Here is a 57,462-nt window from a genome sequence, read left to right as displayed (position 1 = left end):
GTCCGCCGCCAAATCCAACCAAAATCAATCGATCACCTTCGCTCAATCTGCCTTGTTCGGAAGCTTCTGCTAAGGCAACCGGAATGGAAGCTGCAGACATATTACCATACTTGTCCAAGTTAATCATACATTTGTCTTCCGACAATTCCAAGCGATTCAGCGAGGATTGAATAATCCTCATGTTGGCTTGGTGAGGCACAAGCAAATCAATGTCTGATTTCTCCCAACCTGCTTTGCGAAGCGCTTCATCTGCAGCATTGCCCATAATGCGAACAGCAAACTTGAATACCTCAGCACCAGCCATATAGATGTAATGTAAACGCTGGTCGAGAGAGTTCTGCGAAGCAGGATTACGGGATCCGCCGCCCTCGATTTTCAGAAGAGGACCTCCGGTACCATCAGCGCCTAATTCGAAGGATTTGAACCCTCTTTCTTCCGGCACTTCACCAATGACAACTGCGCCCGCTCCATCTCCAAATAAAATACAAGTATTGCGGTCTGTGTAATCGGTAATTTTGGACAGACAATCTGCTCCAATTACAAGCGCGTATTTATATGTACCTGTAGCGATAAAGTTAGCTGCATTAGCTAGTCCATAGACAAAACCTGAACAAGCTGCTGATAAGTCGAACGCTGCTGCTTTCTTCGCTCCCAGTTTTTCTTGAAGAATACATGCTGTTGATGGGAATGACATATCTGGTGTAATCGTCGCTACAATGATCAAATCCAATTGATCCGCAGTAATCCCTGCATTAGACAGTGCTACTAGGGAAGCTTCAAAGCACAGATCCGACGTAGCTTGTCCTTCTGCTGCGATTCTTCTCTCGCGGATACCTGTTCGCGTTACGATCCACTCATCGTTCGTTTCGACCATTGTTTCTAATTCTTGATTGGTTAAAATACGTTCTGGTACATATTTACCCGATCCGAGTACCCCAACTGGTATTAAGTTCATGTTGTTATATCTCGCTTCCCGCGGCTAATTTCGGCAGATATGGTGCCAACCAAATCATTTTGTAACGCGATTCTTGCTTGACGTACGGCATTCTTAATAGCATTTGCATCGGATGAACCATGACTTTTGAGAACTAGTCCATCAATGCCTAGAAAAGGTGCAGCTCCATGTTCATTATAATCCAGCTTCTTGCGGAATTGCGTTAACCCTGGCTTCAACACAGCAGCTGCCAGCTTAGTGAATATGGATTTCGTAAATTCTTGCTTTAACGCTGAGAAAATGGTGGACGCAGCGCCCTCCAATGTTTTCAACATAATATTTCCAGCAAATCCATCGCAAACAATAACGTCACACTGCGCACGCAGTACTTGCGAGGACTCCACATTACCCACAAAATGAATTGGAGCTTGCTCCAGTAAAGGATATGCTGTTTTGGTTAATTCATTCCCTTTGGCCGATTCCGTCCCTACATTCAACAATCCTACGCGAGGTTTGTTAACTCCATGTACTTTGGAACGATAAATACTACCCATAATCGCATATTGGATCAATTGTTCTGGGGTTGCATCCATATTCGCCCCTAAGTCCAAGGCAAGCACACCGTGACCATCCATCGTCGGGATCATTGGCGCTAATGCTGGACGTTCAATACCAGGAATTCTTCCTACAACGAGCAATCCAGTCGTCATTAATGCTCCCGTATTGCCTGCAGAAATCATAGCTTCTGCTTCTTTCTCACGAACTAATCTTCCTGCCACAACCATGGAAGCATCTTTCTTCCGACGAACCGCTTTAACTGGCTCATCCTCGGCTTCGATGACTTCTTCCGCATGACGAATCGTTAGGTTATCCGGCCTCTCTGTGAGGTGCGCTTCTATCGCTGCGCTGTTTCCGACAAGAATGATATGTACGTCCTTCCACTCTTTCGCCGCTGCGAGAGCACCCTCAACTACGATCTTAGGCGCATGATCTCCGCCCATTGCATCAATCGCGATCCGCATGGAGCTTGTCCTCCCTATCTAGATGTTGCTCTTTCTTCGAATGAAAGATAACAAAGTTGCCTCGAAACACCGTTTCTTCGCCCACATATGTGAAAACTTCCACACGTGCCTTTCCTTTGGAAACAGATCGCACATACGCTTTGGCGACACACTTCTCTCCTAGCTTTACTGAGCGAACAAATCGAATATCAGCCGAAGCTGTTAATGCAATTGGATCGTCAATGACAGCAACAGCTAATGAATTGGCTTGCGAGAAAATATGATGTCCTCTGGCAATTTTGGTTCTGGAAAAAATATGATCTTCTTTAATTTCAAAAATCGATATACCGCTCTGATCCAACTGTAAGTCAATGACTTCCCCAATAACTTCATCAATTGGAAGTGAACGCACAGGATCGTAGGTTTTGACGGCCATATGCTTCATACGTTCCCGCAATTCAGGAATACCGAGCTCTAATCGATCCAAGCGGACAGTTTGGATACTAACCCCAAACGTTCGCATCAATTCCTCATCCGTCATAAATGGGTTCGCTTCAATGGACTGCAGCAGTTGCTGCTGCCTTTGTCGTTTAGGAAGGCGTTCGATGGTAAGCACCACCTTATCTCGTGAGATCTCATCTTATTACCAGATACTAAACTGTAGTATATTAAATTTAGGACCAAAAAGAAAGCAAAAAAAATAGCACCTCACCTAGGATGAAGTACTATGTCCATTCTTATGCTTTTACGATCTCTCTGCTTTTGTACGTTCCGCAAGACTTGCACACGTGATGTGCTAGCTTCAATTCCGCACATTGGTCACATTTCACCATGCCTGGAACTTCCAATTTAAAGTGAGTACGGCGCTTGTCGCGACGAGTTTTGGACGTTCTTCTTTGAGGTACTGCCATCTTTAAAACACCTCCTTATACGAAATTTCGGTGTTGCCTTATTCTTTGTTAAAAAAGTCCGCGAGACCTGCAAGTCTAGGATCAATCTTGTCCGTCTTGCAGCCGCAATCACGATCATTGCGATTTTCTCCGCACACGGGGCAAAGACCTTTGCACGCTTCGTCACAAAGTGGTATGTACGGTAAACCAACCACTACATTCTCTACAACGTAAGGCTCCAAATCCACTTTATCCCCAACCACAAGATGAATGTCCTCGTCTAACTCAGGATCTTCTTCTTCCGGCTCCTGCATGAAAACTTCCTTGAAAGGAAGCTTAATTGTTTGGTTCGTGTGCGTTAAGCATCGGGAACAGCTTAACTCCAAGTCTAGCGTTAACGTACCGTTAACTTTAACTACTCCTTCTTCATACTTTGCATGAAGATTCGCATGAACAGGTCCATGGTTAAGAATGTCTTGACGACCCTCGTAAGGCTCTGTCAAATTCATTACTTCATTCATAGATACCGCTTGCCCTTGCAGAGATAGTTCTCTAAAACGAATTTGCATGATATCACCCCAAACAAACAAAGATTATTATATCCATTCCCCATACTTCTTGTCAATTCAAATAATATTATTGGGACTCGACATGGCTTATTTCGGCGGCAACGCTGCTAGATATTTCAAGGCATCTTCCATCGTGCCGATTTCGACAATTTCCATCTTCGTTTTGATTTGCTTCGCTCTTTTGACCGCATCGGAATAATTCTCGATCTTGGTTCCGTCTTTATAGGTCATGTTTTTAGGCGCAAAGAAAATTTCAGCTTTTTCCCGATCTGCAGCAATAATCTTGTGTTGAATACCACCAATCGGTCCTACAGTGCCATCCGCTTCAATGGTTCCCGTTCCTGCAATGCGATACCCTTTCGTAATATCCTCAGGTACAAGCTGATTGAAAATCTCCAATGAAAACATGAGGCCTGCTGAAGGCCCTCCAATATCACCAGCCTTGATAGTCACCTGCTGATCTTCCGAATCGGATTTCACCGATTGCATACCTGCTGGAACAACACCAATCCCTGCCCGCGGTGTGGTTTCTCCCTCTTGTAGAGGCAGCGCACCCAATGTGAGTGTCGTTTGCATCTCCGTTTTCTTCCTACTATACGTAATGGAAATGGTGTCTCCTGCTTTTTTGCCAGCGAGTGAGTCTAGTAGATCTTGCGCTACTTTCACCTCTTTGTCGCCAGCCTTCAGAAGCACATCGCCTGGTTTAAGCACTTTCTCGCCAGACAAGCCTGGAACAGTTTGAAGGACCATCACACCCTCGTGATCAATATGAAAAGGAACCTTGGCCTCCGTATAAGCTGCTTGAATCGCGCTAGCCTGTGAGGTTAACATGACGTATTCCTGACGCTGTGAATATTCTTGCTCGGACTCTCCTTGCTTGAGTACAGCCTTTTTGGGCTCAATTTCTTCATACGGATGGACGAGTCCTACCAAATAGTTCACGATATTGGCATCAGCTACGCGCACGGTAGTTAGCATGAGATTCCCTTTTTCTGGGCCCGTGCTTTTGGCAATCGAAACCATCGACTTAATTTCTTCTGCAGTCCCTGGCATAAAAACAAAGAAAGGCAACCGCACAAAAAACAGCAAATATACAATGATGATCCCGACCAGTGCAGAAACTAAGTACCGCCTTGTTGCCGAGCTTCTCGGATATTGATATGAATCATTCGTCCACGTACGTATCGTATTCTCTTCTTCCTTATCCATACAGGTTCCCCTTTCCTGTTGCTTTCACTTGTTGTTTGGCCTACCTATTCTCGATGAAAGCTTGGTCTATTCGCCAATCTAGTTGCGTACAATGAAGCATGTTCGATGGACGAGGTGATGCTATGCCTAATGTAAAATTCCATGCCAAATTCACCACATTGGTGCTGGGTGCTTTGGCTGGATTGGTCGTTATATCTGTCATTCTATTTCCCGACAAAGCTTTTCAGTCATCTCTCGAAGGGCTGACTATTTGGTGGAAGCTCGTCTTTCCCGCTTTGATGCCTTTCCTTATAATGACCGAGCTCTTAATTGGATTCGGAGTCATTCAAGGGACAGGCGTACTCCTAGAACCGCTAATGCGCGTCTTTTTCCGACTTCCTGGTGTTAGCGGTTGGGCGTTGGCATCCGGCTTTGTTGTAGGATTTCCTGCGGGAGCAAGAATTACTGCATCGCTGCGAGAAAAAAACTTACTTACACGTACAGAAACAGAACGGTTAACAGCCCTTTCCCATTTGTGCAGTCCATTATTCCTCATCATGGTTATTGGGATTGGATTCCTTCATAACGCCAAACTAGGAATCTTACTTGCGATTATCCATTATATTTCCGCTTTCGCAACAGGCTTCTTGATGCGACATAGCAAGCAAGCCATCTCTCCTCCTGGAGTAAAAACGCCAGTAGCCAAGCCGAAAGAATCAATTTCTATTGGGAAATCTGCTCTTATAGCCATGCGCCAAGCTTATTGGGAAGATGGCCGTACTTTCGGCAAGCTTCTTGGAGATGCAGTAACTTCCGCTGTACAAACGCTAATGTTGATCGGCGGATACATGATGATATTTTCTGTATTAATCAACGTCATCTCGATTACACATTTTACCGACATTCTTCGCCCCGTCACCCAGTTCCTTCTTAGCTTCATGGGTATTTTCACAGACACAACACCGCAATGGATCAAAGGATTGATGGAAATTCACCTTGGGGCTTATGCTTTCAGCCAGGCTCAAGATCTCTCACTGCTGCCACAAATGGCGCTGCTCAGTGCTTTCCTCGGTTGGGGAGGGTTGTCCGCCCACGCACAAGTTGCTGGCTTCCACCAGAAAACGGATGCTAGATATGCTTTTTTCTTACAGTCCCGTGCTCTCCATGCTGTGCTTGCCCTATTTACTACAATTTTGCTCTGGAAACCATTGCAGTTGCTCCTATTAGATACAGAGCCTAGCTTCCTCCGGTTAGACCTAGCCAGCAATCCTGCTGCCGCGGTACCGTTCCCCTTGAACGGCGAAACGGCATGGGGCCTATGGGGACCAATGCTGTTGCAATTCCTTTTCATTTTCACAATTATGCTGCTCATATCGGTTGGCCTGCGCTTGTATCAGCGGAAAGTGGTAAACTAACTAAATGTCAATTTGAAATTCCCTTTCGATCTAGCTTCTAGGTCTGAGGGAATTTCTTGCGTAGTTCCTCTTCCACTTCTACAGGTACTAGATCCTCGACGGGGCCATGGAATTTGGCAATCTCTTTCACGATACTTGAGCTCAAATAGGAAAACTGCGGTTTTGACGTCATAAAGAACGTTTCCACATCCGGGTTCAGCTTATGATTGGTCGATGCCATTTGCAATTCATATTCAAAATCAGATACAGCCCGAAGTCCACGAACGATCAATCTGACATTACGTTGTTTCATATAATTGACCATCAGATCCCGAAAACCATCGATCTCCACATTGGGAAGATCCGCGGTTACTTTGCGAAGCAGTTCCATGCGTTCTTCCAGGGTGAATAGCGCATTTTTGGATGTATTGTTCAGCACTGCCACAATTAATTTATCAAATACTTTTGCTGCTCTATGTATAATATCAAGATGACCGTAGGTAACTGGATCAAAGCTCCCTGGATATACCGCAACTGTTATACCGTGTTCTTGCCTCATCATGCTTTTCATCTCCTTCAATTACTGTGTTCTATGGACGCGTTATCGCGTTTAAATATGGTTACCGCCGTATCTCCATAGTCTGCTCTACGTAGCTGCTTGAAGCTGCCAATCGTTTCTAGCAGTACATCCTTAGCATCGTGCTCGACCACAATCGTGGCGTCTGGTTCCACAATGGCTTGTTCCTCCATCGTCATCATCAGCTCTGCGATTCCTTTCATCCGGTACGGCGGATCCAGAAATACAAGTTGGAACTTCTCCGCCCGCTTCGCCAGCACCTTCAGCGCTCTTGCCGCATCTGTCCGATAAATCTCTACCTGATCCTTTAACCTGGCAATTTCAACATTATGCCCAATCGTGTCGATACTTTTTTTCTCGATATCAATAAATACCGCCTTATCCATACCGCGGCTCAGCGCTTCAATTCCTAGCCCGCCCGTGCCAGCGAACAAATCAAGCACCTGTCCTCCGTCAAAATAAGGTCCGATCATACTGAAGATCGCTTCTTTCACTTTATCTGTTGTAGGTCGTGTACTCGTACCGGGTACAGCCTTTAACGACCTGCCTTTGGCCGTGCCTGAAATCACTCTCATCTGTGCGTGTCCCTTCCATGCTGGTTCATTCTTTTGCTATCGTACCACAAGCACTAATTTGATACAAAAAATTTATCCCTACGATGTATAAATTTACCGTAAAGCGGTCATCCTTGAACTATCGACATCAGAGAATGTCGTAGACAACCGCGGAGAAGGCTTACGTTTCCCCATAAGCTCTTCATCCGGTTTCTCCTCTCCCATGAGGCGGCTGCGCAAGCAGTCGCCGTTATTATTTTATAGGACAGTTTTCAGAAACCCTTATTCTATACGGGTTTACTATGTATAACAGTTACTAATTTCCCTATAGTACAGCTACTGTTTTTAATGATCAAGGTACCAGTAGGGTACCAAATGAAATATAATCGATCTAAATCTACATTAGATTAACGAAAAAAGCCCAAGAGTGGATCTCACTTTCGGGATTTTTTAGCTTCTATATATAACATAGAAAAAAACATCAATTATTCACTTCAAATGATTTAATGCTTATTGTCGAATAATGTAACCCAAATATTCCATATAGTCCATAATACCTAAGGCGAGGGTTAGAATCCTATTCGCTAAAGGGAGAGTATATATTGAAATACAATTTTAAGCTGAGCGACGCTGCTTTACTTTCCGCGTACAAAGATGCACTTAAAATGAATCTAAATGAAGAATTTATTGCAATACTGGAAAAAGAGTTGATTAACAGGGGCATTGTTTTTATACGGCCATCTGATGAAGAGAAAGAATACTAATAGCTAACTAAAAATGATGGGCGAATGGGATCTCACCCTTCACCAGAAAGAGCCCTGCTAGTTCTTTGCTAGCAGGGTGCCGTTAATTATTGCTGAAAATAAAAATCGCCCAAGGGATACTCCCTCAGTCGATTTTCTCTTGTTATTGAATTGCTTGATCTTTGTTAAGGAGTAGCAACCTCATATTCACTAACTTCGAAAGTTTCAATTTTACTGAATGCAATGTAGTCTTTGCGACTTAAAAATTTTGATAGGTTATAAGTTTTGTTAAAAGCATACACTTCGGATCCCGTACCTTCTGCACGTCCGTTGTACCAAGTAATAAATGCGTTAACCTCAGTCATCGATAGATCGTATTCTTTTTCAAGTCCGTTTACTAATGTTATTACTACAAGAGCACGACCTGAAGCCACCGGAACTGTCGGAGCCGTAGGAGTTGCTGATGCTTCGTTAGAATTTCCACTTTCTCCGCCAGCATTAACTGCTGTTACAACATAATAGTATGTTGTTCCATTTGTAACTGCGCTATCTGTGTATGTCGTACCAGTTACGTCACTAGCGATTGTTGTGTACGGGCCGCCAGCTGTTGTTGATCTTTTAATGCTATAACTTGCTGCACTAACAACTGAATCCCAAGTTAAGTTAATTTGAGAGTTAGCTCCACTTGCAGACAAGTTACTAGGTAAAGTCGGAACACTAATATCTGCTGTGTACTCTTCATTGTATACAGTAGCTACTCCTTGTGGGTTATCCCATCCACCCATTACATAAATTTTGGTCCCTACTGTAGCCGATGCGAGAAAGTGTCTTGCATGATGTAGACTTGATCTAATAGTCCATGTATTGGTTATTGGATCATATTCTTCAACCGCATTTGTATATTGAGCAGCTCCAGATAGACCACCAATTGCAAGAATATGATTATTCACAGTTTGAACTGTTAAGCCTGATCTGGCAAAATTCATACTTGTTTTTTGAGTCCAAACATTCGTGCCTGGATCATATTCAAGTAACTGTTTATGAGAGTTTCCATATCTATCGTGACCACCTACTAGATACAATTTGTTGTTTGCAGCAGCCAGTGAAGCTCCGTCTTTCGTTTCAATTGGAATATCCGCCTTTTGTGCCCAACTATTAGAAACAGGATCATATTCTTGTAGGAAGCCAGCCCATACATAAGAATAATAAATTTTATTATTAAGTACAGCACAAGCTGTTACTCCGCCCGTAAATGGAGTGGTCGATTTTTCAGTCCATGTGTTTGCAACCGGATCATATGCAACAACCTTATTGGTGTTATTTAAAAAATAAATTAAACCTTGAAAGGAAAGCCCAGTTTGAGCCCATACATTTGTAGGGAAAGAGCCTTTACTTGTCCATGAATTCAAAGTAGGATCATACTCTTGTATAGTACCGGCAGACGAACCAAAGGTATATATTTTTCCATTCACTGTTGCTGCACTTAGCTTTGCCTCTGGAGTAAGCATATTTGCCTTATCGACCCATGTATCCCCTGCAGCAAAAGCAAAATTCATTGAAAAAAATAATGAGAATACTAAAAATAAAATTGACGATAGAAATCCTTTTTTCAAAATAAATACCACCTTTTACTAAATTTACGTTACTCGGTAAATATTACTTCATTCAACATAATACGTCTAAACATTTCCAGGTAAATAATGTAATTTGAGTAAGTAATAACGAGAATTCCGTGAGTGACGCGATTCTATTAAATAATTCAATATAAATAAAAAAAGCCCAAGGGATGCTCCCTCAGGCGATTTTACTCTTGTAATTGAATTACTTAATCTTTGTTAAGGTGTAGTAACCTCATATTCACTAACTTCGAAAGTTTCAATTTTACTAAAGCGATATAGTCTTTACGACTCAAAAAATAAGCTAGATTGAATGTTTTGTTAAAAGCATACACTTCAGATCCTGTTCCTTCCGCTCTACCGTTATACCAAGTGATAAATGCATTAACCTCTGTCATTGAGAGATCGTATTCTTTTTCAAGTCCGTTTACTAACGTAACAACTAGCAAGGCGCGATTGACTGTTGGTGCTTTTGGTGTTGCGGTTGCTTCAGTTGATTTCAAAGATTCATTTGATGGTGATTGTAAATCGAATACTGAAATTTGGAAGCTATACTGAATTCCATTAGTTAATCCATGAACTACGTAACTTGTTTGTGTAGCTGGTAAAGTGTTTGCATAAACTCCGTCTATATAGATTTTATAACTTGCTAAATCAGGTGTTGTAACAGCACTCCAAGATAATGGTACAGAAGAATCCTGACCACTTTCTGCAACAAGCCCCATCGGTACAGCTGGTGGTGTTGTATCGGTTACTTGATTGGAATTATATACATCATTACCTGTAACATTGGTATCTGCGGATGTTGTATGCAGCTGATCAGAACCTAGTATTACAGGTAAACCATTTATTAACTTACCTGAATAAGCAAATGTAGCAGTAGGAAGTGCAGTTAGAATAGATGTCGCCCTTTTTTGCTGCAGCTGTACCCGAGATCCAGTCGGCATTAATGATGTTAATGCACAAAAAGAATACCCAAAACTTCCCCCCTCGAAGGTATCTGCAATGAAAGAGCTGATAAAAGCACTTGCTGCTGCTACAATTGTTGGTTTTAGTAACGAATCTAAAGTTAATTACGTTTGAAGGAATCTATTCATTGCCACCATCACTTTCTACATTAATAGTCAGTAACCACGGCGAGTCATAAAGGTCTTTGGGACTTACGTCGCCTGTGAATTGAGCAACAATCCATAACTCTGTTTCCGCAGAACAGCTTTGAGACTAATTGCTCCGCGCATTCAAACACATCGGGACTGTCGAAGTAGATAGGAATACCTATAACGTCCCTTACTACGATGCTTCCCATTTATCTTGGCTTTTCCATTTCCATATCTGGTTTCAACAAGGCCGAGCTCAGTAACAAGATCCTTGAGTTTCAGTTTGCCGGTATTTACGAGCCAACTTTGTTTTGCTTTATTTCTGTCGGGGCTGCGCTCTCTTGGCATTTCATATCACCCACCTCTGAAATACCAGATTTGCTAGAAAAAAGAGAGTCAAATTGACTCTCTTAATTAATCACTACTGCCACCACCACCGCTATCACTTCCTCCTCCACTTGAAGAATCATGATGATGGTGGTCTTGATGACTATGACTATGACTATGATGATTGTTGTAATGATTGTTGTGATGATGGTTGATATCTTGACTCGAATTATCCGACGACGAGTTATTCACAAAAAAAGTGGAGCTGTCATTTTGGTCGTGGCGCCCCTTATTACCTTTGTTAAACACACCAATCACACAGAAAACAGCAAACGCAATAAACATAATGACAACAATATTCATTTACTCAACCCACCTTTCTCAACAAACTCGCACTTACAAATATTACTATTCTTCTCAATTATTAAAAGTCCTCTATAATTCATCCTTTTGTAACTCCAAATCAATCTCAATCAACTTCATCAAATCCTCAACTGGCTTGATCTCAATACGTCCATCCTGAAAGTCTTTTACTCAGCGATCAATACCGTCTTGAATGATTTTACGATACTTTGACTTGGTTTCCAGTATACCTTCGATTTACGCGAGCTCGTGCTTAAGCAAAAACTCTTCATTTTCTTTGTTCGTATTGTTATCCTTCATTTGCGAACACTCCCAACATCCGTTAGAATAGCCGCAAGATCATACGTTCGTATAACCTTAACCACGGCATACATGATCTCACCGGGAGTGTCCGGGGCCTGAGGAGGACGTTAATAGTTTCGATTCTCAAATTAGTACCTCCTTGAGTAATATCGGATTTGGGATAAAGACTAACATTATTTGAAATGCATCCTCAATAATATTGTGGCTTGCTTACTACAAAAAAGAGAACCAACATCTCTATAAAAATAATATGGCATTAAATCTTGCTCCTTGGTATTCGGTCAAAATGCCTTTGGTGGTCACGAAGTTTTTGACGTAATCCTAAAAGATGTTATACTAACTTCGATATTGAAAGGTGGTTCTCACCTTTAATCTAGGAGGTATTCACCATGGACAAGGCAGGTCAAGAAAAGTTTTTAGGATTTATTTTGGATAGGGTTCAAGAAGGTAAAGAGGAAGAGGCAAAAGAAATTCTTTTGCTTAACTTCAAAAAACAAGAAGAGGGCACCTTTTCACAAGAAGACATTATGCAATTCGTACCTAAAATGATTAGTTTACTGAAACCAGAAAAATTAGGAGAAATACAAGAGGTTGTGAAGCAGTTTTCAGGTAATTTCATGAAATAACAAAAAAATAGACTGTTTCCCCGTGCATTCCCGATTATTAAGCCTGGATACATCTGCATGATAAAAACTAATTACACTTACAAAGTTAAACCCACCTTTTATTTTTAGGTGGGTTTTTAACTATTTATTCTCGTCGTTAGAAAAAACAATCTCCGAGTATATTTGTTTCGTCCATGCAATGAGAGAAACTTTTATTATGAACAAGCTGCTCCATGTCTTTGATCTTTCTAGTTTTATCTTCAGAAAGTTTTTCTCAACATGGCCGCCGTTCGTTTGTACTCATTAGATAATCTTTGTTTCCCATTCCCTCACACCCACGCGGTGTGTTAATATAAGCTACAAGAACATACGTTCCAACTCCATAGTCTTGCTAGGAGCCAGGGGTTCTTTCTATTTTCAATGAAATTTACTTTGGCTTGTTTGTGATTATGCTAAGCATACTTCAAATTATAAAAATGCGAATACAAGGTGTGCATTCTCCTCGTTCAGTCAGAATAGGAGGATGAGCTGGTATAGTTTTTGGTATTGCAATGATTTTACTTAACCTTTGTCTGATTGTATATTTCAATTAACTTTGGCTCTCCACGCTCTAGCAACTCATTTTCATCCAAAGCACCACAAAACTGGCATAACAATTGGATCACCTCTTTTAACCCACAATAGCTCTTGCTTCCATTTCATGTTCGTTCCCTCCTTTTTATTCGGCTCCATTCTCTACACCAAGCCAAGAATGCCAATCTGCGATTAAACAGTCTAAGTACCTCTCCCCCACCATATGGAGCCCTTCTGTCTTGCATATCTAATTGTGTACTCTAAGACGTACTTCAGGTGCGCAGCCCAGACGTTTTACATTAAAATCACCAAGGCAACATAAAAAAGGACTCCTACAAGTTCAAGGAATCCTAATAAAATTCTCTACTAATTAATATCTCAAGATACAGTTATGAACTTACTCGCTTGAGGATTCGAACATTAAATTCAAATTTGGATCTTAAGAAAAACTAACGGAACCCCTGACACTCTTGCTCATTTGCTTCATCTACTTCTCATGAGCTTGATTAATCTATCCCATTCCGACCGAGCAATCTTTAAATCACGAACCGCCACCCTAAATCCATACTTATTAGCATATTCAACGAATATCTGATCTTCATTCAATATTTCATAGCCAATAATTCCAAATGGTTGCTTAGTCAAAGCTTCTTTTAAGACAACTTTATCCGCCACTCATATCACCCATTAACCCCTCAATGTTAATTAAGATTCTTCATTTTTTTATATCTGAACAGCATTAAAAAACATTTTCAATTAAATTTGAGTTACACAGGGTTTAAGAGCAACAAATAAGTACGGGAAGGTGAGTTCCTGTATTTTTCGTCTTTTGCAATCTCAATCGGCCGTTTATTTTACTCTACTACCGACATTGTAGCATACTTAGATGAAGATTTTAACTGTTCGTTTGTAATCGTTACCATGACTTCATTAAATACGAGTGTATCAACCCGCTTTACCCCTCGTCTAAGATATGCCAACTGTACGACACCTCGCATGGAACGGTGCACAATTGACGGTTTCTCTTATCAAGTCTCCTTTTCCTAGTCACCACGATCACGGAAATTATACTTCTTAACAAATAAAGGAAATTACCAAATTATGGAGAATGTTAAATTCAGGAAATTACCCCTTTCGTTGAGAAATAGGAGGAAATTTATGATGTTTATTAAACATGTATCCAACCATACATCACGTAAGCAGACATCTAATCCCAAACAATCTGAAGCTAACTTGACTACACCGCATTCATCACTTTATAGCCAAGTCATGCAACTCCAAAGAAGCATAGGCAATCAGAGAGTTGGCCGCATGCTCACTTCACAATCACAAACTAATCAGAAAAGCGTATCTATTCAAGCGTCCCCACAGAATGTTATACAAGGTAAATGGGTCAAGGATCCACTTCATGATCATATGTATTTTGATGATGTCTATTTCCACAGGTACAACGAAGGAACTAATGAATATTTTGAAAATGGCGGAAAAACGGCCACTAATCCAAATGAGCATGAAGCAATAAAATTAATGAAAGAAATCAAATCTCAAATAAGCACTTTTGATCCTCTCTCAAAGGTAATACACGGACATGGTTACAGTAACTTAAGCAAAAGTGAATTAAATCCTAATTTAACAATTACATTATACGGTCCATATGGTTCAACTTTAAATAGAGAGGTTTCTAAGTGGCTTCGTGATAAGGGACCACTTCCACCAGGCAGTATCCGAGAAATTACAAATTCCGATTTTGCTTTATTGAAAAAGAAGTTTGGCGGGGTTTGCGAGTCTTTTACAAAAGCTTTATGGGAAAATGCTAGTGAATCTGAGTTTCCTAAGGTGATACAGCCTGGAGACTACATACCCGAATTAAAGCTGGATGCCGACAAAAATGAGTGGATTGACCCTCAAGATCATGTAATTCAAGTGAATGCTTTAACGAAGCTGAAGAATATTACTAAAATCCCCTCTGAAGCTCATATCCATTGGGGAGCCTGTCTGCAGGAGTTAGGAAAAAATGTTATCGAAAAAAATGATATCACTGTTATTTTACATCCTAGCCTTTCAAAACAGGTGTATCCGCCAACATTAGAAGAAGGAATTACCGAACAACGCTACCAGCAACAATTGCTAAATCCAGCACATGATGAAACACCTGATAAAGTAAAACCAAAAGAAACACCTGCAACCATCAATAAGACTTTTGTTTCTCAAGGCGCTACTGCGAATACACAGTTTCCAGAAGATCTTCAAAAAACGTTAGATACGGAGTTTAATAGTGAGCAAAATCTAGACGATCAAGTCGTCCACATTAATACACTTGTTATCAAGTATGGTTTTACGCGCACCGAAATGCTCCGATATTTAGGCGCACAAGGAAAAAAAGGTCAATTAAGTTAGCATATATCTAATATGAAAATCACAGTTTTAAAAAGCCTATCCCGAAAGGAATAGGCCTCTTGCAATTCATTAACCCCTATTGCCTATAAACATTAATCCTCCTCAACAAATGGTACGCTCCATCATACAACACGACATTACCATGTTGATTAATCGCAAAAACGTTTAAGGATAACATCCCTCCATACGAAGCCCCCATATTGGCAAAAACACTGGCGTCGTACGTATTGGTTTTGGGCAGATAGAGACCGTTGTTATAAGCAGCAATATCTTTCAGCCCCACATATGGTTGAGTCTCCCCCGTTGTCTTGACTTCCCAAATCTGTCGTTGCCCTTCGACATAGAAAGTCCCGTTGTTCTCATGTATTCTCAAAATTTCTTCCTTTATGTCTAGGGGAGCTACGAACCTCAAATTTCCTGATTGCTGCAGTTCATAAATAGATTGCTTGGATACATCTAGAACAAACAGTTTCCCATCATTTTCAACAGCTGCCAGTTTGACATTTTCTTTATCAGGGGTATACGACAGGAATATATTTGCTTGCTGACCAGATTCACCAGCATAGATGTGATCATGAAGAATATCACTGAAGTAGAAGCGTTTGCCGTCTGGCGTCCCCATAAAGTTGCCCGGGTGATACGTCGTTTTCCCGATTGCATAGGTCATCATTCGAACACTTGGTGCAATCTCATAAATGACAGTGGATACGTTGGTTTCGGATGAAAAATTACTGGTAGCCATTAAATAAAGCTTATCCAATTTCGAATCATAGACAAGTTTGCGCGGCGAGAGCACACTGGCGTTAAAATGCTGCTCCCCAAACTTCGGATCCGTGTAGTCAAAATTAAAACTCTGATCGAAGCCGCTGTACATCACTTTCATTTCGCCTGTTACTTCATTATAGACACGAAGGATAAAACTCATCTCGGTAGCTGCATTTTGCTCTAAGATATAGATCAGATTGTGTTGATCTGAGGCCATACTAATCACGTTCACATTCGGGCGTTCGATAAAAAAATTATAGGTAAAACCCATATTCGAAGCCGTCATTAAGTTGTCGATGCGAATCTCCGTTGCTCTCGGATGAGGCGTTGTAATCGTAATGGATTTCGTGTCTTCATTGTAAGCAACTATCTGATTCAAGCTTTCTGCAATAAATCGCAGCGGCACTAGCGTAGTACTATTCACTATGACTGCTGGCTGGTCTAACGTCTTACTTTGATTATCGATACGGACAATTCTGTTATTAATAGACAGTCTTATCGAATGCCCCTCAAACTTGAGAGTGATGGACTGGTCCTCAGTATTCCATTTTAAATCTGCCTTCAAGGCATCTGCAATAAAACGGAGAGGAACCATTGTCGTATTATTAAGCAGTACAGGCGGTGTTGAAAGCGTCGTTTTCTGCCCATTTACTGTGGCTGCAGCATCGTTAATCCTCAATTGAATCTGTGCTCTGACCGAGCCCCCCCCCATCATTGGCATAACTTCTAGGGGTATAGCTACTGTTAAGCAACATTGCTGCAAATAAAACGAATATCACACACATCCGATACAACACATCTTATCCCCCTATAGCCTAGGTACTTGTATTCGTAGATTTAACTTGCAAAAGCTCGTTATTCTTGCGTTGCAGTTCATGAATGATGGCATTCGTGTTGTTCAAGTTTTTTTGTGCCGATCGCGTAGCGTTTAACAAGCTGATGCCAAATTGCTTCTCAAATTCGGGTATACTATTTCCAGTAAGTTTAAACACTAACAAGTTCTTTGTTTGTTGAACATTGGTGTAAGCATCGCCTTCACTCTTAATGAGGGATTTAAGATCATCGGAATGACTCACGGTTCCCAAAAGCTTTAGTGCCATTTGGATGGATTCATTATATTGTTTCATTAAGTCTTCAAAATCCATATTTAATTGACTCACAAATTCACTACCATTCGTTAAACTAGCATAAAGCTGAAGTTGTTGTGTGAAAGTTAGTATAGCTGTATCCGTATCTTTCAGCCATTGATAGACACTCATCAAGTTCTCGGACTCTTGTTTGGCAGGGTTTAATGGGTTCGCTGATGCGGATTGGGGCATTGTCACGTTTACACTATATGTAGCAGGATTCCACGTCACGAGAACTCCAAGTTGTCGTAACATCGACAAAGGCACAACCGTGTGATCTTTATAAATCATCGCTGGTAATTCATCGACTTTTAAACTTTGTCCATCGGATGTTACTTGTACAATAGGATTACCTTCATAATCCCCATTTAATGTAGCAGCTCCCGCTACACCAATTGGGACAGAGAGCACTAGTAAAGATAGAATAAACCTTTTCATTGTTCACCTCGTTAAGAATTTGTTTGACTGCTATGTACATTCCACATTTACAACACGCTCTCCTTCTGCTAGGATTGATTCTCTCTTCCATTTTATGCTATAATCAAAAACAAGAACATACATTCCCTGTATTTTACATTCACTCTGCAGTCAGAAAAGAAGGTTAGCCATGAAAGATCAGCCTGTATTTGAGAATCTACGCGACAAGTATGCCGATGAAGACCGTGCCAAGCTTGTGATGTTGCAGTTACGAACACTAATGGGACAGAAGCAGAAGAAGAAGTGGTATCAGAAATGGAAAACGCCGACAAAGACGAAGCCAACGAATTGGAACGACTAGAACAACCTTGCTGGCCTAGTTGATTGAAACAATAAAATAGAGGCCCCCTCCGTAGCTAGCTACGTGGAGAGCCTCTTCGCTTTTATCGGTTTCTTTTGCGTGAATAGTATAAGATACCTAAGTAATGAGCCCCTGTGAATAGGGTGAGTATACCGAAGAACAATAAGAAGCCGCCGTTACGATCACGGAAAAACAATTGCACAACGAACAACGCAAGGGAGATCTCGCTCCACAGAAGCGTTCTTTTCTTAAGCTGTGTCAAGTCAGCTGTAGACTTGCTTATTTTCCGAAGATTCATGTAAGTCAGGCCAGCGAGTACGATAACACCAATGACGATCACGAGAATATAACTTGTATTGCCCGACATGTGACTCCCCCTAATTCTAGTAGATATAATATCTAAGATACATGGATTAGGACGGAATGTCTATTTGAAAATGTCATTACGAAGCAAGGATTAACTTCCCAATTCCAACTCATATTACAGATTGACTTCTACACGCAGCGAGGTGCCACATCATGTCAACCTTAACATTCAAGCCAATAGAGTTCCCCGACATTCCAATATTGATGGATATTTACAATCATTTTGTTATTCATTCAACTTATTCTTTCCACACCGAGCCTGTTGCATTACCCGAGTTCACTGAAAGTGTCGTCCACGCTAATCCCCGTTTTCACACGTATGTCATTCTGCTTAATGAGAAGCTGCAAGGCTATGTTCAAGTTATGCCCCATAAGAAAAAACAAGCATATGATACAACTGGTGAAGTAACTATTTATCTTCATCCAACATGCGTCGGCAAAGGAATTGGATCTGCCGCTATTCAATATATAGAAGCGTTCGCGAAAGAGCGCGGCTTCCATTCTTTAATTGCAACTGTTTGCGCAGATAATTCAGCTAGCATCCACATGTTCACCCGAAATGGCTACCAACAATGTGCACACTATCGTGAGGTCGGCTTCAAATGGGGTCAATACTTAGATATTGTTACGTTTCAAAAAATTATTTCTTAGTCCGGTCACCTGTCAATGTCCCGCCCCACCTCCATAACAATCTATTTCCGTTATTTGCACGGGATAATTTCGCCTCCCCTTACAAAACCTAGCGTATAGTCATATTGCTCGGAGGGGATTGCCATGACCAAACGGCTTTGGTCCTTTAGCATCGTTTGTCTGCTTGTAACCAGCTGCGGTGCGCCTTTAACGAAGCCTTATCAAGATCAGAGCTCAGCCCAACATTCCACTCCAAATGTCACTCAGACATCCATGGAGGCTAGTAGGGACTTCGCGGAGTCTCCGTTCCCTACAGAGGGTTCCAATCATTTGAGCATGTTGCCACCTGCGAGCATGCCCTCATCTTCTGCTTTGCCAATAGCACCTACACGCGCTCCAAGCCATACCCATGCACCAAGTCCCACATCTACGCCTAGCCTGAACCTGAAGCCTAAGTCCAACCCAAAAAGATCCGTTGCCCAACCTGAAGCGTCCAAGCGACCTTCCTTACCCGTTCAAAAAAATCAAGGCCAAGTCAGAATTTCTCAGAAAAAACTTACACTCTCACAGCTCGTTGTTAAATACCCAGAGACCTTCAAGCTCCGCGGCTCAAGTCAGGAGAAGAAAGTCGCCTTAACCTTTGACGATGGACCCGATACTCGGTTTACGCCAAAAGTACTTGATGCTTTAAAAGCCAATCAAGTAAAAGCAACGTTTTTCGTGCTCGGTGCTATGGCTAACACGCATCCGGACGTCATTAAGCGAATTGTGAATGAAGGGCATGTCATTGGCAACCACTCATACAGCCATGAGAATCTACCGAAGCTCTCTGTGGATAAATTCCAGAACCAGATTGAAAGCACGGAAACCATTTTACAGAACCTCATTGGCTACGCTCCTCGGCTAATCCGTCCCCCTTATGGCGCAATTAATGAAGATCAGGTTAAATGGATTGCCAATCATCACTATTTAATTGTGAACTGGAATGTCGATTCTCTGGACTGGAAATCACTGAGTTCCGATCAAGTTCTTCACAATATCTTGCAACAAACGAAGCCAGGGTCTATTATTCTTCAGCATTCTGGAGGTGCGGACAGCCAGGATCTATCCGGTACGGTGCAAGCAATCGGACCATTAATTACTAAGCTTAAAGCAGCAGGCTACACTTTCGTCACTGTCCCTGAACTGCTGCACGTTACCAAAAGCAAATAATAAAAAGCAGTCTTGCCGGGATCACCCAGCAGACTGCTCCTTTCTTAAACATGTATAACGTCTATTCACTCGCCTATCTGAGCGGTAGGCATGGCTGATTTACAATCGGCACAATAGCCAAATATTTCAAACCGATGGCTTTGAATCTCAAAGCTCTCTGGCAAATCTTTTACAAGCTTCATTGGACAGAACTCAAACGTCACAGTTTTCTCACAGCTGACACAAATCATGTGATGATGATGATGAGACAAACAGCTCGCCTTGAACTTCAAACCATCCGCCAAATGAAATTGCTCCAGAACACCCATCTCGCTCAACAATCGGAGATTACGATACACCGTATCGAAGCTTACGCCTGGATATTTCATTTTCATATGCTCATAAACATCCTTCGGCGATAAGTAACTGCCCGATTCTGCGAATAAAGTCGCTAAGCTTCTACGCTGTTCTGTAATACGCCAGCCCTTCTGCGACATTGCCCTTAGCATCTCATCGATCGTATCCGTATGCGTACTCACTTGCATTACCCCTCTGTGTTGAAATGTCCTCCTATTATAGTGCAGCAAATGGCCACTTGCGTCAAGTGTAGAACGATGACGGAATCTGTAATCACTTATTTCGCCCTAGGATTTGCCATTTCGGCTCTTTGATCTTCTAGGTAGCAGACTCTGCTTCTAGTTTCAACAATTCTGCGCGAATGACATCCTTAGCAAAGTTCTCCCCGATGAATACCGCTACGTCAGGCACATCGCCTTTAGGCGTTATTTTCACAAAATCCATCTCTCTATAGGCGTACTGGAATAGGAACCGACTCGAGGTATCCGAGAAACTGAGAATCCCTTTGGCACGATACACTTCTTGGGGAAGTTGGCTCACGAATTGTTCAAATGCGTTACTATCTACAGCCCGTTCAAAGAAATGGGTATACGCCATTACATGGTTATGCGAATGATGATGATCATGCCCCTGATGATGCTCGTGGCTATGTGGAACTGACGCTTCTTCCGGTTGTCCCTGCACGGGCGACCCCGCGGAATCCTCTGTGTGGATGTCTTCAATTAGCTGGATGTCGATTTGACTGAACACTGTATAATGTAAATCGGCATAAGGATTCCATTCCCGCACGAGATCATGCACTTCTTGAAGCGCCACCCCCTGCAGCAAGTCCGTCTTATTGAGCAAGAGCAAGTTCGCACATCGAATTTGATCCCGCATGAGCCGGTAGGTTTTGCCACGACTGGTGCGATTTAATTCTAGCAGCTGCGGGGCATCTACAACCGTGATGAGGGCTGAAAGCTCTATCGGCAGGATGAGCGAGGCATCCGTAATCTCATCAATAATTTCCATTGGATTCGCAATCCCTGTCGATTCCACGAAAATTAAATCTGGCTGCTCCGTTGTCACTAATTCGTTCAACGCTGTGGCAAGATCACCACGACTCGAACAGCATATGCATCCGCCAAGCAATTCCGACATGGGAACTTCATTAGCGATTAATTGTCCATCCAAATTCACTTCGCCTATTTCATTCATAATTACAGCCGGCTTGCGACCCGCTTCGGTGAAATAATCGATGGCCTTGGTAAGTAACGTTGTCTTACCGCTCCCGAGAAATCCTGATAACACATAGACATGAATCCGTTTGTTTGCCATTCGTGCTGCTCCCCTCCGTCATGAGGCTTATGCGCCCACTACTCTGTCTTCACTTCAAATTTAGTGGCCAAGATCGGCCACTTCCCAACGATCCCAACCAAAAAAGGAAATAACTTTGCCCACAATAAACTCGTACTTGGATCTGTAGGCTTCAACGGTAACTCTATGCGGTCGTACAGAATTCTCGCTGCTTCATGGACCAGCTTAAGCGCCAAATCTGCCCGATCCTCCTCGGTTACTGCCTCTAATCTAGGAAGATACAACTGTACGATCGATTCCGATAGTCGATGCTCCGCTAAGTTGTCTGAAGCCATCACTTCGCCCATGCCTAAGCTGACTAAGCGCGCTGTTTCTTCCTCAAATGCGTGCGGGATGCAGTAGATCTCCAGTGCCAACGCCGCTACGTAAATCTCTCTTAACAGTTCATCTTCTTTGGCCATCGTCAAGACAGGTTGTGGTAGGTAGGCAATGATAGCAGGCTTCAGCGTGTCCCAGCTATTTTCTATGCCCTTCATCGTAAACTGCATCATCGCTGCCGCCAGTTCCGCAGGTGTAATTTGTTTCTTTTCTAACTCTTGCATTGGTGTTACCCCTCTTTTCTATCATGCTTTGTTAAAATGGATTGTCAGCTCAATAATTTCCGATTGGCTGCCTAGTCGTATCGGCGGTCCCCACGTTCCGAAGCCTGAGGACACCAGCGCATGTAAATTCCCTTTGCGTAAGTAGCCCCAATCCAGTTCAAAGATCCGTCTAGTGAACAGATGGTTCGGCGCTATTTGACCACGGTGCGTATGACCTGACAAATTCACATCAACGCCTGCGGCGGCCGCTACATCTAGCTGGTACGGTTGATGATCCATAACGATAATCGGCTGCGTAAGGTCAACTCTCTCCATCAAGGAGGCTAACGATTGACGTCCGCCAACGGCATGTTCGGCTGATTTATCTTTACGCCCTACAATAAATAAGCGCTCTTGAACATGAACAACTTCATCCATCAGCACGCGAATGCCGATTTGTTCCATTTGTTCCACGAAGGCTGGAATATGTCCGCCATAGTATTCATGGTTGCCAAGCACAGCATACACGCCCAACGGAGCTTGCAGCTCTCGCATAATCTGTCCCATTTGATACCGGATAAAAGGTTTAATATCATCATCAATGACATCACCAGGCAGCAAAATCAGATCAGGCTCCATCGCCTTCATCTGCTTGACTAGTTTGCGTAAATGGCGGTTGCCAACGACAGCACCCAAATGAATATCCGAAGCGACTGCGACCCGGAGGCTTTCCCAGTCCCCAGCTTGCTTGGGAATCGTAATCTCATATTTGCGGATCACCGGAGTTCGCGCCAGATAAGAGCCTACTACGAGGAGGATGAGTACAACGGCTGTAACAATCCCTCCCAGTATAGGCACATAGCTAGCTGACGGAACAGATGATGCATACAGCACACCAATCACCACGTCCGTTACCGGCAGAAGAAGGATCCCGAATTGAATAATAGCCAACCAGTAGGAACCGATGATGTTAAGCAGGCGTGTTAGCGTTGACGGCAGAACCTTCGTTCCAAACCGCCCTATGACATAGGCGAACGCAACGATCCAAAACACAGGCCAATACAACCAGGGATGAAATGAAGCTCCCCCTACATGCGATAGAAAAACCTTCAAGTGCCAGCCTATATAGCCGTTAATCGCCGCTACAATTGCAAGTATAATCGTGACCCTGAGCCACATACCATTTCTCATGTTTCTTGACGCTCCTATTCCCTCAACCTTTTAAAACAACAGACTTATTGGCTCGATACATTGCTCATCATCATTACGTACATTCCCTACCCGGCTAGACACTGGATACGCCATCATGAGCTCCGAGGGGTATGGCTGTAGAAGCGGACGAAGTTGGTCAACATTCTTCCTACTGCGGTCTAACCAAGCAGCCTCCTTCTCTCGTGGCAAAATGACCGGCATACGCTCATGAATATCCTTCATCATCTCGTTCGATTCCGTGGTGATGACCGTACATGTCGAGATACGCACACCTTCGGGTGATGTCCATGTATCGTAAAGCCCTGCCATACTGAACAGTTCCTTGCTGCGCAGCATGATGCGCATAGGCTGCTTATGCTTGCCGCCGCCTTTCCAATCATAGAAAGAATCTGCTGGAATTAGACAGCGTTTGCGTTCGAATGGCTTGCGAAAGGCAGGCTTGTCCGCCAAAGTTTCGGAGCGCGCATTGAGCATCTGGTAGCCAACTTTCTCATCTTTGGCCCATTCTGGAATCAGTCCCCAGCGCAGTTCGCCTAGCTTATTTCGCTGCCCATCATGAACAATCGCCATCACCTGCTGACCGGGCGCAACATTATATTTAGGACTATATCTCGGCATAAAAGTATCATACATATCGTAGCGCAGCATCAACTCTTCTAACGTTACGGTGATCGTATAGCGTCCGCACATAGCTAAACATCCTTCTCCTTCACACGGTTATCCATTCTCCTTTCTCCATTATGGAAAAAAGATAGGCTTACGTCAATTCGTACAGCCCGAAGAACCGATATTCTTCAGGCTGTGCGAAGGGGCGCTAGCGTTATATTCAGGCTGATTCACGATTTTTTCTTCGCTTCCTTCTCTAACACACTCACACGCGGATCCGTCCCGTAAATAGTTGTGACCAGACTGTCAGCATAGCGGCCGATTCTTGCCCCAATTTCAGCACGCATATAGTCCCGGGTCATCGTAAATCGATCTTCATGCTCGCGGCACCGATACCGGTAACGGATCATCTGGTCGTCTTTCTCCTCTTCCGCGACATGCATGTCATTCTCGAGCATATAGCGCTTTACTTTCGCTAAATCGGCGTACATATTCTTGGCCAGAACCTGAGCTACCTTCGAATAGAGGGTCCTTAGCATCTCGGAGGAGCGTTCCACTTCGCTCGCCCTTCTCACAATAATCGTATGCATCACTGGCAGTAGCACAGATTCTCGTATAATACTAATATCGTCCGCTGTCGGGCGCTTCGTAGGAACCGGTTTGTCATGACGCTGACCCTGAGCTGCTTCCCGATGCTGGGGCAACATCATGCGGCTCGACTCCCATAAACCGTTATTCTGCAATTTTTTGCTCATTTATAATGACCTCCGATTTTGAGCGAGCGAACCTTCGCTTGGCCAGCTGTCGTCAAGGAGGACGCCCGAACAATTGCCGCATTGCCGAACCGATCCTTAATGCGATCCGTTACCTTCTCCAATTCACGTGCCTTCACTTGATCTTCAAAAAGCGTGAGCTGATACGTTTCATCGTCCACGAACTGACTTAACATAACACCTGCACGACGCACTGGCATCGTGTCCCAGAATTTATAGAAAAGCTGTTTCACAGCTTGAAATACAGTACCGGTATGATTCGTCGGGTCCGGCATCTTCATCTGTCGTGAGAAGCCTGTCGGCGCATCAAAAGGACTGCACATGCAACTGACCGTCACGATAGACGCCATATAGCCTTTGCGCCGGCAATCCCGGCACACCTCCTCCGTCAGCTCCATGAGGATCGTATTCACTTCTGACGATTCTGCATAGTCCCTCGGCAGCGTCATCATATGCCCGATTGACTTCGGCGGCGTATCGAACGTACCCGGCGTGACTGGACTGTCGTCCAAGCCGTTTGCCGTTCGCCACATCACCTCCGCGTGAATGTCCGACTGCTTGCCGAAACGCGCGCGAAACTTCTGCTTGAGCTGCGGCAGCGGCGTTCGTGCCACATCGCCAACGGTATACATGCCCAACTTGGCAAAATGAGCGGTCATCCGCGAGCCAACTCCAAACATCTTGCTGACGGGCTGCTCCCACAAGCGTTCCTCAATAGCGGAGGGTAGAAGCGTGAAGATGCCGCTCGCATTCTTTTTGGCGAAAATATCTGTTGCTATTTTGGCTAATATTTTATTTGAGCTAATGCCCACGCGGACTTTAACGCCTGTTTGCTTGAGCACCTTATGCTGCAAGGTCTCAGCAATTGTTATCGCATCTCCGAAATGCGGAATGCTTCCCGTTACATCCAAAAACTGTTCGTCGATACTGAAGATTTCAACTAGATCCGTAACTTCCTGGTAAATTTCAGTTATTTGCAACGAAACATTAATATAATGCTGCATCCTCGGCCGCATAACAATCAGCTCAGGACACTTCTTCAGCGCTTCACCCAACCGTTCAGCCGTGGATACACCATATGCTTTGGCAACAGGGCAGGCGGCCAAAATAATGCCTGACCTGAGCGCAGGATCTCCTGCAACGGCAACCGGCTTATTGTCTAGTCCTGGATGTTCAGCCTTCTCTACACTTGCGTAGAAGCTCTGACAGTCCGCCAGGAAGATCGTTCGTTCCCCACCCTTGTTCCCCTTACTCATCGCAATTCCCCCCGCATATTCATCAGCATAGTCATCAGCTCAGCCTTGACCAAACTACGAAGCATCGTGAAATGATGAATGTAACCTCGAACTTTGTATTCAACTTGGATTCCTAAAGCATTCATTTCCGTGCGAATTACCTTAATCTCTCGCTGTTTCATCTTGTTTTTCAACTGTTGCAATTCTGGATAAATCCCCATCTCAACCTCTCTGAGATAGAATAGAATATGATTATAAACGATTTTATCTTTATAAACCTTCAGCTCTTCCATATCTCGTGCTAACATATCAAGCAAAATCGGCAACAATGTGTATTCCTTGATCATTTGAACATCCTCTTCTGTCTCTACTCTTGATGAACCATTCATGTTCTCACCACCATATGCGAACATACATTCGTTTTTCCATATTATATACCGAACAGGTATTCGTTATGCAAGTGGTTTTTTAAATATATGGGTAATGGATAAAAACACCAAAAACCCAGATGAACTCTGGGCATAATTATGCGAAATCAAAAAAACCATTCCTTTCTTTCTAGGAGTGGTTTGTCTTTATACGATGGTGTCCATCGTCTTACACCTCATGGTGCTGGCAGATGTTATGTAATAGCCGCGGCTCACTACCGTTGTCACTTTATATATTGTTCTGCTACGTATCCATCCAAAAATGTCTCTTGGATTAGCGGACATATTTTCCCATAGATCATCGTGGAATACATACCACTCAAAGGGGCTTACCTTATTTACTCTTTCAGATGAGAATCAATCGGTCCAAAATCTCCACAAGAAATTATTAGCTCCACACTGTTCGGCATTGAGAAAAAGCCCATTGTTTGGGAAATATATCCTTTCTCGCTGATCGACATGTATATGATAGCCGTTTGTAAAATCATTATGAGCCAGTCTTAGTAACTCTTGTGCAAAACCAATTAATCATGGACGACATCAGAATCAACCGTCGCATACCATTGACTTCTTGTATCTCCCCAATCTTCTTTTCTCCATTCCAACAATTCACCAAAATAATCAGCTACTTGATTTTCAATTCTCCAATGTTCAGAACTCGGTCCATTGAAATCATTTCATATACGTTTCATCCTGTTCTCCTTAAAATCAGAACTATCCTGAATACTTGTTTACAGTAATTGAATAATGGTATATCTCAATATCCTCATCAATAAATCCTCTACGTTGTGCTGCTAACAATGTTTCATACATATTATTTCGACCTACAGGGTTATCTGTATGTAAGTAAATTTTGCTAGCCCTTAAACCATTCTCACAAAAGTATTTAACGAAATCGTAACCATTACGTAATTCGTTTCCATTCTCATCTTCGCCTAAGTCATGATCAAGGGATAATAGTTCTATTGAATGCTCTTGAAAACATTGTATGGCTTCTTCGATTGTTCTTGCGACAATAAAACCCTCTGGGCAATCCCTTAAATCATCTAGATAAAGATTGACCTTCACTGAAATCACCTCTGTGATAGACTACCAGTTTGAATTTCTTCGATGGTGAATTAAATTACCTCACACTTCTATTACAAAATCTTCTAATACATAACTTAATTTTTAAATGATTAATGATTCAGTGCGTTACCAATTTTTCAAGTATTAGCTGTTCCCCAAACAACTGATATGTAAGGTTTTGTCCTTATAGTTAAGGTTTTAAGGCGTTCATCATTGAATAATACTAAAATAAATTCCGAGTTTCCTTGTTTTTTTATTTCTATTCCATAAACCTCTTCTAATGCAAGTTCTAATATGACCTTGTTTTCTTGATGCCATCTCATATAAACATATGAGATACTTGGTTCTATATCAATCTCTAACACATCAGTTTCTCGTTTTAGAATGAACCTCCATTGTTTATAGTAGTCAGGAACATCCAATTCCTCTAAGGTTAATTGTGGTGGTTCACATTCAAAAATATCGATAAGTTCGTGTTCTTCTGGGAAAATCTCCATCCTTTGAACCACCTTGCTATGATTAGTAGAATCGTGCTTAAATTACTTCCTCCTAGCTAATCCAAACATTACACTAGCCAAAATAATGAACAATATGGCTAGCCCCCAACCAACTAGACCTGAATAAGGCATTTATATCCTTTGCAGCCACGCTGAACATGACCGATGCTGGAATCAATAAAAAGCAAATCACTATATACTTCTGATATGTATCGTTCATTTATTTGCTCCAATCTTTTACCATTACTCGGTGTATATTCCTTCCCCTTTTGGGTTTACAATGCATATCTGCCGATTCGTGCGTGTGTGTGCAAGTGACCAGTGTGTTTTTCTTATTCGACGTTGTGTTCTCATATTCCTTGGCTGTCCAAGTAACGGAACCAAGCCAGATAATGTTGTAAATACTCAGTACAAAGTACACTGGACTCGGATAACTGACAGCCGGCAGACGCATACGAACACACTTCTCCCCTGCCCCTCCCCTTAAAATCTCCCCCAATATGTCATATTAAATATTCGTTATTCAGGCGAATGTCCAAGCGTGCAGGTGATTGCCTGCATTAAATAGTTTAGAAACAACAAATAAACGGAGGTTTTCTTAACTATGGCATGCGATAATTCGGCTACAGCTTTAACTTGCTGCTCAGAGAAAAATTTCGTACAGGATAAAGTATGTGCGCCATGGACTGGCACAGTAGTTGCCGCAGATGTTGACATCGTCGCTTACACAAATAATATTAATCCGAACTTAGTAGGCACAGGGTATGTGAAATTTGATACAGGACCTGCTGCGATTACGTTGGATGTATTAAATAGTGCAGGTGCTTCCATCTTAACGGCTCCGGTTTCCATTGAACCTGGAACAAGTCTGGCTTTTACTTATCAACGCTTCGCCACTATACAGTTAACACTGGATGGAGGAGACGCCGGTTTGTATCAGGGCGAATTTTGCATCACAACCCGTTACTCCATTCAATAACGCCATTTAACAACTAAAGGAGGTACTCATCATGTGCTCTTGTAGTAACACAGCGCTTAGCTGTTGTTCAGAAAAAACCTACGTGCAGGATAAAGTATGTACGAATTGGCTGCTGCCTGCAGCGGGTACGGCCACTGTTTACACCGATAATATGGCAACTTTAATTAGTGGCACTGGATATGTCAAAAATGAAATCGGGACCGCGGCCATTACGGTAACATTCCTCCGTTCGGCAGCTCCGGTCATGACAGCTATCACGGTACCAGCAGGAGGTAGCGCTACGTTTACGGTTGGACGTTTCGATACGATTACTGTTACGACTACAGCAGCGGCAAGTGGGGAATTTTGTATAACTGTACGATACAGCATGTAAAATGCACGCTACAATATAGGTGGTTTTTCACTTAACTGTGAGAAACCACCTTATTCATGATCGCAGCATGAAGGTTCGGACTGGATTTGGAGTGTAGTAGAAATGACGTACTTGCCTTCTACATACCCCATTTCATCTCCCAGTGAAGAGATCGTTATTGCTTTGACACCTTGGCCTATAAAATTAACGGTACTGCCGGGAGGAACGCTCAGTCTTTTGTTGTCAACGACATCGGTTTCAATGTCAACCTCTAGTGCTTGGGTGCTGCTCGCGCTCGAATATATGCTAATCTGAGCCACTTCAATCTTGGAATCCACATCCATCTCCCATATCCGGAATCCAGGCTGATTGCCTTGAAGGAGTATATTGCCGCAGCATTCCTTATTAATCGTTGTTGGCGGAGGTAAAGGATGGCAATGGGGGGGCTTAGGTGGTGGACAAGGTCTAACCATTGGGTTATATATTAGCTTTGGATTCAGGTTCCACTCCGGCTTTGGCTTATTGGTTGGATAGCGGCTGCGAGAACAAGGTAGAACGGAATGTGTGCTCCTCGTCGTCGGTTGACGATAACACCGCTTTTTCTGCTTTGGCCTAGTGACTTTCCCTTTGTTTAAAGAAAGGCAGGAAGACGATGTTTTGTGAACGATGCTCAGCTCTATAAACTTTTTCCTCGTCCTGGATTTCTTCTTGATCACAAAGCCTCCTCCTCCCTCGAAACGTCCATTCCTTGTGCATACTTATAGTAGATGAATGTTCCCCCTCAATGGTTATACATGTTTTGGATTTATTTCAACTATAAATAGACTAGGCAATCTGGTGTATCGACCATACAACTCCCGTCGTACCATTTCCTATGTTAATCGAAATTGTTAATCCCGCTGCATTGTAGAATAGACCAACAACATCGCCCGCCGTCAAAATAACGTCCCCAGCCAATGTTATTTCACCCGTTCCCAATACTGCCCGTAAAGTTAAAACCAATGCGACGTTAACATTCAAAATAGGCAGAAAACCGCTCACCAAATTGACGGCGGAAGGAGATGTGCGCTGCACGGCAAAAAAAGGATTGATCCCCGCGCCTATGCCCACACTGACAGCTGCAGTCGTGGAGTAGTTAACCGTTGCTAGTAACGTGTACCTCCCTGTTGTCGGTGCCGTGAAGTTGCCTGTAACTGCGTTAAAATTGGCATTGCCATAATACGGACTAGCCGTCGACCAATTCGTAAGCTGTGTGCTTGTTGCAATGGATAGTGTAGATAAAAATGCCGAAAATCCATTTGTAGCAAAATTCGGTCCGGTGGCTCCTGTTGCACCTGTGGCACCGGTTGCTCCAGTTACTCCCGTGGCTCCTGTTACTCCGGTAGTTCCCGTGGCTCCGGTCGCTCCTGTTGCTCCTGTGGCTCCAGTCGCACCTGTGGCTCCTGTTACTCCTGTTACTCCTGTTGCTCCTGTGGCTCCATTCGCACCTGTTGCACCAGTCTCTCCAGTTACACCTGTTGCTCCTGTTACTCCTGTTACTCCTGTTACTCCTGTTACTCCTGTTACTCCTGTTACTCCTGTTGCTCCTGTTGCTCCTGTGGCTCCTGTTACTCCTGTTGCTCCTGTTGCTCCGGTTACTCCTGTTGCTCCTGTTGCTCCGGTTGCTCCTGTTGCTCCTGTTGCTCCTGTTACTCCTGTTGCTCCGGTTGCTCCGGTTGCACCAGTCTCTCCAGTTACACCTGTTGCTCCTGTTACTCCGGTAGTTCCTGTTGCTCCTGTTGCTCCAGTTGGACATACGCACGGAATGCCACTGCAGCTTAACGCAACTGAACATGAACAATGTCTATGTGATCTTTCTTGAAATTCGCCCTCACCTGCTGGACCGCAATAATTCACGAAGCATACCCTCCCTAAGGCAAACCATGCAAGAACCTTCCTTGCTTCAAACAACTTTATTACTAGTAAATGAATTTCTGCCTAATATGCTTGTACTCATGTCTCTCCTCGGATAAAATGTACCCTGACAAAAAAAGGCCTTATGGAGTTTATCCAAAGGCCATAAGCAGCTATTTAATTAGATGTAGTTGTCCCTCCGAACAGCCAAAACGCCACAATAGAGCATCTCACCGCTCCACATGTGGCGTTTTCATCATGCAACTATCGGAATATAGTCCATAATTTAATCAAATGAAACGTGTTGTTCGGATCAATTTTTTGCGCCAAAATAAACGTTAAGATCTGGTGTGTCTGGGTCCCGCTGAGTTTCTCTCCAAAAATACCTGCGGCAAGACCGATTAAACGCGTAACCTTCGCCGTGTTTTGTAAATCTGCTTTTGTGACGCCTTGCAGCAGCATTTTGATACGTTCCTTCACCTCGGGATTTTTCAACTTGAACTTTACTCGCTCCACGAGCGCAGGATCGATGCCATATTGCTGATAACTCATCCCCGCACCTCCGATACCCTTCATGCTCTATCTTATGAGTGAATATGGGCAAACTTGCCTGAAGACGATGCATATAAGATAAACCAAAGACCAGTTTTACGCGGGACAACATATTTAGCAAATTTCTCCTCTATGCAAACGCACGTAAATCTGAGGTGGCGGGGTGCCGAGGCGTGACGTCAGGATCAAATAAATGGAAAAAATACAGTTAAACTCGAGCTATTTATTAAAAATTAGCAATTAACTGGATTTTATGCATGTATTCTATTCATAAATTCGAAAAACTGCAGAAACCATTGATTTTACCTACATAATTTCCATCTAATCTTCAATTACGGAAGTTTTCAGCGAAAATAGCTGGACTTTTTCCAGTTATATCGTTAGGAGTAGGTGCTCGGCGNCGGGGTTCGGGGTTCGGGGTTCGGGGTTCGGGGTTCGGGGTTCGGGGTTCGGGGTTCGGGGTTCGGGGTTCGGGGTTCGGGGTTCGGGGTTCGGGGTTCGGGGTTCGGGGTTCGGGGTTCGGGGTTCGGGGTTCGGGGTTCGGGGTTCGGGGTTCGGGGTTCGGGGTTCGGGGTTCGGGGTTCGGGGTTCGGGGTTCGGGGTTCGGGGTTCGGGGTTCGGGGTTCGGGGTTCGGGGTTCGGGGTTCGGGGTTCGGGGTTCGGGGTTCGGGGTTCGGGGTTCGGGGTTCGGGGTTCGGGGTTCGGGGTTCGGGCTACAGGTTACGCCCCAGACCTCAACTGGCCAATCCTCGCTCACCCTCCCACCAACCATAAAAAAACAGCCACCGTTCCCGGTAGCCGTCCCCTTCACTTACATATACAAGGCAATACAAATGACGCAGAGGCAATTTAACGCGATAAGCAGCGGAAAACCTACAACAAACGAAGTATGCTTCGTTTTGTGACGCCACATGCGCATGCCGAGCCAACCGCCTATCCCGCCACCGAGAGCAGCAAGTAGAAACAGGCGTTTCTCAGGGACGCGGCGTCCGCCTTTTTTGGCTTGGCCTTTGTCATGTCCCATTTCAATAAACGTAATGATATTCATCAATAATAAATAAATAAGCAAATAAGTCACGGCCGTACACCTTCGTTCTCCTAAAATAGTGCAACTAACTACTCCTATCTTAAAAGGGAACGCGCTAGGGGTCAACTTATGCTCGTCCATGATCTACTAATCTAGCACTTCGCTGTCAAAAATATGAGCACGCTCCAAATACGCCCTCAGCGGCATAAAAGAAGCCCCCGTCCAGAAGGACGAGTCACCGACTAGCTCGGCTGCATCATCTCGCGCCTGCTCCATGATTTCGAAATCCGCCATCATATCGGCGATGCGGAACTCCGGCAGTCCGCTCTGCTTCGTGCCGAAGAAGTCCCCCGGCCCGCGCAGCTCGAGATCGCGCCGGGCAATCTCGAAGCCGTCGGTGGTCTCCGTCATCGCTTTCATGCGCTCCTTGCCGACCTCCGTTTTCGGGTCGGCGATGAGCACACAGAAAGACTGGTGCTCGCCCCGCCCGACCCGGCCGCGCAGCTGATGTAGCTGCGACAGCCCGAAGCGGTCGGCGTCGTAGATCACCATCAGCGTGGCGTTCGGCACGTCCACGCCCACCTCGATCACCGTGGTCGACACGAGCGCCTCCACGGTGCCTTCCTTGAAGGCGCGCATGATCGCTTCCTTCTCCTGCGCGCTCATACGCCCGTGCAGCAAACCGATCCGCATCTGCGGGAAATGCTGCCCCAATTGAATATGGACGTCAATCGCATTCTGCACGTCCAGCTTGTCCGACTCCTCGATGAGCGGACAAATCACATAAGCTTGCCGGCCTGCGGCCACCTCGCGCTGAATAAAGCCGAGCACACGCTCCAGCATCGCGTGCTGAACCGCGTACGTCTTGATCGGCTTACGCCCTTTCGGCAGCTCACGCAGCGTCGAAACGTCCATGTCGCCGAACGCCGTAATGGCCAGCGTGCGCGGGATCGGCGTCGCCGTCATCGTCAGCACGTCCGGATTCATTCCTTTGCGCCGCAGGATGCTGCGCTGATTCACCCCAAAGCGATGCTGCTCGTCCGTCACAACTAGACCTAACTGACGGAAATACACATCCTCTTGAATCAACGCATGCGTTCCGACCAACACATGGATCAAGCCCATCTGCAAAGAGGCCAGCAGATCCCGTCGCTGGCGGTCTGTGGAGCTTCCGGTCAGCAAAGCGACCTGCAGCCCATACGGCTCGAACAACGTGCTGAGCGAGCGATTATGCTGCTCAGCCAGAATCTCCGTCGGCACCATCAGGGCGCCTTGGTAGCCCGCTGTCACCGTCGCGTACAGCCCGATGGCCGCGACGATCGTCTTCCCCGCACCGACATCGCCCTGCAGCAATCGGTTCATCGCATAGGGCTCCTGCATGTCGTGCAGGAGCTCGCCGACGACCTTCTTCTGCGACTCCGTCAGCTGGAAGGGGAGCGCGCGCACGAAGGCGCGTACAGCAGGCAGGTCGACCCCCTGCTTCAAACCATCCGTGCGGCTGCGCGTCACAACCCGGTAAGCCTGGAGCTTGAGCTGGAAGAGGAACAGCTCCTCGTACACCATGCGCCTGCGCGCCTGCTTGCCCTCCTCCACGCCGCTCGGCGTGTGGATGACAGCCAGCGCCTTGCTGCGCGGCATAAACCCATACTTGCCGGTAATGACCGCCGGCAGCACTTCACTGATCAAAGCGCTGTACTGTGTCAGCGCCTGCCCAATCACTTTACGCATCCATTTCTGCGTAATCGAACCCGCAACCGAATACACCGGCTGGATCGTGCCGCTATTCGAATCCCCTTGTCCGGGAAATTCCGAATCGGACACACTCATTTGCCGCCGCTTGGCATCCCACTTCCCAGTCAGGAGAATCTCCTGCTGCGGTCGCAAGCGATCCTTCAGGAAATGGCGGTTAAACCACACCGCCGTCAACAAGAAATCATCGACCATCACCTTGCAGGACAGACGAGATTTGCCGCTATAGCGCTGCAAGACCGGTTCGCCGATGATATAGCCTTTCACAGTGACACGGTCACCATCTTTCACGCTGGCCAGATCGCGAACCGTGTAGTCCTCATACCGGAACGGAATATATTCCAGCAAATCCATAACCGTAAAAACGCCCATGGCGTTTAGCTCAAGTGCTTTTTGAGCGCCGACTCCATGGACTTCACGTACTTGACACTGATTTAAATCCATCTTTACACCGTACTTACGAAGGCTGCAATCGTACCTGGTCCAGCATGTGCGCCAATCACTGGGCCTAGGGTTATATAATCCACGTGCTCCACAGCAAACCTCTGCACGATGGCCTCCCGCAGCCCCTCCGCACCTTCCAAATTATTAGCATGAGCAATATGCAGCGAGCGAATCGTCTTATTCGACACATCCGCCGCTAACAGTTCAAGAATGCGTGCAATCGCCTTTTTGTTACCACGAACTTTATCAACGACGCTCACTTCACCTGCACGATCCAACGAAAGAATGGGCTTAATGTTCAATAAAGAACCAAGAAGCGCCGACGCTTTGCCAATCCGACCACCCTTTTGAAGAAACTCCAACGTATCGACAAGGAAATATATATAAAAGTTCGCTCTCATGTTCTGAACTAACGCTACCACTTCATCGACGCTCTTGCCTGCTTGAACAGCTTCAGCAGCAGCTACAACGAGTGCGCCAATGCCATACGAAGCAGAGCAAGAATCAACGACGTGAACCTTGCCAAGCTGATCACCCTCTAGCAGCGTAGTAGCCAGCTCAGCGGTTCTGTACGTTCCACTCAACACAGAAGATAAATGAATAGAGATGACTTCTGTATCTGGCTCGTTTAACAAGCTTGAATATACATCCAGAAATTCACCAGGTGACGGCGTTGATGTTGTTGGAAAGTGCGCAGATGACGTCAGCTTGCGGTAGAAATCCTCCGACTGCAGCGTCACCGTATCCAAATACTGTTCTTCGCCAAAATTAATTTTGAGCGGCACCATTTCGATGTTCAGCGCTTCTCTGACAGCCAATGGAATATCGGCCGTGCTATCCGTTACAATACGAATATTTGTCACATGGCTCACTCCAATCACGAATTTACACTACCTGCTTGTACGATCCTATTCAACAGAGAATAAGTAAGCATATAAGGGTTGTCCACCAGGATGAAGCTCAATTTCCATGTTCGGATACATCGTCTGGATAAAAGTCTCCAACTCTTCCATGCCTTCTTCCGTCGCATCTTCACCCGTCAGGATCGTTACGATTTCGCTGCCTTCATCGATCATTTCCTCCAACAGCTTCTTGCACGCGTCCATCAGACTTGGCTGTGAAGAGACGATCCGGCCATCTTGAATACCGATGAAATGCCCCTGTTTAATATCGATCCCATCCATGTTCGTATCACGCACGGCATACGTCACTTGACCGGATTTCACACGGCGCAATGACTCATTCATCGCATCTGTATTCGTCCCTGCATCCGCTTTCTCCTGAAAAGCCAGAATGGCTGCTAGTCCTTGCGGAATGGATTTCGATGGGATAACGATAAGAGTTTTGTTATCAACCAGATCAACCGCTTGCTGCGCGGCCAAAATAATATTCGAATTGTTCGGAAGCACATAAATCGTATCTGCATCAATGCTGTTCACCGCGTTTACGATATCCTCCGTACTTGGGTTCATCGTTTGTCCACCAGACAGCACAACATCTACACCTACGCTGGATAAAATGTCTGTAATTCCGTCACCCAGTGCAACTGCAACGAAGCCATACGGCTTATTTGGAGGAGCAACTGGAGTAGCAGGACTCACGACAGGAGCTTCATACCCATGTGTCATGTCTTCTACTATATGTGAATGCTGATCACGCATATTTTCAATTTTGATCCGGCTAAGTGCGCCGTAATTCATCGCTTGATTCATAACCTCGCCCGGGTATTCCGCATGAATATGCACCTTCACGAGCTCTTCATCAGCAACAACAAGGAGCGAATCTCCCAGCTTGCTAAGCTGATCGCGGAATGTAGCTTCATCAAACGTAAAGCCCTTGACCTTGCCTGGAGCAATCGTCAGCATAAATTCCGTACAATAGCCGAACTCAATATCTTCTGTGGCTAAATGAGCTTGTGCCGGCATATGAGCATGCACTTCTTTGGCCAAGTTCATGCCAGGAAGGAGCGATACCTCACTTAGATTCGTATCCATGGTAGCAAAGTCCTCATCAACTTGTACCAATCCGCCGTTTAACGACGTAACGAAACCTTCGTAGACGCAGACAAGTCCTTGGCCGCCCGCATCGACAACGCCGACCTGTTTAAGGATCGCAAGTTGATCTGGTGTTTTGGCTAGTGCTTCCTTCGCTCTCCCCAAAACCTCATTCATCAAATCCAATACATCATTGCTGCGACGGAATTGCACGGCATGTTTAGCAGCTTCCTTGGATACCGTCAGAATCGTGCCCTCAACTGGTTTCACAACAGCCTTATATGCTGTTTCTACGCCTTGCTGCAAGGCAGCGGCGAATTGCTGACCATTCACATTTTCAAAATCATGCACATATTTCGCGAAACCGCGGAACAATTGGGACAAAATCACACCAGAATTGCCTCTTGCACCCATCAGTAACCCTTTGGACAATGCATCAGCTGCTTTCCCAATATGAGAAGATGGCTTCTTCTTCAGTTCCTCACAGCCTGCTGTAAGTGTTAAATTCATGTTGGTGCCAGTATCTCCATCGGGTACAGGGAATACGTTCAATCCATTAACCTTATCTACATTCCTGCGAAGGTTATCCGCACCCGCCAAGACCATGGCAGTGAAGTCATTTCCATTTATTGAAATAAAGCGCTTACTCAAAGTGATTCCCCTTCCTGGTTATCGGGCTTTTATTTGGCCACTCGCACGCCTTGAACAAAAATGTTCACATCGTCTACTTGCAGCCCTACAACTTCATTTAAAATATATTTGACTTTCGTTTGGACATTACCTGCCACTACGGATATTTTGGTTCCATAGCTGACAATAATATAAAGATCAATTTCAAGTCGGCCGTTCTCTCTACGAACTTCGACACCACGGCTCAAATTGTCCCGACCTAGCAGTTCAGCTATACCATCCTTCAATTGCTTTCTAGTTGCCATGCCTACAAGCCCATAGCAATCTAATGCAGCAGATCCGGCCAGAGTTGAAATCACTTCATTGGTAATATACACTTTTCCATACTCGGTTGTGAGTTCAATCGGCATTATGTAACAACTCCTTCAAGTTTCGCTATACCAAGACTAATCTTCATTGTACTATAACATACTTCATAAATAAACGGCAAAAATGCGGCTAATTCGTTGACTAGGCTCCTTTTGCTATGCTATTATGTTTAAGTGTGTTTTTGCTGGTTACGTTCACATATCACAAGTAAAAATTTGAGGAATACTGTCATGTCAAGCTTAGGCTTGCCACCCAGGCTTCTTTGTATACTGCCGAAGGAGGTGTCAAACATGTCCCGCAAATGTTTCATTACAGGTAAAAGTCCTAGTTCAGGAAATCACGTGTCCCACGCTAACAATAAAAACAAGCGTACTTGGGGAGTTAACGTTCAAAAGGTTCGCATCCTCGTTGATGGTAAACCGAAACGGGTTTACGTAAGTACTCGTGCGTTGAAATCCGGAAAAGTGGCTCGCGTTTAATTCGTAGCTACGGATACTTAACTTACTTATGTGAATGACAAAAAGCACCGGAATCGGTGCTTTTTTTGCATTCCTGGGGAGAATGACGTAAGTATGGGCGAAAACTAGTTTTTACTAAATGTATTAAGTACGGCTTTCACGAATCCTCCCAAAAATCTCGGCAGTTTGATTGTGTAGAATTTCATTCTCTACCCCTCCTTAGAGTTTTCGTCAGGGAACTGGGTTCGAAAGCATCAGCTTAGAATGATCGTCAGTACACTGACCTCGTTCAAGCAACACTTTGCGGCCCGTCAGCCGCCTTATTCACAAGCTTCTGCTTGTTCTAGCGCCAGTTCACTGACCTTCATGAGCAAACGCTTCGCGGGCGTCCATGACTGCTCCTCAAACATCATTACAACAGTGTATGCCCAGAGCGTAGAAAAAGTGCCTTCTATTTTTACTTCCTCCCACAATTCAGTTGCTTCCAGAAAGCAAAAAAAGCTACAAGAGCGCATCACTCTTGTAACTATATGTATGCGACTATGAAGCGGTTATGCCCACCCCATTGTACAATGCAACAATTAAACTAAAAATAAAATAGAAGAATACCGAGATCACGATGAACCATACGCGGAAGCTTATTTGCTCAAATCGACGGAAGAACCGCATCCCTACGTAAAGAGCACCAAGCGAGAAAATGTACTTCACAAAATCGTCTATGGTCGAAAAGCATGTCAATAATACCGCGCAAAGCAGACTGTACATCAGTAACCAAAGAAATCTCATTGTCATTCGTCCCCTTTTAGCCGCGTATTCGTCTTATGGCCTCAGCACGGTCCACTTGCCCGAATACGGCATTGCCGGCTACCAAGACATCAGCCCCCGCCTCTATAACCTGACGAGCTGTAATCTCGTTGATACCGCCGTCTACTTCGATGTGTAGCCCTGTGAGCCCCTTCGCATTCGCCTGCTCACGCAGCGCGCGAATTTTACTCAGCATCCCAGGGATGAATGCCTGCCCACCAAAGCCTGGATTCACCGTCATGATTAGCACGAGATCCAAGTGCTCATCAAGCACATGCTCAATAAGCGAGATCGGCGTAGCAGGATTCAACACAACGCCAGCTTTAATTCCGCTTTGTTTGATAAGGTCAAGCGTCCGGTGCAGATGCGTACAAGCTTCTACATGCACAGAAATCAGATCCGCACCAGCCTTAACGAAATCAGGAATATACCGGTCCGGCTTTTCGATCATCAAATGCACATCGAGCGGCAGCTTAGTAACTGGACGAATCGCATCAACAACTAAGGGACCAATTGTAATATTGGGAACGAAATGGCCATCCATGACATCAACATGAATCCAATCCGCTCCGCCCTGTTCCACTGCCCTAATCTCGTCGCCAAGCTTGGCGAAATCTGCAGATAAAATAGAAGGTGCTACATATACCATTACGCCTAATACCTCCTCTTCCGATCTTTGATTTCAGTTAAAAATAACAAGTAATGATCATAACGAGAAGCTGCTATCGTTCCGCTGGCAACGCCGTCCCGCACTTTACAGTCCGGTTCATGCAGATGCAAGCAGCCTCTGAACCTACAACCCTCAGCGACAGCCGCGAACTCTCGGAAGCAACTGCTCAGACCTTCCGCTTCGACTTCCATGAAGTCAAGTTGACTGAAACCTGGTGTATCGGCAACAAGGCCCCCATTAGCAAGAGGCAGCAGCTCCACATGACGAGTCGTATGCTTCCCTCTTCCTAATCGTTGCGAGATCGCATTCGTCTCCAGATCAAGACCGCTAATCATTTTATTCAATAAAGAGGACTTGCCCACACCGGATTGCCCAGCAAACACGCTCACTTTGCCATCCAAATGCTGTAGAATCGCCTCTACACCCTCTTCTAGCCTAGAACTCGTCGTAACGAAGGGATAACCGATCCCCTCATATAGCGTAGTAATACGCTCAAATTCAGTCGACGTCATCTCTTTGGCATGAGCGGCATTGTCATCCGTTTCCGTCAGCAAATCGCTTTTGGTGAAGCATAACAGCACATCAATCCCCGTATTCTCGATATGAACCAGGAACTTGTCCAATAACTGCGTATTCAGTACAGGCTCTGTCACCGAAAATACAAGCACAACTATGTCCACATTCGCAATCGGCGGACGAATAAGCTCCGAAGAGCGAGGAAGGATTTCCGTTACGGTTCCCTCCCCGTTCTCTGTGCCTTCGTACACGACACGATCTCCAACAAGCGGCGTTATATTTCTATTTTTGAACACGCCTCTTCCACGGCAAGTTACTGTATTCCCCTCCAGAAGAGCCATCCCTTCAGGCAATACATAATAATAACCGCTAAGCGCTTTAACTATGAGTCCTTGCGGCATTAATTAGCCCCTCCAGCAGGTGGTTTGGAAGCAGTTCCACCGGTTTGTCCTTGCCCATTTCCAGTGCCGCCTACAGGAATAGCAGGTCCTGTATTTTGCGTTTTCGGAGTTGGTGAAGGACTCGGAGATACGTTTTTCCCATTTTTCTGATCTAAATAATCTTGATAGGTACGTGTAATTGAGTTAACCAAGCTGTCTCCCTCTTTAATCAAGATTACGGCTTTCTTTTCAGGTGACACAATGACTTTAACGTCCAAGTTTTGCGCCTTCGATACTTTTTCCGTCAAGTATTCAAAGTTCTCATATTGGGCGTCGCTCACGATAATTTTGAACACAGAATCCTTGCCTTCCGTCGTAGGCTTTACACCCACACTAACGGACAGCTGTCCAGCTTCCTCTGGCAAACCATCACTAATGACAAGTGAGACTTCCCCGCCAATGGAGGCTTCCTCATCCTTTTTATAAGGGAACTGTGCGATTACTTTTCCTTTGGCTACTTTGTAGCTCTTCTCACGTGTAATACCATTGGCAGGGAGTTTCAGACCCAGCTTCGTAATCTGTGCCTTCGCCTCTGCTTCCGCCATGCCAACTAAGTCTGTCATTTTAACTGTTTCTTTCGCTTTGCTCACCGTAAGGGTAATCGCTGCTTTTTCCAATTCAAACTCCTCACCAGGAGACGGTGACTGCCTGAGAATCAGATCCGGCGCATTGTCGGATGTTTCGGATTTGACCGTAATTTGGTCATCTTTAATACCCAATCCCTGCAGCTTTAATTTAACATCACCTAGACTTTGCCCCGCATAATTGTCCAGTTTGATTTTGGGTATGCCTTTACTCACGTAAAGGATGACCTTGGTGCCAACATTCAGTCTCAACCCACTAGGATCTTGACGAATAACCGTATCTTTAGCCAGTTTACTATCCGCGTCATATTCAACCGTCCAGCCTAATTTGGCAACCGTTAGTTCAGCTTGCGCTTGTGTCAGTAACTTATTCTCGACATTCGGGACCTCAACCGTCTCAATGGCGAACATTCCTTTCACATAACCAACCATATACCACATACCGCCCAGCACGATAAGCAAAACAGCAATCCAAATGAGCGGCTTAATCCAGCCTTTTCCCTTGGAAGGAGCGGGCTCTTCTCGCCAAGCTGGCTTGTCTGGTTCATCATCGTCATCGTTATCGAATTGAGCTAGCTGATCAGCGCGAATGGCTGGCATAACCAGCGTACGCTCTTCATCCATGCCATACGCATCCCAGAAAGCGACCTTCGCTTCATTCCGACGATCTGGTGCCAAGCACGTATCGAGATCAGCCATCATCAGTTTGGCAGATTGATACCGTTCCTCCGGCTTTTTGCGCATCGCCTTGAGTATGATATTCTCTACACTTTGCGGAATGAGCGGATTCACCTTGCGCGGCTCTTCCACATCCTCCTGCAAATGCTTCAGCGCGACGGAAATCGGACTTTCCCCTAGAAAAGGAAGCCTTCCTGTCAGCATCTGATACATCACAATGCCAAGCGAATACAGATCCGATTTCTCCCCTGTATTCGTACCTTTCGCATGCTCAGGCGAGAAATAGTGAACAGAACCGACGACAGAACCGGTTTGTGTAATCGTGGATGATGTCGCAGCTCTCGCAATACCGAAATCCGTCACCTTCACACGGCCATTTTTGCCGATGAGAATATTGTGCGGCTTGATATCGCGGTGAATAATTTCATTATGATGGGCGTGATCGAGTGCATCTGCAATTTGACTTGCATAATGAACGGCATCTTCCACCTGTAGGGGAGCCTTTTCCTTAATCAAATCATTCAGCGTCTTGCCTTCGATATATTCCATCACGATGTAATGGACATCTTCTTCTTGCCCAACGTCATAAATACTGACAACATTAGGATGAGATAGGGAAGCGGCTGCTTGTGCTTCTCTGCGGAAACGACGAATGAATTCTTCATCGTGCACATACTGTGAACGCAGTACTTTGACAGCCACTTTACGATTCAGGAGCAAATCATGCCCTTTGTAGACTAAAGCCATGCCGCCTCCGCCAATACGTTCTAAGATCTCATAGCGGCCTCCAAGCTTTCTACCGATCAATTCCCATCACCCCTTTTTTCGTCCGAATCCTGATCATGTGCAATTAAAAGGACCGTTACATTATCATCTCCGCCTTCGCGAAGTGCGCTCTGAATCAGTTCATCTGCCGCATCTTCCAACCGTTCGCTCGCACGAACAATTCGCAAAATGTCTGCATCGTCAACCAATCCACTCAAACCATCCGAACAAATCAGAATAACATCGTCCGGACGCCACGCATACTCATACAGATCCACTTCCACACTAGGCTCTGTGCCCAGTGCGCGTGTAATCCAATTGCGTCTTGGATGATGATCAGCCTCTTCCAAAGTAAGCTGCCCATTCTTGACAAGCTCGTAAACTAAGGAATGATCCTCCGTCAGTTGCTGGATAGATTCCCCAGTCAGCTTATATGCACGGCTATCCCCGATATGTCCGATAATGAGAAGCTCCTGTGAAACAATAATGGCAACGACTGTCGTTCCCATGCCATGGTACTTTTCTTGATCCGACGCAAAAGCATAAATCTCCTCATTCGCCTTCTCAATCGCTTCCCTCAGTATTTGTTTACAGGACTCCACCGACATTCCCCAATGGATGGATTGCAATTGCGCGCCAATCGTGTCAATGGCCATTTGACTGGCAATATCACCAGCTTGATGCCCCCCCATACCATCCGCAACAATAGCCAAAGATAGACCATTGAGTTGATGGTGGATAGCGGCACGGTCCTCATTGACTTGACGGACCTTCCCTATATCGGTACGACTTACCATCTTCATCCGGCTCTCACCTCATTTACTGCTCTCCATATGCTTCGCTCGCAATTGTCCGCAGGCAGCAGCAATATCACTACCTTGTTCACGGCGTATGGTGGCATTAATTTTGCCCTTCTCCAAAATACGTTGGAAGGTAAAAATATCATCTCGGGGGGTACGTTTGAAATCACGTTCAGCCACAAAATTGACAGGAATCAGATTTACATGGCTGAGCGGCATATCTTTCAAGACTAGCGCCAACTCTTCCGCATGCTCAGGCTGGTCATTCACTTCACCCATCAGGGCATATTCAAATGTAATCCGTCTACCCGTTTTGGCAATATAGTACTTACAAGCTTCAATGAGATCAACGAAAGGGAACCTGCGATTAACAGGCATTAACTTCGATCGCAATGCATCATTCGGCGCATGAATCGAAATTGCCAAATTCACTTGCAAATTCTCATCCGCAAACTTATAAATGTTCGGTACAATTCCACTCGTGGATACCGTGATGTGACGCTGTCCGATATTCAAACCTTTCGGGTGAATCATGACGCGCAGGAAATTCATCGTCGCCTCATAATTTTCGAAAGGCTCGCCAATCCCCATAATGACGATTGAGGAGATGCGCTCTCCCGTCTCATCCAGCAATTTCTGCGCTTTCACAACCTGAGCGACAATCTCACCAGGTCGTAGATCCCGCTTCAGCCCGCCTAATGTGGATGCACAGAATGTACAACCGACTCGACAGCCGACTTGAGTCGTCACGCAAATACTATTGCCGTAATTATGCTTCATCACGACGGTTTCGATAGCATTCTTATCCTCAAGCTCAAACAAGAACTTGACCGTGCCATCCTGGGATTGATATTTGGTAATCTCGGACAAGGTAACGAACTCAAACTGATCCTTCAGCTTGTCGCGAAGTGTTTTCGGCAAATTCGACATTTCATCGAAGCTAAAAACGCGTTTAATGTACAACCAGTCAAAAATTTGACCAGCACGGAACGCGGACTCCCCATTATCTTTGACCCAACTTTGCCACTCATCCCAATTCAAATCATATACAAACGGTTTCTCTTTCTCATACGGCTTCAAACTCACATTTATCACAACCTGTTGTTATTTCGTCTATTTTAAAATATTTTAACACAAAGGCGGAACGAACACACGTCCCTGTCTGTTACGCGTCACGCTTACGCAAGCGAGCGATAAAAAAGCCGTCCGAATGGAACTGCTGCGGCAAAATTTGCACCATGCCAGACGCAGCCGCCTTCGAATCAATCTCCGTGAAAACATCCGCTGGCAGCGGAGCTAACTCAAACTCTTTGTGCTCCGCAAGAAAACGCTCGACCATGCCCTCATTCTCTGCCTGTTCAATTGTGCACGTGCTGTACACTAGCACGCCGCCTGGCTTGAGCAGGCGATGTACACGACTCAGAATCGCATACTGCGTTTCACAGATTGCATCGATCTCGGCCTCCTGCTTCGCCCATTTGAGATCGGGCTTACGGCGAATAACGCCAAGGCCCGAGCAAGGTGCATCCAGAAGGATGCGGTCGAAAGACTCCGCAGCAAAATGCTCATCCAGTTTCGCAGCATCGGTCACGAGCGTCTGAATCGACGATAATCCCAGACGCTCCGCTTGATCTGCGATTAATTTCTGCTTGTGCTCATGGAGATCACAAGCCCAAATCTGTCCCACATCGTCCATCTTCTCCGCGATGTGGGTGGTCTTGCCGCCAGGGGCGGCGCAACAGTCCAGCACCTTCATGCCTGGACGCGGATCAAGAGCCTCGGCGACGAGCATCGAGCTCTCGTCTTGAATCGAGAAGTCCCCTTGCTGGAAGCCGGGGACTAGCGCCATGTTCCCGGCCCCCTGCACAAGGATGCCGGCCGGGGCCAGATCTGACGCTTCCGCGCTGAGGCCGCTAGCTTGGAGCTGCTCCAGCAGCTCCAAGCGGCTGCGCCGCCTCGCGTTCGCGCGGATGCTCACGTGCGGCGGCTCATTGTTAGCCGCACAGATCTGTTCCGTCAGCTGGGGGCCGAGCTGACGGATCCACCGGCGCACGAGCCATTCCGGATGGGAATGGCCGAGTGCGATGCGCTTCACGTCGCCGAGCGCAGCCGGCAGCGTGAGCTCGTCCTTGCTGCGAATGATCGCGCGCAGCACGCCGTTGACCATGCCCGAGATGCCTTGGTGGCCTCGGCGCTTCGCGATATTGACCGCTTCGCTCACGACTGCATGGTCAGGGATGCGGTCCAAGTAATGCAGCTGATAGAAGCTCAGCCGCAGTAAGCACCTTACCCAAGGCTCCAGCTTCGCAAGGCCTTTGCTGACGAAGCGCTCCAAGAAGAAATCAATCGTATTCTGGCGCCCAATCGTACCGTATACAAGCTCTGTCGCCAATCCAGCATCTGCACGCTCAAGGGCATGCTTCTGCAGCACTTGGTTCAACAGCAGATTGCTATAGGACTGATTCTCTTCAACTCGAATAAGCACATCCAATGCCGCATCACGGGCAGAACGCTTAACAGCGCTGCTCTTCGCAGCGCCCGAGGATGATTTTGGCGCAGAGGGTTTGCGTGCGCTCTGCGAATTCGTATGTCCGCCTTGCGGACGACTTGGTTTGTTTGTAGACAAAATCAAATACCTCATTTTTTTCGTGGCATTATTCATTGATAGATAACTTCTGAAGAAACGTTGCGCTATGCCCTCTAAAGCAGCGATACGCTAAACGCCATAAGGTGCGGTATCTCCACACCACGGCAAAGTTACGGAACCTAGTTTCGTTGCGAAGGACTTGCGCCCCATTCTATCGTTCACACAGCTACGTCGTCCCTTACGGACGGGAGCAGTTTATATTTAAATAGTCAGGAAAATCCGACTTAGATGAACCAAATCAGCCCATGCGTGTGTATTAATTCGATTTTTCCGAACTATTTCGCTATTATTCGAGGGACTAGCCGGTTTCGTCCACTTTAGGTGGGTAAAATCGAACTATTGGCACAAATCTCCTCCCGCAATCGGAAATAAGCAGGTAAAATCGAACTAATACAATTTGAAGCTAGACACGTGCGGTTTGCACTTCACGCAATACGGTTTACGGTCTGTGGTTTGTACTTCACGTTTTACACTTCACGCATTCCCCAATACCGTCCCCGCCGGAATTCGCACACCGCGAATAAACTCGGACACCGGCAGCGCCTTTTTGCCAGCAGGTTGAATCTCCGTTAGCCATAATGTTCCTGCTCCCGTCATCACTTCAATACCTTGCTCGCTGCAGCTAAGTACAGTGCCTGGCGCTGCGCCAGAGCGATCTTGACCTGCTTGCATTGGCTTCAAGCTCGCCCATACCTTCAGTACATCCCCATTCCAGAACGTATAGGCGCCGGGATAAGGGTTTAATCCTCGAATGTGGTTCCACAGCTCAGTTGCAGATCGTGACCAGTCTAGGAGTTCATCTTCCCTGCGAATATTAGGTGAATAGACCGCATCCTCCTCGTTCTGAGGAACAGCTTCGATCCGACCAGCCAGTAAATCTGGCAGCGTCCGCTTAAGTAAATCAGCCCCAGCTATACTCAGTTTGTCAAACAACATTCCCGTCGTATCCGTATCTTCAATCGGAAGTTCAACACGCGAAATCATGTCTCCCGTATCTAATCCAACCGCCATATACATGATGGTAACGCCTGTTTCAGCCTCACCTCGCATAACTGCGTGATGAATCGGCGCTCCTCCCCGATATTTCGGGAGCAGCGATGCATGAATATTAATGCAGCCATACTTCGGCAAATCTAACACTGATTTCGGTAAAATTTGGCCATAAGCTGCGGTTACAATTAAATCTGGCGCAAGTTGGCGGATCTGTTCCACGGAATCTGCCTCACGCAGCTTCACTGGTTGAAGCACCGGAATGCCATGCTTCTCAGCTTCTACCTTCACTGGTGTCGGTGTCAGGACGCGTTTGCGTCCCTTCGGCCGATCCGGCTGCGTGATAACCGTTGTCACGTTATAGCCTTCCTCCAAGAGTGCCTGCAAGGAAGGTACTGCGAAATCTGGCGTACCCATGAAAATGATATTCACGCTTCTTCTTCCTCTTCTTCATCGGCTGTATATGTTTTGACCGCAAGATCCGTAAACAATACACCATTCAAGTGATCAATCTCATGAAAAATACAACGTGCTAGCAGCTCCGTGCCAGTCACTTCGATCGGATTCCCATCGCGATCTTGCCCTTTCGCCGTTACGTTCAACGCACGAAGTACATCACCACGAAGCCCAGGAATACTCAGACAGCCTTCAGGACCCATTTGTTCCCCGCTGGAAACGACAATCTCAGGATTAACCATTTCGATCAACCCGCCATGCTCCTCGCCGCAATCCATCACGATTACACGCTTCAGGATACCGATTTGCGGGGCAGCAAGACCCACGCCTTCCGCTTCATACATGGTATCTGCCATATCATCTAGCAATTTATGCAGATTGGAATTAAATTTCGTAACTGTGATCGCTTTCTCGCGCAGCACAGGATCTGGATCTTTAACAATAATACGAATAGCCATGAATGTGCACCTACCTTAAGTCATCTCGATTAGGGGTTATTACATCAAATACTGCGGGTCAACATCCACGCTTATGAGCAGCTTTTCTTTGGCTGAGCGTTCCTCAAACCAAGCTACTGTCTTCCCAACGATCTCTGCGGCTCTATCTTCCCCACGATATTTTACCACGCATTGGAATCGATATCTATCTTTGATTCGGGAAATAGGCGATGCCACAGGTCCTAACACGTCAAAATGAAAGGATGAATCCAACGGTACGGCTTCTGAAAACAAATCTACCTGCTGCCTCGTATAAGGGAGAGCAATCTCTTTCAAACGTGTAACAAAGGCTTCCGCCATGCGTACCAAAAGCGGTACTTGTTCGTGTGAGAAGGTAATTAGGATCAATTTTTGATAAGGCGGATAGCCTAGATTAGCGCGAATATCCATCTCATGGTTGGCAAACGCAATATAATCATGGTGACTTGCATATTGCACACTGTAATGCTCAGGCGTGTACGTTTGTACGAACACTTCCCCTTGCTTCTCATGCCGTCCCGCTCGACCTGCAACTTGTGTTAAGAGCTGGAACGTCCTCTCCGCGGAGCGAAAATCAGGGATATTCAGCACCGTATCCGCCGCGATCACCCCAACTAAGGTAACATCAGGGAAGTCCAATCCTTTGGCCACCATCTGCGTTCCCAGAAGAACATCCGCCTGTTTCTCACGAAACATCGTCAACCATTTCTCATGTGAACCCTTTTCGGTCGTTGTATCCACATCCATACGAATGACCCTTATGCCAGGGAATATCTTACTAAGCTCTTCCTCAACACGCTGCGTCCCGGTTCCAAAATGCCGAATATGCTCAGACTGACAACTCGGACACTCCTTCACCTCACGCTCCGCATACCCGCAATAATGACAACGCAGCGCATGTGAACTTTGGTGATAGGTCAAAGAAATATCGCAATGCGGACACTGTGAAACAAAACCGCACGTCCGGCACATAACGAATGTCGCGTACCCACGTCGATTCAGCAGCAATACCGTCTGTTCTTTCTTGTGTAACCGTTCTTCGATCGCTTTATACAGGGATCTGCTAAACATCGACCGATTGCCGGTTTTCAGTTCCTCTCGCATATCCACAATCGTCACCGGCGGCATAGGTCTGCTTGCAACGCGCTCCTTCATGGTCAGCAATGTAAAAGGAGGTTGAGGTCGATCTCTCCTGCGTCTCGTTTTCTCCATACTCTCTAGTGATGGCGTAGCAGAACCCAGCACCACAACGGCATCTTGCTGCTTCGCCCTCTGAACAGCCACATCTCGCGTATGGTATTTCGGACTCTCTTCTTGTTTATACGAAGATTCATGCTCTTCATCTATAATGATCAAGCCAATGTTCGTAAAAGGGGCAAAAATCGCCGAACGTGCGCCGATGACGACCTTTACCTGCTTGCGTGTAATTTTACGCCACTCGTCATATCTCTCGCCATTGGACAGTCGGCTATGCAAAACAGCAACAAGGTCGCCGAATCGGCCTTTAAATCGCTCCACCATCTGCGGCGTCAATGAAATTTCCGGCACTAGAACAATCGCTTCCTTATCCATATCCAAGCATTGCTGGATGGATTGTAGGTATACCTCTGTCTTGCCGCTTCCTGTTACGCCATGCAGCAGAAACACCTCATGTCGATCTTCAGCCACCGCATCGCGAATAGGGGCAAACACGCCGCTTTGCTCCTCCGTAAGGGTGAGCGGTTTCGTCCTTGTGAAAGCACGCCCGCTATACGGATCGCGCATCACTTCCACTTCACGCAGCTCAATCCAGCCGCGATCCGCCAAGCTTTTGACCGTGCTCGCACCGACCTCAATGACTTCCATCAGCTCCGTCAATCGAATAGCATGCGGATGCTCGATTAAATAGCGCAGCACATCCCTCTGCTTGTTCGCTCTAGCCGGAAGTTCAGCAAGCGCCTCTTCCAAACCATGTCCACCTGCAGGTGGAAACACGGTAAGCGCCTTTTTAGCAGCCATCCGATCCTTCACAAGCTGCACTTCCACCAGCCTGCCCGTTGACAACAGTTCTTTGATCAGAGCGCCTTCTTTCGAGAACCGCTCCAATAACACGTCCATGGAAACCGATTCCTTACTCTTCACAAAGTTAATAATCGCTTCTATATCTGGCATATCGAGAAGAGATTGATCCTCAGATTCATCCCCTACGATAATTACACGTTCATATTTCGCTTTCAACGCTGCAGGAAGCATCGCCTGCAGGGCAGTTACTTCATGACACATATACATACGACTGATCCAGCGTCCCAGACTGACAAGTTCACTCGTCAAGGGAGGGACCAGATCCAACACATTTTGAATCGGCTTGATGCGTTTCGCGTCAACTTCCGTTTGGTCGTGAAGTTCAACTACAAAGCCCTGCAGTACACGAGGTCCAAAAGGGACCCCCACTCGACTGCCAACTTCGACCCACTTGCTCAGAGATGACGGCACTTCATAGTCGAACGCCCGATTCGTTTGCTTGGCTGGGACATCGACAATGACTTTGGCGTACATTAAGATTCCCCCGCAGCCGCAGCCATTCGCTCTGCCGCCAGCTCAAGAAGCTTGCGTGCAACATCCCATTTGCTTTGAATCGGCAGCACTTGCACAAGCCCACTCTGATCATAGAAGCGAACGACATTCGTGTCCCCACCAAAGCCAGCACCCTCTTGTGACACATCGTTCCCTACGATGAGATCACAGTTTTTGCGCGTCAGCTTGTCCATCGCATGTTCATCTAGGCGCTCTGTTTCCGCAGCAAACCCGATAACGAACTGTTTGTTCGTCTTCAGCGTGCCGATCTCCTGTAAAATATCCGGATTCTTAATAAGCTCGAGCGTCAGCGAGTCCGTTTTTTTCTTGATTTTCTGCTCGGCAACTACAGCAGGACGATAATCAGCAACAGCTGCTGCTTTAATGATAAGCTGGTTGTCCGCGAGCCGGCTTATCACCGCTTCGCGCATATCCAGGGCAGACTGCACAGGAACAAGCTGTACGCCTTCAGGTACGGTTAGAGCCGACGGCCCAGACACCAAGGTTACCTTCGCCCCCATGCGAACTGCTTCTTCCGCGATGGCATAGCCCATTTTGCCTGAAGAATCATTGGTCAAATAACGAACTGGATCCAAACGTTCAACTGTGCCTCCAGCCGTTACTAAGACACGTTTACCTGCTAAACGACCTGGCTCCCCTTGAAAATGCCGCTCAACCGCGGCCATAATTTCCTCAGGCTCTGCAAGACGCCCTTTGCCCACATACCCACAGGCTAGTTGCCCTTCGCCAGGCTCAATGAAACGTACGCCACGACGACGCAACGTCTCCATATTCGTCTGCACAGCTGGATTCGCGTACATATGCACATTCATCGCAGGCGCCACCCAGATCGGTGCCATGGTCGCAAGCAATGTGGTGCTTAGCATGTCATCCCCTAGTCCGAGTGCTAGCTTGCCAATCGTATTGGCCGTAGCTGGAGCAATCAGCACGAGATCCGCGCTGTCCGCCAAATTGATATGAGACACAACCGCGGGATCCTTCTCATCGAAGGTATCGACAAAAACATGATGCCGCGACAAGGTTTGAAACGTTAAAGGCGCAACGAATTGCACCGCGGAACGTGTCATGATAACCCTCACAATAGCCCCAGCCTGTGTTAATTTACTCGTTAACGCCGCAGCCTTATACGCCGCAATGCCTCCACAGACACCGAGCACGATCGTTTTGCCTTGCAATACACCCATGGGAATCCCCTTTCAAAATACCAAATGGAATAAATGGCTCCACCGTCCTCAATTGCAATTTACCTTTGCGAAGTATAGGAGAATTGTCAGGTGTGGATGGGAACGTTTATCTAGAAATATAGCCGATTACTAATGTGAAACATAGAATGCCTATATTTTGAGAAAAAAATAACAACCACGAGGGTTGTTGGGTAGGGAGGTTTATTTCTTCGAATATTTCTCGTTCTCATTGGCGTTGATTTTCTCGTAACCGATGTAGTTACCATAAAGCTCTTCTAGCGCAAGACCAACATGTTTGTGAGCTTTCTGGCCTTTCAAATCGGACTTCGCACCATCACGCAGGGATCTAGCTCGCTTGGAAGCAGCTACAACCAAGGAATACTTGCTGTCCACGATATCAAGCAGTTTATCAATTGAAGGGTATAACATTCAATTCACCTCATCCATCCATTGTACGATTTTGGGAAACATACGATCTTTTTTACAATGTTCAGCCGCTAAAATGGCTTGAATCTTAGAACACGCGGTATCCACATGATCATTCACAATCGCATAATCATAGTGTTCCATCAAACGAATCTCATCGATAGCCACAGACATCCGGCTGCGAATAACTTCGTCTGTTTCCGTGCCTCGTGTAACAATGCGATTCTCCAGCTCATCCAGAGATGGCGGCAACAAGAAAATAAATACACCTTCGTCAAACTTCTGTTTGACCTGAAGTGCACCTTGTACCTCAATCTCCAAAATAACATCGTGACCTGAACGAAGTGTTTCTTCAACGAAACGTCTTGGTGTTCCATAGAAGTTGCCCACATATTCAGCCCATTCCAATACTTCATCCGTTTCAATCAGCTGCTGAAATTGTTCGCGGGTTTTGAAAAAATAATTCACACCGTCTACTTCACCTTGTCTAGGAGTACGCGTTGTCGCTGATACCGAGTAGACAATATCAGGAGCAACCTTGCGCAGCGCCGCACAAACCGTTCCTTTGCCAACACCAGACGGTCCGGATAAAACAATCAGAATACCTCTCTCGCGTTCAAGAGTGTTCGTATTACTCGTCATGATCATCGTCCTTATTCGAAAGTCTATGCGCTACCGTCTCTGGTTGTACTGCCGACAAAATCACATGATCGCTGTCCGTGATAATAACGGCACGGGTTCTTCTACCATATGTAGCGTCAATCAGCATGTGACGATCACGCGCTTCTTGAATGATTCTCTTGATCGGAGCAGATTCTGGACTCACGATCGAGATAATGCGGTTCGCCGATACGATGTTGCCGAACCCGATATTGATTAATTTGATAGCCATCTAGGACTTCCTCCTCGCGAAGCGCATGCAAGCTTCACTCGATATTCTGTATTTGTTCCCGCATTTTCTCAAGCTCTGCCTTCATCGTAATCACTCTAGCCGTAGGCTCCGAATGATTCGACTTCGAGCCAATTGTGTTCACTTCCCGATTCATTTCTTGAATCAAGAAGTCTAACTTTCGGCCAACAGGCTCTTTGTCCTCCAGCAATGCCTCACATTGTCCAAAATGACTCTTCAGACGCGTTAATTCCTCATCCACATTCGAACGATCTGCGAAGAGAGCAATTTCAGTAGCTAGACGCTGCTCATCCACAGGTATCCCATCAAGAACGAGAGACTGAATACGAATCGTCATCTTCGACGCATACTCCTGAACAATTTGAGGAGCAAGCGCTTCTAACTCGCTATGAATTCGCTTCATCTCGGCTAGCCGTTCGCGAATATCCTGCTCTAAGAAACTTCCTTCGCGGTGTCTCATCGCGGATAGCTGAGCGACAGCCTCCTGTAAACAGGCGCATAGCTCCTGTTCAACTTCGTCATCACACTCTTGACGCACATCTTTCATTTGAATCAGCTCAGGAAGTTTCAATAAATCGCTGAGATCTACCTCACCCGTGATACCGTATCGCTGCTTCAACTGCTGGGCTGCTTCCAGATAAGCATCTGCCAAAGCGTAATTCACTGTTACGTTCTTCGGGGAAGCTGCTTCACGTTCCGCTGTGATGAAGACATCTACTCGTCCTCGCTTCACAACCTGCAATACCGTTTTCTTCAAAGCGTCTTCAAAAGCCGCCCATTCCTTCGGCAACCGAATCGACACTTCACTATACCTATGATTGACCGATTTCACATCGATAAACACGTTGTATCCCGCAAAAGAACGATTCGCTTGTCCGAACCCGGTCATACTGCAAATCATTCTAATCACATCCATTACCCTATTTTAATTCATTTTGAAAGTGGGTACAAGTGGAAATCATGCCTTTTCGACTTTTCCCACACATAATTCGTCAGATCTACGCACATTTCATATGCCAGAAACGGAGTCATCAGATAAATGCCATTCCAGTATTGCATAGCGGTATCCAACAATTCTTTGGCAATTTCAACGCCCATTGCACGACCTTCTGGACCTTTCAAGCCATCCATCCGTGCTCTAACTTCATCTGACAAACGAATACCTGGAACCTCATTATGCAGGTACTCGGCATTGCCACCACTAGCCAGCGGGGCGATACCGATGAAGATGGGGATGGACAAATGCTTAGTCGCCTCATAAATATCTTCAATCAGCTTCGCATCGTAGACAGGCTGGGTCATAATGTAATCCGCGCCTGCTTCAATTTTGCGCTCCAAGCGCTGCACTGCCTTATCAAGATGTTTCACATTCGGATTGAATGCTGCACCAACAACGAAATTGGCCTTCTGCTTCAAAGGTTTACCAGAGAAAGCGATACCTTCGTTAAGTTGTTTGATCATCCGAATAATTTCGAATGAGGTCAGATCGTACACGGAGCTGGACCCGGGGAGATCGCCAAACTTGGCGGGATCGCCAGTCACGGCCAGCACGTGGTCTATCCCCAGCGCGTGCAAGCCCATGAGATGGGACTGCGTCCCGATCATGTTGCGGTCACGACACGCGATGTGAATGAGCGGACGCGCGCCCAAACGCTCCTGCACGAGGTAGCCGAGTGCCAGGTTGCTCATGCGCGTCACAGCAAGGGAATTGTCGGCCATCGTTATGGCGTCGACATGAGCATCCTGCAGGGCCTTTGACCCCTGCATGAACTTCTCGATGTCGAGATCCTTCGGGGGATCCAGCTCGACAATGACGGTTTTGCGCTGCTTCACGATGTCCAGCAGCGACGGGATGCCCGCCGGCGGCGCAGGCTTCGCCGGTGCCGGCTCGAGCACAATCGCAGCGGCTCCCGCGGAAGCTTTGCCTGGCGCAGCAGGCACGTAGCCTTGCAGCGCCTTCGCCACAGCGGCGATATGCTCTGGCGTCGTGCCGCAGCAGCCGCCGATGATGCGCGCGCCAAGATCGGCGAAGCGCAGCGCGCTTTCGGCGAAGTACTTCGGCGTCGCCGCATACGTATAGTGCCCGTCTACGTAGTCGGGCAAACCTGCGTTCGGAAACGCCGAGAATGGAATGCCAGGAATCGGCGCGATTTTCTCCATCGAACGCAGAATACCGTTCGGGCCGACTCGGCAGTTGAAGCCAATCACATCAGCGCCTTCATCACGCAGCCGTAGAAAGGCTTCTTGCAGCGGAACACCGTCCTGCGTGCTGCCCGTGCCCTCGTTTGCGAATTGGCAAATAACCGGGAGATTACTCATACTGCGGATAATGCGCAAAGCAAGCTGCAACTCTTCCAAATCGTAGAAGGTCTCTAGTAACAGCCCGTCCACAGGTGAGTCCAGTAGAATACCTATCTGTTCCTGCAAGGATTGCTCAACCTCAGAGGTTCTCACATTTTTCCGTTTGCCTGCGCGAATGGATCCGATAGCTCCGACAACGTAAGCATCATCGCCAACAGCATTCCTGGCTAGCTCAACGCCTGCACGATTAATCGCTTCAACGTCGCCTTCCAGCCCATACTTCGAGAGCTTCTCCCGATTCGCCGAAAACGTATTCGTTTCAATAAGACGAGCACCTGCCTCGAAATAACGGCGGTGCACGTCAGCGACCGTTTCTGGTCTAAGCAAATTCAATTCTTCATATGAAATGCCGACGGGAAATCCCATCTGATATAAGTAAGTCCCCATAGCGCCGTCACCGGTCAAAATCTCCCTTTGCAGCGCTGCACGAAGATCCAATTTCATGCCTCATTTCCCCTATCTATAGTTTGCCTGTAAATACTTCTTGGGCAGGCCCCGTCATATAGACGTGATTATCCTCTTCCAGCCACTCGATGAACAAATCTCCACCTTTGAGTGAAACGGTCGCCTCACGATCGGATAGACCATTCAGCACGGAAGAGACAAGCGTAGCACACGCACCAGTTCCGCAAGCAAGCGTCGGCCCAGCGCCACGCTCCCAAACGCGCATATCGGTATAGGTACGATCACGAACCGTTGCGAATTCGACATTTATTTTACGAGGAAACATAGGATGTGCCTCAAGCTTAGGCCCCCATGTCGCCAAGTCAAAATTCACAGCATCCTCTACATAAATGACACAATGGGGATTCCCCATCGATACTGCAGTAAAACGAAACGATTTGCCATCGACCTCGATCGGATAATCGATTACTTTGTCGGCATCAACTGTCGTTGGTACTTGAAGTCCTTGTAGAATCGGTTCGCCCATATCCACACGAGCGGTCAGAACTTTCCCGTCTTGCACGTGAACTTGAACCTTTTGTACACCAGCACCAATGGTCTCAATGGTAATTTCTGTTGCGTCAATCAGCTTGTGATCGTATACATATTTGGAAACACAGCGGATCGCATTGCCGCATTGCTCGGCCTCGGATCCATCCGAGTTAATAATTCGCATTTGAAAATCAGCTTTCTCTGAAGGAAGAATAAAGACAACACCGTCAGCACCGATGCTAAAAAATCGATTACACAGCTGAATAGCCAACTGGTCCGCCCCGGCAGGGAGCTCTTTCTCCCCGGATACGACAATGAAATCATTGCCAAGACCGTGCATTTTCGTAAAATCCATGTCAAGCCCCCCTATGTAAGGTTTAGCCATTATCATAGCGTAAAATCGTCAGTATGCATAGCCCTGCTCCCTCACAGCACGTCATAGTCGCTAAATCGCCATAGTTAGGTGAACTTACTGAGGTTCTGATGCAACAGCATCTGTGTTAAGTGAGAGTGACATGTTTCAAAGTTACCGCCAAAGCAGATATGGTAAAGAGAATAACTGGAAAACCTACATCTATTACGGCAAAATAGAACCAAAAATTTGATTTAAATGGAAATTATGTATTTAATTCCTTCAATTTCGTTCAAACTTGAGAAAAAGCCTGAAAATAGCTACAGGAAATCGTTACTACTTAGGTTCAGAAGCTGAATTGTCCTTGGAAGACGGAGATAAGCGAGGCGTATATGGGGAGTTTCT

Annotated in this window: 62 protein-coding genes (1 of these 62 only partly in view); 10 read left to right on the top strand and 52 right to left on the bottom strand. The window is 45.9% G+C overall.

Annotation, left to right across the window (positions count from 1 at the left end; all coding sequences use genetic code 11):
- The 6 genes from A8708_RS27020 to A8708_RS26995 form a co-directional block, all read right to left on the bottom strand.
- Nucleotides 1-955: the 5' portion of a beta-ketoacyl-ACP synthase III gene (locus tag A8708_RS27020; RefSeq protein WP_068668812.1), read on the bottom strand. It extends 32 nt beyond the left edge of the window; 955 of the gene's 987 nt are visible here — the first part of the coding sequence; its start codon is at nucleotides 953-955; the stop codon falls past the left edge of the window.
- Complete coding sequence (gene plsX / locus A8708_RS27015) at nucleotides 952-1,956, bottom strand: phosphate acyltransferase PlsX (protein ID WP_068668810.1); 1,005 nt, start codon at nucleotides 1,954-1,956, stop codon at nucleotides 952-954. The genes A8708_RS27020 and plsX overlap by 4 nt, the downstream gene beginning before the upstream one ends.
- Nucleotides 1,940-2,551 (bottom strand): transcription factor FapR, encoded by a 612-nt coding sequence (fapR, locus tag A8708_RS27010; protein WP_057315735.1) that lies wholly within the window; start codon nucleotides 2,549-2,551, stop codon nucleotides 1,940-1,942. The genes plsX and fapR overlap by 17 nt, the downstream gene beginning before the upstream one ends.
- Before the next feature lie 121 nt (nucleotides 2,552-2,672).
- Entirely contained in the window at nucleotides 2,673-2,846 is a 174-nt protein-coding gene (gene rpmF, locus A8708_RS27005) for a 50S ribosomal protein L32 (protein ID WP_068668809.1), read from the bottom strand.
- A gap of 38 nt (nucleotides 2,847-2,884) precedes the next feature.
- Entirely contained in the window at nucleotides 2,885-3,394 is a 510-nt protein-coding gene (locus A8708_RS27000; RefSeq protein ID WP_068668807.1) for a YceD family protein, read from the bottom strand.
- An 87-nt stretch (nucleotides 3,395-3,481) separates the two neighbouring features.
- A complete protein-coding gene (locus A8708_RS26995) occupies nucleotides 3,482-4,603 on the bottom strand; it encodes a SepM family pheromone-processing serine protease (protein ID WP_068668805.1) in 1,122 nt (373 codons plus the stop codon).
- Nucleotides 4,604-4,725: 122 nt separating this feature from the next.
- Between A8708_RS26995 and A8708_RS26990 the strand changes: the two genes are divergently transcribed.
- A complete protein-coding gene (locus A8708_RS26990) occupies nucleotides 4,726-5,997 on the top strand; it encodes a nucleoside recognition domain-containing protein (protein WP_068668803.1) in 1,272 nt (423 codons plus the stop codon).
- A gap of 37 nt (nucleotides 5,998-6,034) precedes the next feature.
- Here the strand turns inward: A8708_RS26990 and coaD are convergent, their stop codons facing one another.
- Nucleotides 6,035-6,547 (bottom strand): pantetheine-phosphate adenylyltransferase, encoded by a 513-nt coding sequence (coaD, locus tag A8708_RS26985; RefSeq protein ID WP_420848624.1) that lies wholly within the window; start codon nucleotides 6,545-6,547, stop codon nucleotides 6,035-6,037.
- A 5-nt stretch (nucleotides 6,548-6,552) separates the two neighbouring features.
- Nucleotides 6,553-7,128: a 16S rRNA (guanine(966)-N(2))-methyltransferase RsmD gene (gene rsmD, locus A8708_RS26980; protein ID WP_068668799.1), complete on the bottom strand. Its 576-nt coding sequence runs from the start codon at nucleotides 7,126-7,128 to the stop codon at nucleotides 6,553-6,555.
- 581 nt (nucleotides 7,129-7,709) lie between these two features.
- Here rsmD and sda point away from each other — a divergent pair.
- Entirely contained in the window at nucleotides 7,710-7,871 is a 162-nt protein-coding gene (gene sda, locus A8708_RS35055) for a sporulation histidine kinase inhibitor Sda (protein ID WP_239696865.1), read from the top strand.
- Between the two features lie 164 nt (nucleotides 7,872-8,035).
- On the opposite strand, the gene A8708_RS26975 is transcribed toward sda, so the two are convergent.
- The 4 genes from A8708_RS26975 to A8708_RS26960 form a co-directional block, all read right to left on the bottom strand.
- The gene (locus A8708_RS26975) at nucleotides 8,036-9,463 is read right to left on the bottom strand and encodes a fibronectin type III domain-containing protein (RefSeq protein WP_068668797.1); all 1,428 of its coding nucleotides are present in this window, start codon (nucleotides 9,461-9,463) and stop codon (nucleotides 8,036-8,038) included.
- Nucleotides 9,464-9,675: 212 nt separating this feature from the next.
- On the bottom strand, nucleotides 9,676-10,413 hold the full coding sequence (locus A8708_RS26970) for a fibronectin type III domain-containing protein (RefSeq protein ID WP_068668795.1): 738 nt from the start codon (nucleotides 10,411-10,413) through the stop codon (nucleotides 9,676-9,678).
- A gap of 291 nt (nucleotides 10,414-10,704) precedes the next feature.
- The gene (locus A8708_RS37140; RefSeq protein WP_068668793.1) at nucleotides 10,705-10,911 is read right to left on the bottom strand and encodes a phage terminase small subunit-related protein; all 207 of its coding nucleotides are present in this window, start codon (nucleotides 10,909-10,911) and stop codon (nucleotides 10,705-10,707) included.
- A gap of 66 nt (nucleotides 10,912-10,977) precedes the next feature.
- On the bottom strand, nucleotides 10,978-11,253 hold the full coding sequence (locus A8708_RS26960) for a hypothetical protein (protein WP_068668791.1): 276 nt from the start codon (nucleotides 11,251-11,253) through the stop codon (nucleotides 10,978-10,980).
- Between the two features lie 692 nt (nucleotides 11,254-11,945).
- Between A8708_RS26960 and A8708_RS26955 the strand changes: the two genes are divergently transcribed.
- Entirely contained in the window at nucleotides 11,946-12,182 is a 237-nt protein-coding gene (locus tag A8708_RS26955) for a hypothetical protein (protein WP_068668789.1), read from the top strand.
- A 1,035-nt stretch (nucleotides 12,183-13,217) separates the two neighbouring features.
- On the opposite strand, the gene A8708_RS26950 is transcribed toward A8708_RS26955, so the two are convergent.
- Entirely contained in the window at nucleotides 13,218-13,409 is a 192-nt protein-coding gene (locus A8708_RS26950; protein WP_068668787.1) for a hypothetical protein, read from the bottom strand.
- Nucleotides 13,410-13,895: 486 nt separating this feature from the next.
- Between A8708_RS26950 and A8708_RS26945 the strand changes: the two genes are divergently transcribed.
- A complete protein-coding gene (locus A8708_RS26945; protein WP_204787646.1) occupies nucleotides 13,896-15,131 on the top strand; it encodes a putative adhesin in 1,236 nt (411 codons plus the stop codon).
- Between the two features lie 76 nt (nucleotides 15,132-15,207).
- Here A8708_RS26945 and A8708_RS26940 read toward each other — a convergent pair whose 3' ends face one another.
- Nucleotides 15,208-16,575, bottom strand: a complete 1,368-nt coding sequence (locus A8708_RS26940) for a copper amine oxidase N-terminal domain-containing protein (RefSeq protein ID WP_204787645.1) — start codon at nucleotides 16,573-16,575, stop codon at nucleotides 15,208-15,210.
- A 136-nt stretch (nucleotides 16,576-16,711) separates the two neighbouring features.
- Entirely contained in the window at nucleotides 16,712-17,461 is a 750-nt protein-coding gene (locus A8708_RS26935; RefSeq protein WP_068668781.1) for a hypothetical protein, read from the bottom strand.
- A 169-nt stretch (nucleotides 17,462-17,630) separates the two neighbouring features.
- Between A8708_RS26935 and A8708_RS35640 the strand changes: the two genes are divergently transcribed.
- On the top strand, nucleotides 17,631-17,801 hold the full coding sequence (locus A8708_RS35640; RefSeq protein WP_157257142.1) for a hypothetical protein: 171 nt from the start codon (nucleotides 17,631-17,633) through the stop codon (nucleotides 17,799-17,801).
- A gap of 82 nt (nucleotides 17,802-17,883) precedes the next feature.
- On the opposite strand, the gene A8708_RS26930 is transcribed toward A8708_RS35640, so the two are convergent.
- Nucleotides 17,884-18,168, bottom strand: coding sequence for a hypothetical protein (locus A8708_RS26930; RefSeq protein ID WP_068668779.1), 285 nt, complete (start codon nucleotides 18,166-18,168; stop codon nucleotides 17,884-17,886).
- Nucleotides 18,169-18,320: 152 nt separating this feature from the next.
- Between A8708_RS26930 and A8708_RS26925 the strand changes: the two genes are divergently transcribed.
- Together A8708_RS26925 and A8708_RS26920 are read left to right on the top strand one after the other, a co-directional pair.
- Nucleotides 18,321-18,818, top strand: a complete 498-nt coding sequence (locus tag A8708_RS26925; protein WP_068668777.1) for a GNAT family N-acetyltransferase — start codon at nucleotides 18,321-18,323, stop codon at nucleotides 18,816-18,818.
- 123 nt (nucleotides 18,819-18,941) lie between these two features.
- Nucleotides 18,942-20,009, top strand: a complete 1,068-nt coding sequence (locus tag A8708_RS26920) for a polysaccharide deacetylase family protein (protein WP_068668775.1) — start codon at nucleotides 18,942-18,944, stop codon at nucleotides 20,007-20,009.
- 65 nt (nucleotides 20,010-20,074) lie between these two features.
- On the opposite strand, the gene A8708_RS26915 is transcribed toward A8708_RS26920, so the two are convergent.
- The 10 genes from A8708_RS26915 to A8708_RS26870 form a co-directional block, all read right to left on the bottom strand.
- A complete protein-coding gene (locus tag A8708_RS26915; RefSeq protein ID WP_068668773.1) occupies nucleotides 20,075-20,533 on the bottom strand; it encodes a Fur family transcriptional regulator in 459 nt (152 codons plus the stop codon).
- A 130-nt stretch (nucleotides 20,534-20,663) separates the two neighbouring features.
- Complete coding sequence (locus A8708_RS26910; RefSeq protein WP_068668771.1) at nucleotides 20,664-21,662, bottom strand: CobW family GTP-binding protein; 999 nt, start codon at nucleotides 21,660-21,662, stop codon at nucleotides 20,664-20,666.
- Nucleotides 21,663-21,700: 38 nt separating this feature from the next.
- Nucleotides 21,701-22,243, bottom strand: coding sequence for a hypothetical protein (locus tag A8708_RS26905; RefSeq protein ID WP_068668769.1), 543 nt, complete (start codon nucleotides 22,241-22,243; stop codon nucleotides 21,701-21,703).
- Nucleotides 22,244-22,264: 21 nt separating this feature from the next.
- Entirely contained in the window at nucleotides 22,265-23,413 is a 1,149-nt protein-coding gene (locus tag A8708_RS26900) for a metallophosphoesterase (protein WP_068668767.1), read from the bottom strand.
- A gap of 30 nt (nucleotides 23,414-23,443) precedes the next feature.
- Nucleotides 23,444-24,124 (bottom strand): SOS response-associated peptidase, encoded by a 681-nt coding sequence (locus A8708_RS26895; RefSeq protein ID WP_068668765.1) that lies wholly within the window; start codon nucleotides 24,122-24,124, stop codon nucleotides 23,444-23,446.
- A gap of 146 nt (nucleotides 24,125-24,270) precedes the next feature.
- Nucleotides 24,271-24,795 (bottom strand): hypothetical protein, encoded by a 525-nt coding sequence (locus tag A8708_RS26890; protein WP_068668763.1) that lies wholly within the window; start codon nucleotides 24,793-24,795, stop codon nucleotides 24,271-24,273.
- Nucleotides 24,792-26,069 (bottom strand): DNA polymerase IV, encoded by a 1,278-nt coding sequence (locus tag A8708_RS26885; protein ID WP_068668761.1) that lies wholly within the window; start codon nucleotides 26,067-26,069, stop codon nucleotides 24,792-24,794. Before A8708_RS26885 ends, A8708_RS26890 begins: the two co-directional genes overlap by 4 nt.
- Nucleotides 26,066-26,437: a hypothetical protein gene (locus A8708_RS26880; RefSeq protein WP_068668854.1), complete on the bottom strand. Its 372-nt coding sequence runs from the start codon at nucleotides 26,435-26,437 to the stop codon at nucleotides 26,066-26,068. Before A8708_RS26880 ends, A8708_RS26885 begins: the two co-directional genes overlap by 4 nt.
- A gap of 753 nt (nucleotides 26,438-27,190) precedes the next feature.
- A complete protein-coding gene (locus A8708_RS26875) occupies nucleotides 27,191-27,553 on the bottom strand; it encodes a cyclic-phosphate processing receiver domain-containing protein (protein ID WP_204787644.1) in 363 nt (120 codons plus the stop codon).
- A 128-nt stretch (nucleotides 27,554-27,681) separates the two neighbouring features.
- Nucleotides 27,682-28,041 (bottom strand): hypothetical protein, encoded by a 360-nt coding sequence (locus tag A8708_RS26870; protein ID WP_068668759.1) that lies wholly within the window; start codon nucleotides 28,039-28,041, stop codon nucleotides 27,682-27,684.
- A 604-nt stretch (nucleotides 28,042-28,645) separates the two neighbouring features.
- On the opposite strand from A8708_RS26870, the gene A8708_RS26865 reads away from it, so the two are divergent.
- Complete coding sequence (locus tag A8708_RS26865) at nucleotides 28,646-29,020, top strand: DUF3992 domain-containing protein (RefSeq protein ID WP_068668757.1); 375 nt, start codon at nucleotides 28,646-28,648, stop codon at nucleotides 29,018-29,020.
- A 31-nt stretch (nucleotides 29,021-29,051) separates the two neighbouring features.
- Nucleotides 29,052-29,393, top strand: coding sequence for a DUF3992 domain-containing protein (locus A8708_RS26860; RefSeq protein ID WP_068668755.1), 342 nt, complete (start codon nucleotides 29,052-29,054; stop codon nucleotides 29,391-29,393).
- 50 nt (nucleotides 29,394-29,443) lie between these two features.
- On the opposite strand, the gene A8708_RS26855 is transcribed toward A8708_RS26860, so the two are convergent.
- The 8 genes from A8708_RS26855 to A8708_RS26820 form a co-directional block, all read right to left on the bottom strand.
- The gene (locus A8708_RS26855; protein WP_068668746.1) at nucleotides 29,444-30,088 is read right to left on the bottom strand and encodes an S-Ena type endospore appendage; all 645 of its coding nucleotides are present in this window, start codon (nucleotides 30,086-30,088) and stop codon (nucleotides 29,444-29,446) included.
- A gap of 109 nt (nucleotides 30,089-30,197) precedes the next feature.
- A complete protein-coding gene (locus A8708_RS35045) occupies nucleotides 30,198-31,268 on the bottom strand; it encodes a hypothetical protein (protein WP_082927832.1) in 1,071 nt (356 codons plus the stop codon).
- A gap of 261 nt (nucleotides 31,269-31,529) precedes the next feature.
- On the bottom strand, nucleotides 31,530-31,817 hold the full coding sequence (locus A8708_RS26845) for a stage VI sporulation protein F (protein WP_068668745.1): 288 nt from the start codon (nucleotides 31,815-31,817) through the stop codon (nucleotides 31,530-31,532).
- 811 nt (nucleotides 31,818-32,628) lie between these two features.
- Entirely contained in the window at nucleotides 32,629-32,895 is a 267-nt protein-coding gene (locus tag A8708_RS26840; protein ID WP_239696864.1) for a DUF1294 domain-containing protein, read from the bottom strand.
- Between the two features lie 96 nt (nucleotides 32,896-32,991).
- A complete protein-coding gene (gene recG, locus A8708_RS26835; protein WP_068668744.1) occupies nucleotides 32,992-35,037 on the bottom strand; it encodes an ATP-dependent DNA helicase RecG in 2,046 nt (681 codons plus the stop codon).
- Nucleotides 35,038-35,039: 2 nt separating this feature from the next.
- Nucleotides 35,040-35,900: a DegV family protein gene (locus A8708_RS26830; RefSeq protein ID WP_068668743.1), complete on the bottom strand. Its 861-nt coding sequence runs from the start codon at nucleotides 35,898-35,900 to the stop codon at nucleotides 35,040-35,042.
- Nucleotides 35,901-35,945: 45 nt separating this feature from the next.
- Nucleotides 35,946-37,682 (bottom strand): DAK2 domain-containing protein, encoded by a 1,737-nt coding sequence (locus tag A8708_RS26825; protein ID WP_068668742.1) that lies wholly within the window; start codon nucleotides 37,680-37,682, stop codon nucleotides 35,946-35,948.
- 29 nt (nucleotides 37,683-37,711) lie between these two features.
- The gene (locus tag A8708_RS26820; RefSeq protein WP_028558212.1) at nucleotides 37,712-38,071 is read right to left on the bottom strand and encodes an Asp23/Gls24 family envelope stress response protein; all 360 of its coding nucleotides are present in this window, start codon (nucleotides 38,069-38,071) and stop codon (nucleotides 37,712-37,714) included.
- Between the two features lie 249 nt (nucleotides 38,072-38,320).
- Here A8708_RS26820 and rpmB point away from each other — a divergent pair, with 249 nt between their 5' ends.
- Complete coding sequence (gene rpmB, locus A8708_RS26815; RefSeq protein WP_029197753.1) at nucleotides 38,321-38,509, top strand: 50S ribosomal protein L28; 189 nt, start codon at nucleotides 38,321-38,323, stop codon at nucleotides 38,507-38,509.
- A 104-nt stretch (nucleotides 38,510-38,613) separates the two neighbouring features.
- On the opposite strand, the gene spoVM is transcribed toward rpmB, so the two are convergent.
- From spoVM to dapF, 18 genes are all read right to left on the bottom strand, one after another.
- Complete coding sequence (gene spoVM / locus A8708_RS26810) at nucleotides 38,614-38,694, bottom strand: stage V sporulation protein SpoVM (protein ID WP_036634233.1); 81 nt, start codon at nucleotides 38,692-38,694, stop codon at nucleotides 38,614-38,616.
- Nucleotides 38,695-39,028: 334 nt separating this feature from the next.
- Nucleotides 39,029-39,274, bottom strand: coding sequence for a hypothetical protein (locus tag A8708_RS26805; protein WP_068668738.1), 246 nt, complete (start codon nucleotides 39,272-39,274; stop codon nucleotides 39,029-39,031).
- Nucleotides 39,275-39,290: 16 nt separating this feature from the next.
- The gene (gene rpe, locus A8708_RS26800; protein ID WP_068668736.1) at nucleotides 39,291-39,941 is read right to left on the bottom strand and encodes a ribulose-phosphate 3-epimerase; all 651 of its coding nucleotides are present in this window, start codon (nucleotides 39,939-39,941) and stop codon (nucleotides 39,291-39,293) included.
- A gap of 5 nt (nucleotides 39,942-39,946) precedes the next feature.
- Nucleotides 39,947-40,879, bottom strand: a complete 933-nt coding sequence (rsgA, locus tag A8708_RS26795; RefSeq protein WP_068668734.1) for a ribosome small subunit-dependent GTPase A — start codon at nucleotides 40,877-40,879, stop codon at nucleotides 39,947-39,949.
- On the bottom strand, nucleotides 40,879-42,987 hold the full coding sequence (pknB, locus tag A8708_RS26790; RefSeq protein ID WP_068668732.1) for a Stk1 family PASTA domain-containing Ser/Thr kinase: 2,109 nt from the start codon (nucleotides 42,985-42,987) through the stop codon (nucleotides 40,879-40,881). The genes rsgA and pknB overlap by 1 nt, the downstream gene beginning before the upstream one ends.
- The gene (locus A8708_RS26785; protein ID WP_068668731.1) at nucleotides 42,984-43,748 is read right to left on the bottom strand and encodes a Stp1/IreP family PP2C-type Ser/Thr phosphatase; all 765 of its coding nucleotides are present in this window, start codon (nucleotides 43,746-43,748) and stop codon (nucleotides 42,984-42,986) included. The genes pknB and A8708_RS26785 overlap by 4 nt, the downstream gene beginning before the upstream one ends.
- 12 nt (nucleotides 43,749-43,760) lie before the next feature.
- The gene (gene rlmN / locus A8708_RS26780; protein ID WP_068668729.1) at nucleotides 43,761-44,831 is read right to left on the bottom strand and encodes a dual-specificity RNA methyltransferase RlmN; all 1,071 of its coding nucleotides are present in this window, start codon (nucleotides 44,829-44,831) and stop codon (nucleotides 43,761-43,763) included.
- A 79-nt stretch (nucleotides 44,832-44,910) separates the two neighbouring features.
- On the bottom strand, nucleotides 44,911-46,407 hold the full coding sequence (gene rsmB / locus A8708_RS26775) for a 16S rRNA (cytosine(967)-C(5))-methyltransferase RsmB (protein WP_082927830.1): 1,497 nt from the start codon (nucleotides 46,405-46,407) through the stop codon (nucleotides 44,911-44,913).
- A gap of 459 nt (nucleotides 46,408-46,866) precedes the next feature.
- Entirely contained in the window at nucleotides 46,867-47,814 is a 948-nt protein-coding gene (gene fmt, locus A8708_RS26770) for a methionyl-tRNA formyltransferase (protein ID WP_239696863.1), read from the bottom strand.
- A complete protein-coding gene (gene def, locus A8708_RS26765; protein WP_057313262.1) occupies nucleotides 47,811-48,296 on the bottom strand; it encodes a peptide deformylase in 486 nt (161 codons plus the stop codon). Before def ends, fmt begins: the two co-directional genes overlap by 4 nt.
- A gap of 39 nt (nucleotides 48,297-48,335) precedes the next feature.
- Nucleotides 48,336-50,849 carry a primosomal protein N' gene (gene priA / locus A8708_RS26760; protein ID WP_068668727.1) on the bottom strand — a complete coding sequence of 838 codons (2,514 nt, stop codon included), beginning with the start codon at nucleotides 50,847-50,849 and terminating at the stop codon, nucleotides 48,336-48,338.
- The gene (gene coaBC, locus A8708_RS26755) at nucleotides 50,849-52,072 is read right to left on the bottom strand and encodes a bifunctional phosphopantothenoylcysteine decarboxylase/phosphopantothenate--cysteine ligase CoaBC (RefSeq protein WP_068668725.1); all 1,224 of its coding nucleotides are present in this window, start codon (nucleotides 52,070-52,072) and stop codon (nucleotides 50,849-50,851) included. Before coaBC ends, priA begins: the two co-directional genes overlap by 1 nt.
- A 201-nt stretch (nucleotides 52,073-52,273) precedes the next feature.
- Complete coding sequence (gene rpoZ / locus A8708_RS26750) at nucleotides 52,274-52,501, bottom strand: DNA-directed RNA polymerase subunit omega (protein WP_068668722.1); 228 nt, start codon at nucleotides 52,499-52,501, stop codon at nucleotides 52,274-52,276.
- Complete coding sequence (gene gmk / locus A8708_RS26745; RefSeq protein WP_068668721.1) at nucleotides 52,502-53,140, bottom strand: guanylate kinase; 639 nt, start codon at nucleotides 53,138-53,140, stop codon at nucleotides 52,502-52,504.
- Nucleotides 53,130-53,390 (bottom strand): extracellular matrix/biofilm regulator RemA, encoded by a 261-nt coding sequence (gene remA, locus A8708_RS26740; RefSeq protein ID WP_009672664.1) that lies wholly within the window; start codon nucleotides 53,388-53,390, stop codon nucleotides 53,130-53,132. The genes gmk and remA overlap by 11 nt, the downstream gene beginning before the upstream one ends.
- A 34-nt stretch (nucleotides 53,391-53,424) precedes the next feature.
- Complete coding sequence (locus A8708_RS26735; protein WP_068668720.1) at nucleotides 53,425-54,309, bottom strand: YicC/YloC family endoribonuclease; 885 nt, start codon at nucleotides 54,307-54,309, stop codon at nucleotides 53,425-53,427.
- Between the two features lie 29 nt (nucleotides 54,310-54,338).
- Complete coding sequence (locus A8708_RS26730) at nucleotides 54,339-56,213, bottom strand: bifunctional homocysteine S-methyltransferase/methylenetetrahydrofolate reductase (RefSeq protein WP_068668719.1); 1,875 nt, start codon at nucleotides 56,211-56,213, stop codon at nucleotides 54,339-54,341.
- Between the two features lie 16 nt (nucleotides 56,214-56,229).
- A complete protein-coding gene (gene dapF, locus A8708_RS26725; RefSeq protein ID WP_068668717.1) occupies nucleotides 56,230-57,060 on the bottom strand; it encodes a diaminopimelate epimerase in 831 nt (276 codons plus the stop codon).
- Nucleotides 57,061-57,462 lie beyond the last annotated feature (402 nt).

This window comes from Paenibacillus oryzisoli (assembly GCF_001653565.1).
Classification (GTDB): domain Bacteria; phylum Bacillota; class Bacilli; order Paenibacillales; family NBRC-103111; genus Paenibacillus_E; species Paenibacillus_E oryzisoli.
Note: the sequence above shows the minus strand (reverse complement) of the source record. Positions and strands in the feature narration are given on the sequence as shown.

Excerpts from the sequence above, each read along its gene's own strand:
- plsX (WP_068668810.1), bottom strand. The coding sequence starts at position 1,956 with ATGCGGATCGCGATTGATGCAATGGGCGGAGATCATGCGCCTAAGATC.
- rpmF (WP_068668809.1), bottom strand. The coding sequence starts at position 2,846 with ATGGCAGTACCTCAAAGAAGAACGTCCAAAACTCGTCGCGACAAGCGC.
- A8708_RS27000 (WP_068668807.1), bottom strand. The coding sequence starts at position 3,394 with ATGCAAATTCGTTTTAGAGAACTATCTCTGCAAGGGCAAGCGGTATCT.
- A8708_RS26995 (WP_068668805.1), bottom strand. The coding sequence starts at position 4,603 with ATGGATAAGGAAGAAGAGAATACGATACGTACGTGGACGAATGATTCA.
- A8708_RS26990 (WP_068668803.1), top strand. The coding sequence starts at position 4,726 with ATGCCTAATGTAAAATTCCATGCCAAATTCACCACATTGGTGCTGGGT.
- coaD (WP_420848624.1), bottom strand. The coding sequence starts at position 6,547 with ATGAAAAGCATGATGAGGCAAGAACACGGTATAACAGTTGCGGTATAT.
- rsmD (WP_068668799.1), bottom strand. The coding sequence starts at position 7,128 with ATGAGAGTGATTTCAGGCACGGCCAAAGGCAGGTCGTTAAAGGCTGTA.
- A8708_RS26970 (WP_068668795.1), bottom strand. The coding sequence starts at position 10,413 with ATGCCGACTGGATCTCGGGTACAGCTGCAGCAAAAAAGGGCGACATCT.
- A8708_RS37140 (WP_068668793.1), bottom strand. The coding sequence starts at position 10,911 with ATGCCAAGAGAGCGCAGCCCCGACAGAAATAAAGCAAAACAAAGTTGG.
- A8708_RS26960 (WP_068668791.1), bottom strand. The coding sequence starts at position 11,253 with ATGAATATTGTTGTCATTATGTTTATTGCGTTTGCTGTTTTCTGTGTG.
- A8708_RS26955 (WP_068668789.1), top strand. The coding sequence starts at position 11,946 with ATGGACAAGGCAGGTCAAGAAAAGTTTTTAGGATTTATTTTGGATAGG.
- A8708_RS26945 (WP_204787646.1), top strand. The coding sequence starts at position 13,896 with ATGTTTATTAAACATGTATCCAACCATACATCACGTAAGCAGACATCT.
- A8708_RS26935 (WP_068668781.1), bottom strand. The coding sequence starts at position 17,461 with ATGAAAAGGTTTATTCTATCTTTACTAGTGCTCTCTGTCCCAATTGGT.
- A8708_RS35640 (WP_157257142.1), top strand. The coding sequence starts at position 17,631 with ATGAAAGATCAGCCTGTATTTGAGAATCTACGCGACAAGTATGCCGAT.
- A8708_RS26930 (WP_068668779.1), bottom strand. The coding sequence starts at position 18,168 with ATGTCGGGCAATACAAGTTATATTCTCGTGATCGTCATTGGTGTTATC.
- A8708_RS26925 (WP_068668777.1), top strand. The coding sequence starts at position 18,321 with ATGTCAACCTTAACATTCAAGCCAATAGAGTTCCCCGACATTCCAATA.
- A8708_RS26920 (WP_068668775.1), top strand. The coding sequence starts at position 18,942 with ATGACCAAACGGCTTTGGTCCTTTAGCATCGTTTGTCTGCTTGTAACC.
- A8708_RS26915 (WP_068668773.1), bottom strand. The coding sequence starts at position 20,533 with ATGCAAGTGAGTACGCATACGGATACGATCGATGAGATGCTAAGGGCA.
- A8708_RS26910 (WP_068668771.1), bottom strand. The coding sequence starts at position 21,662 with ATGGCAAACAAACGGATTCATGTCTATGTGTTATCAGGATTTCTCGGG.
- A8708_RS26905 (WP_068668769.1), bottom strand. The coding sequence starts at position 22,243 with ATGCAAGAGTTAGAAAAGAAACAAATTACACCTGCGGAACTGGCGGCA.
- A8708_RS26900 (WP_068668767.1), bottom strand. The coding sequence starts at position 23,413 with ATGAGAAATGGTATGTGGCTCAGGGTCACGATTATACTTGCAATTGTA.
- A8708_RS26895 (WP_068668765.1), bottom strand. The coding sequence starts at position 24,124 with ATGTGCGGACGCTATACGATCACCGTAACGTTAGAAGAGTTGATGCTG.
- A8708_RS26890 (WP_068668763.1), bottom strand. The coding sequence starts at position 24,795 with ATGAGCAAAAAATTGCAGAATAACGGTTTATGGGAGTCGAGCCGCATG.
- A8708_RS26885 (WP_068668761.1), bottom strand. The coding sequence starts at position 26,069 with ATGAGTAAGGGGAACAAGGGTGGGGAACGAACGATCTTCCTGGCGGAC.
- A8708_RS26880 (WP_068668854.1), bottom strand. The coding sequence starts at position 26,437 with ATGAATGGTTCATCAAGAGTAGAGACAGAAGAGGATGTTCAAATGATC.
- A8708_RS26870 (WP_068668759.1), bottom strand. The coding sequence starts at position 28,041 with ATGGAGATTTTCCCAGAAGAACACGAACTTATCGATATTTTTGAATGT.
- A8708_RS26865 (WP_068668757.1), top strand. The coding sequence starts at position 28,646 with ATGGCATGCGATAATTCGGCTACAGCTTTAACTTGCTGCTCAGAGAAA.
- A8708_RS26860 (WP_068668755.1), top strand. The coding sequence starts at position 29,052 with ATGTGCTCTTGTAGTAACACAGCGCTTAGCTGTTGTTCAGAAAAAACC.
- A8708_RS26845 (WP_068668745.1), bottom strand. The coding sequence starts at position 31,817 with ATGAGTTATCAGCAATATGGCATCGATCCTGCGCTCGTGGAGCGAGTA.
- recG (WP_068668744.1), bottom strand. The coding sequence starts at position 35,037 with ATGGATTTAAATCAGTGTCAAGTACGTGAAGTCCATGGAGTCGGCGCT.
- A8708_RS26820 (WP_028558212.1), bottom strand. The coding sequence starts at position 38,071 with ATGCCGATTGAACTCACAACCGAGTATGGAAAAGTGTATATTACCAAT.
- rpmB (WP_029197753.1), top strand. The coding sequence starts at position 38,321 with ATGTCCCGCAAATGTTTCATTACAGGTAAAAGTCCTAGTTCAGGAAAT.
- spoVM (WP_036634233.1), bottom strand. The coding sequence starts at position 38,694 with ATGAAATTCTACACAATCAAACTGCCGAGATTTTTGGGAGGATTCGTG.
- A8708_RS26805 (WP_068668738.1), bottom strand. The coding sequence starts at position 39,274 with ATGAGATTTCTTTGGTTACTGATGTACAGTCTGCTTTGCGCGGTATTA.
- rpe (WP_068668736.1), bottom strand. The coding sequence starts at position 39,941 with ATGGTATATGTAGCACCTTCTATTTTATCTGCAGATTTCGCCAAGCTT.
- rsgA (WP_068668734.1), bottom strand. The coding sequence starts at position 40,879 with ATGCCGCAAGGACTCATAGTTAAAGCGCTTAGCGGTTATTATTATGTA.
- A8708_RS26785 (WP_068668731.1), bottom strand. The coding sequence starts at position 43,748 with ATGAAGATGGTAAGTCGTACCGATATAGGGAAGGTCCGTCAAGTCAAT.
- rsmB (WP_082927830.1), bottom strand. The coding sequence starts at position 46,407 with ATGAATAATGCCACGAAAAAAATGAGGTATTTGATTTTGTCTACAAAC.
- def (WP_057313262.1), bottom strand. The coding sequence starts at position 48,296 with ATGGCTATTCGTATTATTGTTAAAGATCCAGATCCTGTGCTGCGCGAG.
- priA (WP_068668727.1), bottom strand. The coding sequence starts at position 50,849 with ATGTACGCCAAAGTCATTGTCGATGTCCCAGCCAAGCAAACGAATCGG.
- coaBC (WP_068668725.1), bottom strand. The coding sequence starts at position 52,072 with ATGGGTGTATTGCAAGGCAAAACGATCGTGCTCGGTGTCTGTGGAGGC.
- rpoZ (WP_068668722.1), bottom strand. The coding sequence starts at position 52,501 with ATGTTATACCCTTCAATTGATAAACTGCTTGATATCGTGGACAGCAAG.
- gmk (WP_068668721.1), bottom strand. The coding sequence starts at position 53,140 with ATGACGAGTAATACGAACACTCTTGAACGCGAGAGAGGTATTCTGATT.
- remA (WP_009672664.1), bottom strand. The coding sequence starts at position 53,390 with ATGGCTATCAAATTAATCAATATCGGGTTCGGCAACATCGTATCGGCG.
- A8708_RS26735 (WP_068668720.1), bottom strand. The coding sequence starts at position 54,309 with ATGATTTGCAGTATGACCGGGTTCGGACAAGCGAATCGTTCTTTTGCG.
- A8708_RS26730 (WP_068668719.1), bottom strand. The coding sequence starts at position 56,213 with ATGAAATTGGATCTTCGTGCAGCGCTGCAAAGGGAGATTTTGACCGGT.
- dapF (WP_068668717.1), bottom strand. The coding sequence starts at position 57,060 with ATGGATTTTACGAAAATGCACGGTCTTGGCAATGATTTCATTGTCGTA.